Source organism: Paenibacillus sp. CMM36, assembly GCF_053570945.1.
The window spans coordinates 57,672-115,342 of sequence record NZ_JBSEDY010000007.1 but is presented as its reverse complement, the minus strand read 5'-3'; the positions used below and the strand labels follow the sequence as shown (position 1 = coordinate 115,342).

Annotated in this window: 33 protein-coding genes (3 of these 33 running past the window's edge); 4 read left to right on the top strand and 29 right to left on the bottom strand. The window is 46.5% G+C overall.

Going from position 1 to position 57,671, the window contains the following annotated elements; all coding sequences use genetic code 11:
* Positions 1–4 carry the 3' end of an AI-2E family transporter gene (locus ACWA2B_RS15640; protein WP_069012474.1) on the top strand. Its footprint begins 1,151 nt before the window's first position, so the window shows 4 of its 1,155 coding nt (coding positions 1,152–1,155); the start codon falls outside the window, past its left edge; the stop codon is at positions 2–4.
* Here ACWA2B_RS15640 and ACWA2B_RS15635 read toward each other — a convergent pair.
* The 11 genes from ACWA2B_RS15635 to ACWA2B_RS15585 all read right to left on the bottom strand — a co-directional run.
* A protein-coding gene (locus ACWA2B_RS15635; RefSeq protein ID WP_318627535.1) for a peptidoglycan D,D-transpeptidase FtsI family protein crosses the window boundary here: on the bottom strand, positions 1–1,767 show its 5' portion. It extends 9 nt beyond the left edge of the window; 1,767 of the gene's 1,776 nt are visible here — the first part of the coding sequence; it begins with the start codon at positions 1,765–1,767; its stop codon lies beyond the left edge, outside the window. The genes ACWA2B_RS15640 and ACWA2B_RS15635 overlap by 13 nt on opposite strands.
* 126 nt (positions 1,768–1,893) lie before the next feature.
* On the bottom strand, positions 1,894–4,140 hold the full coding sequence (locus tag ACWA2B_RS15630) for a methyl-accepting chemotaxis protein (RefSeq protein ID WP_449292373.1): 2,247 nt from the start codon (positions 4,138–4,140) through the stop codon (positions 1,894–1,896).
* 223 nt (positions 4,141–4,363) lie between these two features.
* On the bottom strand, positions 4,364–5,695 hold the full coding sequence (locus tag ACWA2B_RS15625; protein ID WP_069012471.1) for a peptidase U32 family protein: 1,332 nt from the start codon (positions 5,693–5,695) through the stop codon (positions 4,364–4,366).
* A gap of 32 nt (positions 5,696–5,727) precedes the next feature.
* Positions 5,728–6,657 carry a peptidase U32 family protein gene (locus tag ACWA2B_RS15620; protein ID WP_340932934.1) on the bottom strand — a complete coding sequence of 310 codons (930 nt, stop codon included), beginning with the start codon at positions 6,655–6,657 and terminating at the stop codon, positions 5,728–5,730.
* Between the two features lie 11 nt (positions 6,658–6,668).
* Positions 6,669–7,697 carry an endolytic transglycosylase MltG gene (gene mltG / locus ACWA2B_RS15615; protein ID WP_069012469.1) on the bottom strand — a complete coding sequence of 343 codons (1,029 nt, stop codon included), beginning with the start codon at positions 7,695–7,697 and terminating at the stop codon, positions 6,669–6,671.
* 94 nt (positions 7,698–7,791) lie between these two features.
* Positions 7,792–8,097, bottom strand: a complete 306-nt coding sequence (locus ACWA2B_RS15610) for a DUF1292 domain-containing protein (protein WP_013311522.1) — start codon at positions 8,095–8,097, stop codon at positions 7,792–7,794.
* Entirely contained in the window at positions 8,094–8,402 is a 309-nt protein-coding gene (locus tag ACWA2B_RS15605) for a DUF1292 domain-containing protein (RefSeq protein ID WP_241113411.1), read from the bottom strand. The genes ACWA2B_RS15610 and ACWA2B_RS15605 overlap by 4 nt, the downstream gene beginning before the upstream one ends.
* Before the next feature lie 13 nt (positions 8,403–8,415).
* Positions 8,416–8,832, bottom strand: a complete 417-nt coding sequence (ruvX, locus tag ACWA2B_RS15600) for a Holliday junction resolvase RuvX (protein ID WP_029515724.1) — start codon at positions 8,830–8,832, stop codon at positions 8,416–8,418.
* A 9-nt stretch (positions 8,833–8,841) separates the two neighbouring features.
* On the bottom strand, positions 8,842–9,102 hold the full coding sequence (locus tag ACWA2B_RS15595; RefSeq protein ID WP_007431624.1) for an IreB family regulatory phosphoprotein: 261 nt from the start codon (positions 9,100–9,102) through the stop codon (positions 8,842–8,844).
* A 136-nt stretch (positions 9,103–9,238) separates the two neighbouring features.
* The gene (alaS, locus tag ACWA2B_RS15590) at positions 9,239–11,872 is read right to left on the bottom strand and encodes an alanine--tRNA ligase (protein WP_029515725.1); all 2,634 of its coding nucleotides are present in this window, start codon (positions 11,870–11,872) and stop codon (positions 9,239–9,241) included.
* Positions 11,873–12,223: 351 nt separating this feature from the next.
* Complete coding sequence (locus ACWA2B_RS15585) at positions 12,224–13,291, bottom strand: AI-2E family transporter (RefSeq protein ID WP_029515726.1); 1,068 nt, start codon at positions 13,289–13,291, stop codon at positions 12,224–12,226.
* 211 nt (positions 13,292–13,502) lie between these two features.
* On the opposite strand from ACWA2B_RS15585, the gene ACWA2B_RS15580 reads away from it, so the two are divergent.
* Positions 13,503–15,476 carry a methyl-accepting chemotaxis protein gene (locus ACWA2B_RS15580; RefSeq protein WP_029515727.1) on the top strand — a complete coding sequence of 658 codons (1,974 nt, stop codon included), beginning with the start codon at positions 13,503–13,505 and terminating at the stop codon, positions 15,474–15,476.
* 165 nt (positions 15,477–15,641) lie between these two features.
* Here the strand turns inward: ACWA2B_RS15580 and ACWA2B_RS15575 are convergent, their stop codons facing one another.
* The 4 genes from ACWA2B_RS15575 to cymR form a co-directional block, all read right to left on the bottom strand.
* Positions 15,642–15,854: a hypothetical protein gene (locus ACWA2B_RS15575; protein ID WP_013311529.1), complete on the bottom strand. Its 213-nt coding sequence runs from the start codon at positions 15,852–15,854 to the stop codon at positions 15,642–15,644.
* Positions 15,855–15,864: 10 nt separating this feature from the next.
* Complete coding sequence (locus ACWA2B_RS15570; protein WP_029515728.1) at positions 15,865–16,386, bottom strand: PRC-barrel domain-containing protein; 522 nt, start codon at positions 16,384–16,386, stop codon at positions 15,865–15,867.
* Between the two features lie 136 nt (positions 16,387–16,522).
* Entirely contained in the window at positions 16,523–17,674 is a 1,152-nt protein-coding gene (locus tag ACWA2B_RS15565) for a cysteine desulfurase family protein (RefSeq protein WP_029515729.1), read from the bottom strand.
* Between the two features lie 10 nt (positions 17,675–17,684).
* Positions 17,685–18,104, bottom strand: a complete 420-nt coding sequence (gene cymR, locus ACWA2B_RS15560) for a cysteine metabolism transcriptional regulator CymR (protein WP_013311532.1) — start codon at positions 18,102–18,104, stop codon at positions 17,685–17,687.
* Between the two features lie 304 nt (positions 18,105–18,408).
* Here cymR and mnmA point away from each other — a divergent pair, with 304 nt between their 5' ends.
* Positions 18,409–19,530: a tRNA 2-thiouridine(34) synthase MnmA gene (gene mnmA / locus ACWA2B_RS15555; RefSeq protein ID WP_029515730.1), complete on the top strand. Its 1,122-nt coding sequence runs from the start codon at positions 18,409–18,411 to the stop codon at positions 19,528–19,530.
* A 90-nt stretch (positions 19,531–19,620) separates the two neighbouring features.
* Here mnmA and ACWA2B_RS15550 read toward each other — a convergent pair whose 3' ends face one another.
* The gene (locus ACWA2B_RS15550) at positions 19,621–20,085 is read right to left on the bottom strand and encodes a DinB family protein (RefSeq protein ID WP_069012468.1); all 465 of its coding nucleotides are present in this window, start codon (positions 20,083–20,085) and stop codon (positions 19,621–19,623) included.
* A gap of 99 nt (positions 20,086–20,184) precedes the next feature.
* Between ACWA2B_RS15550 and ACWA2B_RS15545 the strand changes: the two genes are divergently transcribed.
* Complete coding sequence (locus tag ACWA2B_RS15545; protein WP_165149671.1) at positions 20,185–21,015, top strand: PPK2 family polyphosphate kinase; 831 nt, start codon at positions 20,185–20,187, stop codon at positions 21,013–21,015.
* Positions 21,016–21,129: 114 nt separating this feature from the next.
* Here ACWA2B_RS15545 and crcB (ACWA2B_RS15540) read toward each other — a convergent pair whose 3' ends face one another.
* The 13 genes from crcB (ACWA2B_RS15540) to ACWA2B_RS15480 all read right to left on the bottom strand — a co-directional run.
* A complete protein-coding gene (gene crcB, locus ACWA2B_RS15540) occupies positions 21,130–21,486 on the bottom strand; it encodes a fluoride efflux transporter CrcB (RefSeq protein WP_029515732.1) in 357 nt (118 codons plus the stop codon).
* The gene (crcB, locus tag ACWA2B_RS15535) at positions 21,483–21,884 is read right to left on the bottom strand and encodes a fluoride efflux transporter CrcB (RefSeq protein WP_029515733.1); all 402 of its coding nucleotides are present in this window, start codon (positions 21,882–21,884) and stop codon (positions 21,483–21,485) included. Before crcB (ACWA2B_RS15535) ends, crcB (ACWA2B_RS15540) begins: the two co-directional genes overlap by 4 nt.
* Before the next feature lie 85 nt (positions 21,885–21,969).
* Entirely contained in the window at positions 21,970–23,280 is a 1,311-nt protein-coding gene (locus ACWA2B_RS15530; RefSeq protein ID WP_029515734.1) for a replication-associated recombination protein A, read from the bottom strand.
* A 356-nt stretch (positions 23,281–23,636) separates the two neighbouring features.
* Positions 23,637–25,778 carry a HelD family protein gene (locus ACWA2B_RS15525; protein WP_318627539.1) on the bottom strand — a complete coding sequence of 714 codons (2,142 nt, stop codon included), beginning with the start codon at positions 25,776–25,778 and terminating at the stop codon, positions 23,637–23,639.
* 235 nt (positions 25,779–26,013) lie between these two features.
* Positions 26,014–27,831, bottom strand: a complete 1,818-nt coding sequence (locus ACWA2B_RS15520) for an ABC transporter ATP-binding protein (protein WP_029515736.1) — start codon at positions 27,829–27,831, stop codon at positions 26,014–26,016.
* A gap of 97 nt (positions 27,832–27,928) precedes the next feature.
* Positions 27,929–29,227, bottom strand: a complete 1,299-nt coding sequence (locus tag ACWA2B_RS15515) for an NCS2 family permease (protein WP_029515737.1) — start codon at positions 29,225–29,227, stop codon at positions 27,929–27,931.
* A gap of 175 nt (positions 29,228–29,402) precedes the next feature.
* The gene (locus tag ACWA2B_RS15510) at positions 29,403–30,152 is read right to left on the bottom strand and encodes a tRNA threonylcarbamoyladenosine dehydratase (protein ID WP_029515738.1); all 750 of its coding nucleotides are present in this window, start codon (positions 30,150–30,152) and stop codon (positions 29,403–29,405) included.
* 152 nt (positions 30,153–30,304) lie between these two features.
* Entirely contained in the window at positions 30,305–32,083 is a 1,779-nt protein-coding gene (gene aspS, locus ACWA2B_RS15505) for an aspartate--tRNA ligase (protein ID WP_029515739.1), read from the bottom strand.
* 85 nt (positions 32,084–32,168) lie between these two features.
* Positions 32,169–33,413 (bottom strand): histidine--tRNA ligase, encoded by a 1,245-nt coding sequence (hisS, locus tag ACWA2B_RS15500; protein WP_029515740.1) that lies wholly within the window; start codon positions 33,411–33,413, stop codon positions 32,169–32,171.
* A gap of 605 nt (positions 33,414–34,018) precedes the next feature.
* Positions 34,019–38,974, bottom strand: a complete 4,956-nt coding sequence (locus tag ACWA2B_RS15495; protein ID WP_342434390.1) for a type I polyketide synthase — start codon at positions 38,972–38,974, stop codon at positions 34,019–34,021.
* On the bottom strand, positions 38,971–45,975 hold the full coding sequence (locus ACWA2B_RS15490; RefSeq protein ID WP_449292372.1) for a beta-ketoacyl synthase N-terminal-like domain-containing protein: 7,005 nt from the start codon (positions 45,973–45,975) through the stop codon (positions 38,971–38,973). Before ACWA2B_RS15490 ends, ACWA2B_RS15495 begins: the two co-directional genes overlap by 4 nt.
* 16 nt (positions 45,976–45,991) lie before the next feature.
* Positions 45,992–51,748 (bottom strand): SDR family NAD(P)-dependent oxidoreductase, encoded by a 5,757-nt coding sequence (locus ACWA2B_RS15485; RefSeq protein WP_449292371.1) that lies wholly within the window; start codon positions 51,746–51,748, stop codon positions 45,992–45,994.
* A gap of 119 nt (positions 51,749–51,867) precedes the next feature.
* A protein-coding gene (locus ACWA2B_RS15480; protein WP_449292370.1) for an SDR family NAD(P)-dependent oxidoreductase crosses the window boundary here: on the bottom strand, positions 51,868–57,671 show its 3' portion. The gene runs 4,648 nt beyond the window's last position; only the last 5,804 of its 10,452 coding nucleotides appear in the window; its start codon lies beyond the right edge, outside the window — the gene reads right to left on this strand; it ends in the stop codon at positions 51,868–51,870.

Here is a 57,671-nt window from a genome sequence, read left to right as displayed (position 1 = left end):
TTGAGCTAACAGATCCATCACTTGACCAAACAGTGCTGTAGCTTGATTTGTAGAATCTGTTAAAGCATTTTGCACAAGGACGGCGACCGCATAACGAGGCCGCTCTATCGGACCATAACCTATAAACCACTGGTGATTTATAGGTTGACCGTTCTTCAAAGCTTGGGCCGTACCTGATTTGCCGGCCAGATTCCATGATTTATTACGCAACGAGGCACCAGTCCCCTGTGTCACAACCTTTTCCATTGCTTCACGAAGCGTGCGAGCCGTCGATGTATGAATCAAGCGGCTACCCTCAGGTGAAGGTGCAGCGTGAGTAGGTAGTTCCAGTAAGGTGCTACCATCTGCATAACTGATGCGTTTGACGACGCGTGGTGCATGTACTTGACCATCATGCAGCAAGGTAACGATGAGATTGGCAGCTTGGAGAGGCGTCACCAGCACATCACGTTGGCCGATAGCTGTCTGTACACGTACGCCCGGATCAGACGCGTTCGTATGGGGGCCGAATACGGCTCCCTTTTCTTCGTGATCCAGCGGTCTGAATTGAGGTAGTCCTGCAAGATTCCGCTCCTGCCAGCCCACAGTTCGGCCCAATCCCAGTGCAGAGGCTGTGGCCTGAATTTGCTCAGGATTAAGCCGTTCACCGAGATGAGCGAACACACTATTACAGGATACGGCAAGCCCTTCCTCCAGGTTCAGGGTACCGTGTCCTTCTTTTTTCCAGCAAGCCAAACCGTACTTGCCATAAGTTCCATGACAATGGAATTGTTCCTGCGGTTGGACAACACCTGATTCAAGTGCAGCAGCAGCCGTAACCAACTTAAAAATGGAACCAGGCGTTATCGCCTTAAGTGCACGATTAGACCAGTCTGTTTTTTTCTGGGGATCAACATGACCGGGATTATAAAAAGGGCGAGACACCATCGCCAGTACATCCGCGTTGCCTGCATCGAGCACTACCACCGCCCCTTCTGCCAAATGACTAGATTCCGTCAGCTTTTCAATCTGTTCCTGTATAGGTAGATCAATTGTAGTCTGTACCTGTAATGGATAGTGACCATTGGATGGAGCACTGACACGCAGCGGTACATGAGCCAATGGACGACGCTGCGCATCTACAAATCGGGAGACGAACGTTTCACCGATACCGCTCAGCAACGGCTCCAGCGTTCTTTCCAGCCCGGCTGCCCCCATCGGCAGTTCACTCGCTCGGTCGGCACGTTCATACAAAAAGCCAAGCCATTGCCTGCCATTGGGCAAATCCCTGTAACGTTTCGCATAAGGTACAAGCTCAATAAGCGAAGGGGCTAACTTCAGCAGCTTGCCTGCTTCATGCGGATTGATTTGTACGGGCTCTCCGCGCCCATCTCGCCATATGAGCGGGGATTGCAGCCCTTTCCATCGTGTCAGTAGTTGCTTCTTATTCGTACGCAGTAGCTCGGCCAGTTCTTCGCCATGTAAAGCCGCTTTGCCATCTACATCGGGAAAAAGTACTGGCGTCCATACTACTCCGCCAGTCAAGGGTCGCCCATGCCGGTCCGTAAACTGTCCACGTCCAGAGTCGATAGAAATGCCCTCCTGTCGCTGACGTGCTGACATTTCCTTAAGCGAATGCCCCCCATAAACGGACATATGAATGCCCGCTGTCCCCTGAAGCCAAGCCAGTCGGAATAATAAAATCAGCAGTAGCGCCATCACCCCCAAGGCCATATATGCAATTCGACGTTTTCGTATGAAACTGCTACCACGCCTCGGCACACCCATCCTTCTTTCATCTTTTTTCCAGTAGTATGTCCTGTAGTTGAAAAAGAAAACCCACTCAACTTTTAACGTTGAATGGGTTAACCACGGAGATCAGTGACAATCCTGATTCCCATGGTTTAGTTATATCTACACCGTAAACCGCGAAAGCTGTTCCTTCAAGTTCACTGATACTCCTTCCAGTTTATCCGACAAACCTACCAGTTGATTACCAATATTGGCCTGTTCAGTGCTGAGTGAAGCGACTTCCTGTGAAGTGGCCGAGGATTGCTCAGCTACTGCACTTACATTGGTCATTGCCTCGGACAATGTGGTCTGTGATTCACTCAGATGATGAATGGAGGCGGTGACCGTTCCCAACCGAAGCGCGAACTCTCCCATTTGCTGCTGCACCGATTGGAAAATGTCCGTTGTTTCCTGCACGGCTCCCATTTGCTCCCGGAACAGCGGGTACACCTCAGATAATGCCTGTACCGTTTCATTCATCTCATTGACGATGTTATTAGTAATACCCGTAGCTGTGCGAATAGCTTGACGTGATTGTTCAGCCAACTGCCGAACCTCATTAGCTACCACCATAAAACCACGCCCAGCCGTCCCCGCTCGTGCTGCTTCAATCGTCGCATTCAGTGATAGAATATTCGTTTGTTTAGCAATATCCTGTAATACGTCCAGCACCTTAAAGACATCGGAAGTTGTCTTCTTCAGTTCATCTACTTTGCCTACCAGAGCATGCGTAGTTTCTTCCGTAACCTTAGTCTTGCTCAATAGAGTTTTCAGTTGAACTGTCCCTTGTTCACTGGATTGTTCAACTTCTTGTGCGACCAGACTCATTTCATGATTGGAAGCCATAACCGTATCCATTTGCTGAGATATATTCCCGGTTAGTCCGCTGCCACGTTCGGCCTCTGTTGCCAAACTGGCGGCGCCATGAGCAATTTCTTCCGTTGCTGCTGCTATTTCTTTGGCTGAAATGGCTGTCTTCTTCGAGGCATCGCCTAGTTCCGTCGCTGTTTTCAGAACCTCCTGAGCTGAGGCATTCGTCTGCTCTACCAGCAATGTAATTTGCTCCATCATGATATCAAAGCTTTCTGACAACTGCCCAATTTCATCCTCAGCCTTATAGTTCGTTCGAATTTGCAAGTTGCCTTTGGCGCCTTCGACCATTAAATCCTTCAGGTGTGTCAATGGACGAGCCACGAGACGCACGATCCATAGGCCAATGAACAATGCAATGAGTGCAGCCACTGCAGCAAATATCCAGGTCGTGGTTAGAATCCCCTTAGCGTCTCTCACCAGCTCAGATACAGGTACTACACCCACGAGAATCCATTTGGAAGTTCCCAGCGTATTATGAACCGCAAGCACATTTTGCTCTTTGCCGTCTGCTTCCTGCTCCATAATTTGATTTCCTTCGATCCCCTCAAGCTTGGAAACGTAATCCAGCTTTGTCTTTCCTCCAGCCAAGCTCTCATTGTTAGAGCCTACAAACTCACCCTTGTCTGTCACAAGGCTAATCATACTGCCTGAGCCCAAATTAACACCTTTCAACTCGTCCTCCACCGCACTGGACTTTAAATCCATAACCAGAACGTAAGTCCCTCCCAACCCGGACATACTGTTCATGGAGCGTGCTAGGCGAAAGGTCTTGCTGCCATTGTCATTCACCTGTGTAGGTAACCAAACAATTCCCTTGTTTTTCAAAATATCCTTAAACCATGCTTCCTGCCGTACATCTTTTTGTGTTCCAGTGCCCATAGCAGCAAACTTGGTTTCTTCCGGGTACAAGTACAATGAATCAATCGCTTTATTCGTAAAAGCAATATTCGTTAACTTCTTGTTTACTTCGCCCATAGCAACAAAAGATGCAAAGGGATTTTTATCTTGCTTTACAGCCTTTTGCAACTGATCACTTAATTCAGTATCAAAAAATACCTGTGTCGATGTGTCTTGAAAGCGCTCTAGAATAATGTCAAGCTTTTCTGAAGTTTGCTGAACGGTCTGCTGATAAGCCGTTGCTGCATTTTGCTCAATCGTACTTTTAGCCTTGTAGTATGAGAGCATCCCCAAGCTGACCACAAATAACATAATTGCCGCAAAAAAGATCAGAAACAACTTCATTCCAACCGAACGTATCGGATTATAGTTTTTGACCAAATGCATGAAATCTTTACTGTACCTTTCTGGCTTAAGTAAACGCTTTAAATTGTGTGTACCCTTACGAATCGCCTTAGCTAACCAGGGGGCAACCTTCGAAGACACCGCAACCATTTGTTCTCCTTTATCCGTTGCTTTACTGCCTTTCAAACCCTGCATTTGATCCGTTTTCTTGGGTTGCCTTTTTACTGTATTCCCCTCTTTTTTCCGTAAACCCATTCCTCTCACCTACCACCATATAATTAGTTTCTAATTCCACGTCATCCATTATGTATCTATTATCTATATAACTTCTATCGGAACTATTCGACAAGGAATGTAGCTTTCCTTTGAGCATCAACTAAATTTTGTGAAACTTTTTTCCTAGAAAACTATTCAAAAAAAGGCCTCTCCAACCGATAGGAGAGGCTTTTGATTCTTTCATCTGTGACTTAAGGCTTATTTATTTCTTTTTACGCATCATATCAAAATACGATACGGGCTGATCTACCTTCATTCTAATTCGTTGAAGCGGGTGACGAGCAGCATCCAACTCGTTGCCTTCCTCATCCCAGATCGTTCCGACCGTTTGTTTGAAGAATGTTCCGTTCGGACCGAAAAATTCAATTTCATGACCGGGTTTAAAATGGTTCCGTTGTTGAATAGTTGCGATCCCACTCGCGGCATCGTAGTCCATGACTAGTCCAGCAAAATCATAAGGGACTGCCTTTTCTTCCGGCTCATAAATATGATCCTCATGATCCGGTGTATCGTAGAAAAACCCTGTATTCAGCGGACGATTAGCTGCCTTGTTAATTTCTTCAATCCATTCTGGTTTGAGCACATAATTTTCAGGATCAGCCATATAGGAATCAATCGCTTGACGATAGACATTCACGACCGTTGCCACATAGTGGATAGACTTCATCCGTCCCTCTACTTTAAAACTGTCTACACCTACATCAATCAGATCAGGGACATTTTCAATCATACATAGATCCTTGGAACCCATAGAAAAAGCATTATCACTCTCTTCAAACAATGGAAGCTGGTTAACACCGAGCTGGAACTGTTTCAGTGCATTGCTAACCTGTGCCTCTTCTTCAGATATCCAAACCTCACCTGGGCGGGCATCCTCAAACAGATCGTATTTCCAGCGGCAAGACTGACAACATCCCCCACGATTGGAATCACGGTCTGTAAAGTGATTGGACAACACGCAGCGGCCGGAAAATGAAGAGCACATCGCACCATGGACAAAAGCCTCGATTTCGATGTCCACATGCTTTTTAATTTCTTCGATTTCCTCCAGACTGGTCTCACGTCCAAGTACCACACGCGGTAACCCCTCGTTTTTCCAAAACTTTACCGCTTGCCAGTTCAGCGTGGACTGCTGTGTGCTCAAATGCACTTCCAATCCAGGAACAGCGCGCAATGCCACGGATACAATAGCCGGATCAGCGACGATAACGGCATGAATTCCCGCCTCGTACAGATTGCGCAAGTACTCCTCAATTCCGGCAATATCTTCATTGTGGGCATAGATATTGGTGGCCACAAGCACTTTAGCACCATACTTGTTCGCAAATTCTACACCTTCGCGCATTTCCTCAAAACTGAAATTATCGGCGTTAGAACGCAGACCATATTTTTGTCCACCAATATATACAGCATCCGCGCCATAGTGAACGGCAAACTTCAGTTTTTCCAGATTTCCGGCAGGAGCCAACAGCTCCGGCTTGTCCAAACGATTCCGTTTACCTATATATTTTCTCGCTTTGGTTATCGTCCCCATGACGTTCCCCCCTCTGTAAATTCATTTTAAAATTAATAAACCTGCTCTTTATAGAAAAATCCGAAGGAAAGTTCCCGTTCAGGATCTTGAAGACGGCGAACTTCATCCAGCCAGCTTTCATCATAAGCGTAAGCATCCGGGTCGGCTGTATAACTATCTATTGCTTTACGATAAGCACGAACAACCGCCTCATTGTAAGCCGTAGGCTTCAATAAGCCCTCGATCTTAAAGCTATGCACGCCCGCCTCCATTAGAATATGCAGGTCCTCCATGATGCAAAAATCATCTGAACTCATAATATGTGTCCCATTTATATCCTCGTAAATAGGGAACTTCTCTTCTTTCCGCTCTGCTTCAATCAGAAACAAGCCGCGTCCTCTACCCAAATCCCCTTCTACATTACGTCCCTGGTGCAGCATATAACTTTGAACAAGCTTACGCTTGGAGTGATAAATATTAGTCATGCCATGTACCTGAACCTGTGCTTCTATGTTCAACTTTGGTATCATTTCGGTAATTTCATCCATACTCAGCTCACGAGCCAAAATGACCCGGGAAGCCCCCTTTTCACCCCAATAGTTGGCGGTTGCGAAGTTGGTAGAGATCATCTCTCCGTTCCAGAACAGCTTCAGATGCGGGGCATACTCCTTCACGGCCATAAGCACTGCGGGATCATTAAACTCAATGGCGTCTATGCCGCATCCAGCTAGGGTCTGCACATATTCGGGAAGGAGCGGCAATAGCTCGTTCGTCATCAAATTCGTCATAGATACATATACCTGCGCCGCATGCTTGCGTGCTTCTTCTACCACTTCACGGATTTGGTCCGGTGTAAAATGTCCCGGCAGTCGCATTCCAAAGCGGTCATCTCCAATAAGTAATGCAGTAGCTCCAGCCCCCAGCATATGGCGGGCATCCTCCGGAGAGCTGGCAGTTGCCAGTAGTTCGGGTTTGTAAGCCATAGGCTCACCTCCTAATTTGTCTTACGGTTACTTACCTGAATGTTATGCAAATGTTCTTTATACGTTTTGGCAAACAAATGTTCATGTGTCCCGTCTTTTTTGGTCACATAAAATAAATAATCTGTAGCTTTCGGCTGTAAAGCCGCTATCACTGAGTTCAGACTGGGACTTGCAATCGGCCCTGGTGGAAGTCCCAGATGCAAATACGTATTATAAGGGCTTTCCACAGCCAAATCCTTGTAATACAGCCGTTCTTTTTGCTTGTCCAGCATATATTGAACCGTAGCATCAATTTCCAGCTTCTTACCCTGTTTGAGCCGGTTATAAATGACGCCAGCTACTACAGACCGCTCATCTTCCACAACCACCTCGCGCTCTACCAAAGAAGCAACCGTCAGCAGTTGATGCAGCGTTTCACCCCGCTGTTTCAGCTTGGCATCCAGATCGGAAACAGTCTCCAACCGCTTTTGTGTCTGTTCTAGCATCACCTGTATCATATCTTTGGCCGTGCTGCCCTTTTTCAGCTCATAGGTTTCCGGGAAAAGGTAGCCCTCCAGCGCATAGCGAAGCCCCGCCTGCTTTGGAATGTCCCGCACCAGCGCGACGTCAAAAGCGGACGGATCGTTGGCCAGCTGCAAAAATTGCTGCCGGTCTGCCAGTCCTTCCTTTTGCAGCTTATCAGCCATCTGTCTAATCGTAAAACCTTCCGGGATTGTAAAACGAATCATTTCCTCTTTGACAACATCTCCAGCCGATAACTTAGTAATCAACTGATCAAAGGTTGCGCCAGGCTGCGCCTCATATTTTCCGGCCTGAAATGCGCTTCCTTGCTGTTTGAATTTTACATAAGCCTTAAACACGAGCGCATTACGTATAAGTCCCTTTTGCTCCAGCGTATCTGCGATTGCCGATGTTCCTGTTCCCTGCACCACCGTAAAAGCAACGGGTTGTGTTTGGGGCTGAACAGGCTGCATGGCATTCCAAATATAGAGGGCTACCCCTCCTGCTATAATGATAAGCAGTAGCAACAACGTAAACATCCTCGTCCTTCGCTTCACATCCACCCAACTCCTTCACAGCCAAAAAGGGCGGACTGGTCCGCCCTTTCAGGTTTGATCTCATCGCTATCCAGACTTACAGTTCTTCCGGCAACGTACATTCATCGTACAGTTCGGAAATATCTTCCCACTCATCATCATCTTCAATGGTGGTGATAGAGATTTCGCCGTCTGTGGATGAGCTTACATGGTAAAGTTCATGTTCGCCAACAGCAGCCCCGGGTCTACGCAATACGGCGTACCGTTGCTCCCCTACCTTGAACTCTGCTTCCAATTCCATGCGAATCGCATGGCCCTGTTCATCCTGCAACTCTACATCGCCGTCGAACGTTTCCTTCAAATCAGAGGTCCAACTCAGGTCTTCACGTGAATAGCTCGTCATTTCCCGTCTTCCTCTTCCTCTTCCTCTTCTTCTACGAATGTATTAAAGGTCTCTTCGACGATTTCCCATTCGGCATCGTCTTGGATCACAAACAATTTAATATCATCGCCTTCTTCCTCGTAACGGAAGGCGTACACATCGGACTCATCAGCTTCAGGGTCCACTGGCGCAACCATCATGTACTTCGCTTCGGAACCATCTACCTCAAACTTCATAATGACCTCGAACTCTTCCTCGTTGCCCTCGTCATCGGCAATATAAATAATTTCCGGCTCTTCTTCCATACCCACTTGATTTTCAGCCATTACGAAATCCCCCTCACCTTGTACTGTGTGCGTCCAAATAGTTTTGCAAGATCAGGCTTGCGGCCAGTTTATCTACCACCTGCTTGCGTTTTTTTCGGCTGACGTCGGCCTCCAGAAGCGTACGCTCCGCCGAACGCGTCGTCAGCCGTTCATCCCAAAGGTGAACGGGTAAACCCAGTAACTCCTTGAGTCGGTTCGCAAACTCGATGCAAATCTCACCGCGTGGACCCACGGTTCCGTTCATGTTTTTCGGCAAGCCAACAACAACCTCGCCGACCTCATTTTCACGAACCAAATTTGCAATTTTACCGAACTCGCTGTCGTCACCGCGTCGTTCTATGACTTCCAATCCTTGGGCGGTCCAGCCGAAGGCATCACTTACGGCGACCCCAATTCGGCGATCCCCGTAATCCAATCCCATTACTTTCATGCCTGTCTCCTAACGATGCTTAGCAAGATAGAAACGAACCAACTCTTCAATCAACTCATCGCGTTCTTTTTTACGTACCAGGCTTCTAGCATTATTATGCCGTGGCACATAAGCCGGATCACCGGATAGCAAATAGCCGACAATTTGATTGATCGGATTGTATTCTTTTTCTACCAACGCATCATATACGGTCAACAAAATCTCCTGAGCAGAAGCTTCCTTTTCATCTGCCTTGACATTAAATTTGACCGTTTTGTCCATGGAATCCATTGTTGACACCTCGCTTCCACAAAACATGTGTACATGTTTATGCCAGCTTATTCTTTTACATCATACCATAAGCAAAGCCCTACAAGGAAATATCTAAGCCCGTTTTTTCCCAAAAATCTGCAAAAAATATCGAACTTTATCCTTGTGAGGCTGCCGCCACCAGTTCATGCGCACGTTGAAGTGCTTCATCCAGCTTGCTGGCATCCTTACCACCGGCTTGCGCCATGTCAGGTCGTCCGCCACCGCCGCCACCGCATACGGCAGCAATTTCTTTCACGAGCTTGCCTGCATGAAGTCCGGCCTTGGTATGCTCTGCCGGAACTGCTACGACAAAATTAACTTTATCGTCCATTGCAGCGCCGAGCACCAGCACAGCAGCCGGAAGTTTCCCTTTCAGTTCATCAGCAATCGCACGCAACGCGTCCATGCTGGAAGCCTGCACGCGCGCAGCCAGCAGTTGCACCCCGCCTGCTTGCACGACCTGATCGGTCAGCTGGCCTGCCTCAATAACGCTCAGCTTGCTTTGCAGCGATTCATTTTCACGACTAAGGTCTTTAATTTGTTGCTGCAATGATTCGATACGCTTTGGTACCTCAGACAGCTTGGATTTTACAAGTCCAGCCGATACCTTCAACAGCTCTAATTGACCTTCCATATATTCAAAACCAAAACGTCCGGTCACCGCTTCAATACGACGTACACCTGATCCAATGCCGCTCTCGCTGACAAGCTTGAACAAGCCAATTTGCGAAGTATTGCTGACATGACAGCCACCGCATAGTTCAATGCTGTAATCGCCTACTTTAACGACCCGCACGATATCTCCATATTTTTCACCGAACAGCGCCATTGCTCCGAGAGCCTTGGCTTCATCAATCGGTTTCAGTTCAATATTAACGTCCAGTTGGCTCCAGATGGCACGGTTTACACGCAGTTCAATATCCGCCAGTTCTTCTGGTGTAATGCTTCCAAAATGGGAGAAATCAAAACGCAGACGCCCAGGCTCTACCAAAGAACCCGCCTGATTGACATGGTCACCCAGCACTTCTTTAAGCGCTTTGTGAAGCAAATGCGTAGCCGTATGGTTTTTCTCAATTTCTCCACGTGAAGCTTGATCAACTTCAGCTTTCACCGTATCGCCAACGTTCAGCTCACCAGCTTCTACAACAACCTGATGCACATGCTGACCTTGTGGCGCCTTAAACAATCCTTCGACCTTCGCGGTTACCGTACCTCCACGCAGCAAGCCTTGGTCACTGACTTGTCCTCCGCTTTCGGCATAGAAAGGAGTCACATCCAGCACGACCTGGCAAGACTGCCCTTCACTAACAGTGTCCACCAGTACATCTTCATATACAATCGCCACAATTTTAGACTCAGTTACGAGGTCATTATATCCAACAAATTCACTTTTAACCGCCAGATCGGACAAAGCTCCGCCCTGAATCTTCATGCTGGCGCTGTCCTGATGTGCATCACGGGCGCGTTTGCGTTGTTCCTGCATCGCTTCATCAAAGCCTTCACGGTCTACTTTCAAGCCCTGCTCGTCTGCATAATCCTCTGTGAGATCGAATGGGAACCCGTACGTATCATACAGTTTGAAGGCATCTGCTCCACTAATGACATTGCGACCTTCTGCCTTCGCCTGAGCACTGATATCGGACAAAATTGCCAATCCATCTGTCAGTGTTTCATGGAAGCGTTCCTCTTCCGTTTTGATCACTTTGATGATGAAATCACGCTTGTCCACTACCTCAGGGTAATACACACCCATGACATCCCCAACGGTTTCCACCAGCTCAAACATAAATGGACGGTTCATGCCCAGCATTTTGCCATAGCGCACAGCCCGGCGCAGCAAACGGCGGATCACGTAACCGCGTCCTTCATTAGAAGGCAGCACACCGTCACCAATTGCAAAAGCTACGGTACGAACATGGTCAGCAATAACCTTAAGAGCCACATCACTGTCCACATTTTCGTTATATTTCACTCCTGCCATCGCCGCTGTTTTTTGAATTAGTGGCTGGAAGATATCCGTATCAAAGTTGGAATCCACATTTTGCAGAATGGATGCAAAACGCTCCAATCCAGCCCCTGTATCAATATTTTTGTTTGGAAGCGGCGTATAGCTACCGTCTTTGTTATGGTTGAATTGTGAGAAAACGAGGTTCCACACTTCCAGATAACGCTCATTTTCTCCCCCCGGATACATTTCAGGGTCCGTCATGTCGCTACCGTAGGCTTCGCCACGATCATAAAAGATTTCCGTACAAGGTCCGCAAGGACCTTCACCGATATCCCAAAAGTTATCTTCCAGTTTGATGATACGTTCGGCAGGAAGTCCAACTTTTTCGTTCCACAGCTTGTACGCTTCCTCATCCTCAGGATACACAGTTACAGCCAGACGTTCCGGATCAAAACCAATCCATTTTGGATCCGTCAGAAACTCCCATGCCCATGTAATGACTTCTTCCTTAAAATAGTCGCCAATAGAAAAGTTGCCGAGCATTTCGAAAAAGGTGTGATGGCGGCGCGTTTTACCGACATTCTCAATATCGTTCGTCCGAATACATTTTTGCGAATTGGCGATACGTGGATTTTCTGGCTTCACACGTCCGTCAAAATAAGGCTTAAGCGGTGCCATACCCGCATTAATCCACAGCAGGGAAGGATCTTTATGTGGAACAAGCGGCGCGCTTGGTTCAATCACATGTCCCTTGCTTTCAAAAAACTCCAGCCATTTGGAGCGGATTTCACTAGCTTTCATATAAGTAGCCTCCTAATTATGGTGTCACTGGTTCCTGGCACAGGCCATAAAAAAACAGAAAAACGCCCCTGAACGGATCAGGGACGATTGTATCGCGGTACCACCCTGGTTAACGCCGTCCCCTCTGTACGAAATGCCCATGCGCAAGCTGCACACCAACATTTGCTTAACGGACGATCGATCGCCTTGTTTTCACTGGTAACGGGAGCATCCCGGCGGGTTCAGCCCGCACTTCGAAATGAGCTTTCCCTACTGGATAAACACATTTAAACATACTCAATTCAGTATATCCGTGTCATTTAGCCGTGTCAACGCGATATCAGACAAGATACATACGGTGTAAGGACAAAATCAGATCGTTTTCCGCTTCACGTAATAAGCAAAAAAATGTTGAAGTCCTACCTTTAATACCGCCATCACGGGAACCGCTAAAATCAAGCCGGTAATTCCCGCAATTTCACCACCCACTAGCAGAGCGAAAATAATGGCTATCGGATGCAGATGCAGCGTTCGTCCTACCACCTGGGGAGAAATGACATTGCTTTCCAACACTTGAATACAAGTGTTAACGACCACGACCAAAAGCACCATTTTGAAGGAGATTGTAGAAGCCATGATTACTGCCGGAGCGGCTCCCAAAAAGGGGCCCAAATATGGAACGATGTTAAAAACCGCAACCACTCCTGCCAGCAACAGCGCATAAGGCATGCCAATCAGCATATATCCGAGATAAGCCAGCACGCCAATAATGACGCATACCAGTAATTGTCCCCTGACATAGTTGCCAAGCGCCTGATCAATTTCCTTAAGTACCGTTACAATCGCCTTACGACGAGAACGCGGGAGGTAAGACACAATCGTCCGCTCGAACACATCAAAATCTTTCAAAATATAAAAAATGAGGAACGGTACAATGAATACATTGAACAGCATGTTGATCATCCCGCCGATGTTATCCATAAAGGTAGAAATTCCGGTTGCCATCCGATTCTCTAGTTGGAAAAACCATTGATTCATACCCGTTCGCACCCCTTGGGGCAAAATGCCGCTATCCATATTCGTCATTAATCCCTGTGCATGCATGGTCAGCTCAGGCAGATGCTCATTCAGCTCATCCAGTTGTTCAATAAACATCGGAATCAGGTTCATCAGAATCACAACGAGACTGGCCAAAAATACAGCATAGATGAGCAGCACAGCTACGCTTCGAGGCACCTTGCGACCGCCCAGCATATTGACAACAGGATTAAGTACATAGGAGATGATCATCGCTACCGCAAACGGAGCAATGATTGTTTTCAGAAATTCATACAAATGAAAAAACAAAGGTCGCAGCAGCCAGATAAAATATAGAATGACAAGTCCCAGCAGCGTCCATATTCCGTACCGGAACAGTCTACTTTTCGTTAATTGCTCCATTTCGTGCCCCCTTACCGGACTAGCCTTCTTTAAGTATATGCCTGTACCTCTACTTTAATCCTTCCCGCGAGTCTGGAATGCTCCATCGATTACCATTGTAAAAAAATGATGAAAACGGATGAAAATAATTAACAAAGTCATTCCATCTGACGATATAAGTACAAAGCACTATTTTAGGATTTCATATTTCTGAAACATCGGGGGTCATTACATGAACTTAAAAATCAAGCTTATTCTCCTTTTCACTTGCATTGTTATCGTTGCAGCCGGGCCTTTATCCGTTATTAGCATGACAAGTATCAAAAATCAGGCTAACCGTGACATACAAGAGCTTATGACTAGTAAAGCCACCGAAACCGTCAATCAGCTCGACGGATGGACCAGCGGCAATGCCAAAATTATCGAGACACTGGCTGCAGGTCTGGAATCGAGTGATATTTCATCAGATGCCAAAACCGTATCTCTGAAAGCAGCTTTTGAAAACTATAAAGATCAAAATATTTCCAACATCTACGCAGGCTTTGAAGATGGATCCTACTGGGATGGATCTGGCTGGTTTGAAGCTGGTTATGATCCTCGCGCTCGTCCGTGGTACAAGGATGCCAAAACCAAGGGAGAAATGTATTATTCCTCACCTTACACCGATGCAGGCAGCAATGACTTCACCATTTCTATTGCTAAACCTCTCAAAGATTCCAACGGCTCTATCACCGGGGTAGTCAGCGAGGATATTATGTTAAATGATATGACAAAAATCATTAAAGACATAAACCTGAACGGATTAGGCTACGCATTTCTGATTGACCAGAATGGAGTTGTGGTCGCACACCCAGACAGCAAGCTGGCCGGTAAAAACCTTAAGGATACGCCCGAGTTGGGTTCATCAACTGCGGCCCTGCTGAGCACAGCTTCGGGAAAAACAGACTATACCTATAATGGCAGTGACCGTCAGCTTTATTTTAAAAAGATGCCTAGCACTGGCTGGATTGTAGGATTGTCCATTTCAAAAGATATTGCTTTTCAGGAGTATTACTCCACTCGTAATCAGTTGATTATTACCGTTGCTATCATCTTGGTCGTTGCTATGCTGCTGGCAATCTGGGCGGCAAACAACTTTATCAAGCCAATTCGGAAGCTTCAAGTGAACGTCAAACGTATAGCTGAAGGCGATATGACAGCTCGTGTGGACATTAAGGGTAAAGATGAAATTGCCAGCCTGGGTACAGATTTTAATATCATGTCTGATAATCTCTCTCACCTGTTGCGCAAGGTATCAGATACTGCAGGCGATGTCAGCTCAGCTTCCCATGATATGCATCAGCACGCTAAGGATACTGGAACCATCGCGTCACAAATCTCCAGCGCAGTTCAGGAACTTGCCCAAGGAGCGAGCGACCAAGCTGAGGCTGTATATTCCGGCTCTGAGAAGCTGACTCACATGACAGGCTCCATCGACCAGATTGGCGAAAGTGTCAAACGGACCCAAACTGCCGTATTCGAAACAGATTCTGCCGTGCTTGCAGGGTATGAAACAGCTGAACGTCAAGCGAAACTGGCCGCCGAGTCCAGACAAACGACGACTGCGGCAGGGGAAGCCGTAGATTCACTCACGCTAAAAACTCAGGATATTGAGCGGCTGGCCGGAGCCATCCATGATATCGCCGCACAAACAAACCTGCTGGCCCTCAATGCATCTATCGAAGCAGCACGGGCCGGGGAACACGGACGAGGTTTTGCCGTCGTCGCGGGAGAAGTGAGAAAGCTGGCTGAGCAAGCGGGCAGTTCCAGTGACAGTATCATGAGTAAGCTGGAAGAAATTAAGATTGCAGGAGTACAAAGCGCGGAGGAAATGAAGAGGGCTCTTGCTGTAACTGTAGAACAGGAGCACGCTGCCATTGCAACGAGACAGGCGTTTGAGTCCATTCGTGGCGCTTCTCAGCATATGCTTGCCCAAATTGAGGACGTTACAGCCGCCGCAGATGATCTCCGTGTGAATGCCGGGCATATTTCCGACGTCATTTCCAGCGTTGTCGCTGTTTCTGAGCAAAGTGCAGCATCTACAGAGGAAGTGGCCTCCTCTGTGCAAGAACAAGGTCATGCCATGAATAATATTGCTGACCTTTCTGCCAAACTCGATTCTCATGCAGATCTTCTATTGGAAGAGGTCAAACGCTTTAAATTGTAGAACTTACAATCTTCACAATAACGGTATACAAAAGAGGGTGCCCTCAGCCATTATGGCCGTACGGGGCACCCTCTTCGTTGTTTTTTATCAAGCGTTATACAACCTACTAAGCCGTATGTAGATCACACCTCTTAGTTAGCAGCCTGTCCACTTTTGGTGTCCAGCTTAGGAAGAAGCGTGAATTTGCGGCAAGTCCTGTTGTGCCATCTCATCTCCAAAGAATAGGTCGTCCAGCGAACTGAGCGTTCCATCCTCTTCCACTTGGTAGACAGACATTTTTTCACCATTCACCTGAAGTTCGATAAAGCATCCCCAGCAATAAAATTGATGGGAGCCAATTTTTCCGATATCTTTGGAATTACAATTCGGACATCTCAATAAACTCACCCTATCCATTAACAGAATATATGGCTTTTTCCAGACGCTGCTCGCTTAATGGGGGAACCATAACAGCATTTTCCCCGATGGACATCTCTTCGGTGCAGGGCAGCCATTTCCGCCCCTCTATAATATCCGATACAAAACCATCGCTGATTTCCAAGCCTATTATGTTATTGCCCATTTCCTGGTCAAAATAAACATCCGAGATGTGCCCGAGCATAAGCCCTTCCTCTGTTAGCACGGATAGATCCTTCAGTTTACAAGGCCCAAGCAAGTACGTATGTTGTATATCATGGGCCTCCATTTTACGCACAGCCTGCTGATTGCGAATCATGATCGCATCCTCACCGTAAGCAACGATGTCATCCCAAGCAACCATTTTCACGTGAGAAGAAAAAAGTCCCTTTCCTTCCAACTCGATCCCTGAGATTCGCCAATCCGCTGTCACCATAAAGTCATGTATTTTACCAATCTGCTTCCCGTCCTCCACATCGAAAACGGCAAGTCCGATCATATCTTGAAGCTTCATATATAGGGTACCTCCTCATTCTGCAATCTGAACGAAGGTGCGGTCCTTTTCCTACATGCCTGTCAGACCTTGCTTCCGTTCATGCAATGAAATGGAAAAACCGCCCCTCCCTTCTTATTAAAATGCGGAGAAATCCCTAGTACCTAGTACGCAGCCGCTTCCATATGGTTTCAATTTTCTTGGCCGTGTATTCCATTTCTTCCGTAGTATTACCCAAACCGAAGCTAAACCGAATCGCTGAATGTAAAACATCTTCAGGAAGATCCATCGCCTGCAATACATGCGATAGCTCTAAAGATCCGGAAGTGCAGGCTGATCCGCTTGCTGCTGCGATTCCTTCCATATCAAGGTTCATCAGCATGGTCTCTGTACCAATGGCCGGAAAGCTAACATTGAGAACATTAGGTAAAGAATGATCAGGGTCACCGTTAATCACAAAATTTTGGCTACCCAGAGTGTCTTCCAACCCTTTAAGCAACGTCTGGCGAAGAACCGTATCGTGCGCCCCACGCTCCTCAATGGAAGCATTAGCAAGAGTTGCGGCTTTAGCCAGCCCCGTAATACCGGCGATATTTTCTGTTCCGGCACGGCGTTTCTTTTCCTGAAGTCCCCCATGCATTAGCGGCTGAAGGCGTGTACCTTGGCGGATATACAATGCCCCAACCCCTTGCGGTCCGTTAATCTTATGACCAGACACACTCAGTAAGTCAATCGGAAGGTTCCGGCAGTCGATGGATATATGACCGAAAGCTTGAACCGCATCTACATGGAATACAACTCCATGTTCTCTCGCAATCTGCCCTACTTCTGAGATCGGCTGAATGACGCCCACCTCATTGTTGGCATACATCATGCTGATCAAAAAAGTATCTGGTCGAATGGCAGCCTCGATATCCGCAGGGTTCACGCGTCCAAACCCGTTGACCGGGACATAAGTTACCTCATACCCCGCTTTTTCCAGCTCATCACAAGCATGAAGCACTGCATGATGTTCAACCGCAGTTGTAATCATATGCCCTGAAGTACGGCCGTCTGCCGTAGCCGTCCCAAACAGGGCCAGATTATCACTTTCTGTTCCTCCGCTCGTAAAAATAATTTCTTCAGGCTTGCAGCCCAAAGAGGCCGCAACGGCATCCCGAGCAGCGCTGACGGTGCGCTTGGCATCGCGGCCAAAGGCATGAACGCTCGAAGCGTTGCCGAATTGGCCAGTCATGATGTCCATCATAGTCTGCGCAACCTCAGGATGCATAGGAGTCGATGCGGCATGATCCAGATAAATTCTGTTCATGTTATCCACCTCAAATGTAGAACATGTAATTATCCAATTCATCATGTTCTTGGTATGTGATCAAGTCCTTAAGTGTAGTAGAATCCAACACTTCAGCGATGCTGTCACGAATTCGCAGCCACAGCTGACGTTTTGCCGGATCGTCTTCTTCCGTGAAATCGACCGGAGAAATCGGACCTTCCAGTACACGAATGATGTCTCCCGCTGTTACTCCTGCCGGTTCATTCGCCAAAATATAACCGCCGTAAGCACCACGGATACTTTTTACCAAACCTGCATTACGCAAAGGCGCAATGAGCTGTTCCAGATAATGCTCTGACAGCTGATTTTTTTCGGCAATACTTTTCAAAGAAGTTGGACCTTCGCCAAACCTGGCTGCAAGTTCCATCATAATGGTCAGGCCGTAACGGCCTTTCGTTGATATTTTCAATTGTGCCACCTCACTTATAGTAACAATTCCGTTAAACACGCGGAATAACTGGTGCTGTAAACCTCTCTATTCCGATCCTAACCCTCAGCTTATGTTAACATATTAGGGCAGGTAAAGGGAAACATTACGGTAACAATCTTAAAAAAAGTTGCTTTCGGGCGATTTGGAACAGCTTTAGCCCGTTTTATGTAGCTTTCTTCCATCGTTCGCCGTGTCGTTTGATCGTCCAAACATCGTATCTTATTATCGTTTATGTTACAATAGGTGGGTTCTACAACTATATTGAAAGAATTGGGTGATGACCATGGCTAAAGCCAATCATGAAACCCGTGTCGTCGTCGGGATGTCCGGTGGCGTCGACTCATCCGTTACTGCGCTGCTGCTGAAGGAGCAGGGCTATGACGTAATCGGCATCTTCATGAAAAACTGGGATGACACGGATGAATTTGGCCGTTGTACGGCTGAGGAGGATGCGGAGGATGTGCGCCGTGTCTGCGAACAGATCGACATTCCTTACTATACCGTCAATTTTGAAAAAGAATACTTCGATAAAGTATTCTCTTATTTTCTTGATGAATATAAAGCTGGACGCACACCCAACCCGGATGTCATGTGTAACCGTGAAATTAAATTCGGCGAGTTTCTAAATAAAGCGCTGGATTTGGGAGCAGATTATGTTGCTACTGGACATTATGCACGGGTTGTGGAAGAAGACGGCCACTTTACTTTGCTGCGAGGCGTGGACAGCAACAAGGATCAAACTTATTTCCTGAATGCGTTAAGCCAAAAGCAGCTATCCCGAACCATGTTCCCTATCGGTCATCTGCCGAAACCAGAAGTGCGTAAAATTGCGGAAGCTGCGGGACTGTATACGGCCAAGAAGAAAGACAGCACAGGCGTATGTTTTATCGGCGAGCGTAATTTCAAGGAGTTTCTGAGTGGATATCTACCTGCAAAAGGTGGAGACATGGTGGATATCGCTACTGGTGAAGTCAAAGGACGCCACGATGGTCTGATGTACTATACACTGGGTCAACGTCAAGGCTTGGGCATTGGCGGCTCAGGTTCAGGCGAACCGTGGTTCGTAGCGGATAAGGATCTGGAGAAGAATATTCTGTATGTGGTACAGGGTGATCGTCACCACAGCCTGTATTCTACCAGCCTGATTGCAACAGATGTGAACTGGATTGAAGGCGCAGATACTCGTCCGACCGGCGAATTCCGTTGCACAGCCAAATTCCGTTATCGCCAACCTGATCAGCAAGTAACTTTACAATGGCTTGCGGATGGGACCGTGCATGTCATATTCGATGTACATCAAAAGGCCATTACGCCTGGACAAGCTGTTGTATTTTACGACGGGGAACGCTGTCTGGGTGGAGGAACCATTGATAAGGTTGAAAAACTTCAGCCTGAAACGGTTTAAATGAAAGCCATTTTGCATTGATATAGCAGGAATTAAAAAAGTCGTCTCTCCAGATTTGGAAGGGGCGACTTTTTTTTATGAAAGTTTATTTTAGTTCATGGCTTGTAAAGAATTCATAATCTGCTCTTTATGATGTCTGTCATGCTGGACAAACATTTCTTGCAAAAAATTTCCCATGGTGTATGAGCTATTAGGAAATTGACGGATAAACATTGATTCTGAAACCATCTTGAGCTTCACAATCATTCGCCTACGCTCTGCAATAGCTTCATTTAACAAATCATGTGGTTTCATATTTCTGCCGAATGCAACGGACGAATCGTTAAACGCTTGTACATCAGGATGTTCTTGGAGCGTAATTTGTTCCTCATTGATAATCTGTATGAGTGTCTTAGTGAAGCTTTTGTCCCACCCCATAATATGACTGATCATATCTTGTATTGACCATGTACCCACTATGGGTTTACGAAGTAGCTCATCTGAGTATGGAGATAAAGCTGTAAGAAATACAGTCCATTTTTCTAAATCTTCAGAAATCTCAGCTATCGTCGCCAATTGAATTCCTCCTTTAAGGTAAGTAACTTTTGATAACATCCTCATTTGGGTATATGATGTAAACAAGATCATACTTCAATTGAAAAGGAGCGTGCCTTTATGTCTGATTCATTAGGAATGCTGACACCAGGTAAAAAAGTTTCTTTGAAAGAATGGGACCCTAAGGATACAAATAATATCAAAAATAAAGAAGAAATCCGACAGGAAACAGATCAATTGAAGGAACGCTTCACGGAATTACAAAGCAAATTATTTACAGAGAAAAAACAATCCGTTTTGTTTATATTTCAGGGCATGGATTGCAGCGGCAAAGATGGCGTCATCAAACAAGTATTTTCTAATCTGAATCCGGCGGGGGTGACAGTCCACAGCTTCAAATCACCTACGGCTGAGGAATTAAGTCATGATTTCTTGTGGCGTGCTCATAGCGTTACCCCAGGACGTGGATATATTGCAGCATTTAACCGTTCTTATTATGAAGATGTGCTAATTACACGTGTTCACGGACAGATATCCGATAAGCAGGCCAAACGGAATATTAAGCATATCAAGCATTTTGAACAGTTGTTGCTGGATAATGGTGTAAAGGTGGTTAAAATCTTTTTACATATTTCAAAGCAATTTCAGTTAGAAAAGCTGATCGACCGAATTGAAAAGCCTCACAAAAACTGGAAACTCGATCCAAGTGATTTGCAAGAACGGAAATTTTGGAAGCAATATACCCAGTATTATGAGGATGTATTAGAGCTAAGCGCAACCAAACAAGCTCCTTGGTATGTCGTTCCTTCAGACAACCGTTGGTATAGGGATTATACTGTGCTGCGGATTGCCGTCCAAACGCTGGAGGAAATGAAGTTGTCTGATCCTGATCCAAGACCTGAACTCGAATCCCTTTTACCTGAATTGTACAAAGAACGAGATAAAAAATAGCTGTATAGGTACAGCACTAAGCTTCCAAAACCGTATCACGGCTGAGAATGCCTTGAGTCGGGATTGGAAGCTTTTTATTGCATTTTTACGTGTTATTTCGAAAATGTATAAAGCTTAACTGACTCTGTACCCGATAGCCGCAGCTACAACTCCTACCACGACAGAGGAAAGTACATACGTAGCCATGCGTCGGTATTCTTTGCGCTCCATCAGTTGAAGAGATTCATAGCCGAATGTGGAAAAGGTGGTGTAGCTGCCACAAAAACCTGTTCCTAACAGCATCCAGAGTGCAGGAGACAACTGGTGTTGCGTAAACTCACCATAGAGCCAGCCTAGCAGCAATGAACCGCTGACGTTAATGATCCACGTCCCCCACGGGAATACGGTACCCAACCTCTTGCCGGCCCACATACCAAGCCCGTATCTCGCCAGTGTACCCATAATCCCGCCTGCCGCCGCCCACCAGATCATAAGCGTTCCTCCTTCGGAGCAGCCTGCGTCATTTTTGTACCTAGACGGATACCTGTCCATGTCAAAAATAGCCCTCCGCCTACGCTTAGCAGGAGGTACAACACAGCCGTCAGCATACGATCGTGAACTGTGAGGCGTACAGCATCCACTGCAAAAGTGGAAAAGGTGGTAAAGCCCCCTGTAAAGCCTGTTCCGATGGCAAGTCGCAATCGCGGCTTGATCCGCCATGATCGCAAGGTTACCGTAAAGAACCAACCAAGAAACAGGCAGCCGATCCAATTAATTAGCAGCACACCAAGTGGAAAATCCGCACCCGCCGCAGGCAGCAGCGATTGCAGGCCATAACGGGTAGAGGTTCCAAGCGCTCCGCCCGCGGCAACGAATAACATGTCTTTCATTTTTTTATCCCCTTCTTCGCACTTGCACGATCATGGCGTAACGTGACGATATCGTACACACTCTGTATATTAAGTCGCACATATATTAAGACTGTGAATCCCGCCAGCGCTGGTTTTGCCTGATTTTTGACTCATTCCCCTGCTCAGTAGCCTGATAGAAGGTTTGGTCTGCTATCGCATCGGGCAAATATTGCTGCTTCACATAATGATTCGGATAATTATGTGGATATTGGTAGCCTACATGACCGAGCTTTTCCGAGCCTTTGTAGTGTGCGTCACGCAAATGGAGTGGCACCTCAGCCGATTTGATATCGTCCATAGCCAACATGGCCCGTGAAATCGCCGTATATACAGCATTCGATTTGGGGCTTTCCACAGCGAACAAAATAGCCTGTGCAATGTTCAGCTTGGCCTCGGGCCAGCCGTTATTGCGATAGGCTTCAAGCGCACTCACCGCTTGCACCATTGCCTGCGGGTTCGCCAGACCAATGTCCTCGCTGCTTGCCGCGATGAGGCGGCGGATAAAGGTCATCGGGTCCATACCGAGTTTTTCTACGGCGTACAGGAACCAGAACAGCGCGGCATCGCTGGAGCCGCGAATGCTTTTGTGGAAGGCCGACAACACATCATACTGCGTGGATTCATCTGCTTTGACAATCGGGCGGCGAATGGATTCCTCAGCGACTTCCAGTGTCACGTGAATCGTGCCGTCTGCCAGCGGAGGCGTTGTGAGCGCCGCCAGTTCCAGCGCGTTTAAAGCGCGGCGGATATCGCCGTTCGCCATGGAAGCGATGTGAGCCAGTGCAGCTTCATCGACCTGGAGCTGCATGTAGCCAAGCCCTTTGTCCGCATCGCTTAAGGCGCGGCGCATAGCAGCCAGCGAATGTTCCTGCGTTAACGCTTCAAGCTGGAACAACGTAGAACGGCTCATCAAAGCGCCGTTGACGTAGTGAAAGGGATTTTCAGTCGTGGCGCCAATAAACACGATCGTGCCCTTTTCCACCGCGGGCAGCAGTGCATCCTGACGTGAACTGTTAAAACGATGTACCTCATCGAGAAACAGAATGGTTTTTTTGCCATACATCGATTTATTCGTCTGTGCAAGGTCAATGACTTCTCTTACGTCTTTCACAGATGCTTCTACAGCATTCAGACGTACAAAATCGCCTTGCGTGTGTTGCGAGATGATATGTGCCAGCGTTGTTTTGCCGCATCCCGGTGGTCCGTACAACAAAATTGAAGAAACCTGATCTGCCTCTATGGCTCTTCGCAGCAGCTTACCTGGACCCACAACATGCTCCTGTCCAATATATTCATCCAGTGAAGTCGGACGCAAGCGATCCGCAAGCAACCGATTGCTTGGCGTTGACTCTTGGGAATATGAAAATAAGTCCATTTCTTTCACTTCCTTATGATTATGAACGAACACTTTCTTTTATCTTTGAAAACATACTATATTAGGCTCGCTCATACGGTTGAAAAACATGAAAATTCAAGTCATCTATAATTCTGATACGGTGTAAACCGACTCTTATTCTACCATATCCGTTAACAAGTTGCAGATAGCATGGTCATGGCACAGCTGTAGGTCTTCAAGTCAGTCGCCCATAAAAAAGAAAGAACAGCCTTAGACGAAAGATGATTTCGTGGCTGTTCTTCGACTGGCATGATTTCATAATTTCATCACTAAGATAAACAGTAAACAAAAAGGAATACAACAACTCAGGCGGTACTTTACAACGCTTTTTCTGTTTACTTCGTCTGTGCCTGTACGTAACTAGGAAGTGAGCCATCATGCAATAGCCACAACTCATGCAGCGCACGGGTACATCCTACATACAGCAGCTTGGCATCCCATGCCCGTTCTCCATAATGCTCATGGTCGGCATCCGCCACAATAACTGCATCGAACTCCAGACCTTTGGATAGGTACACAGGCAGTACCGACAAACCGCCCTCATATTGCTTTTTACCACCGTCAATCAAATTCACATCCATCCCCGCACTTGTGAAAACCTCATGCAGTTCCACAGCCTCTTTTAAGGTACGTGTCAGCACAGAAACAGTACGATACTCCCTGGAGGACAGCTCTTTTAGAGCGGTGAGCAAACTCTGCTCACGCACCGATGAGTCGTAAGATATAGTGCGCACCGGATCGCCACTACGAAATACTGGAACTGCCGTAATACCGCCGCGAACTCCCTGCTCCAAAATCGTGTTTGCAAATTCTATAATTTCCAAGGTTGATCTATAGCTCCGCGTAAGCGCAAAATACCCGGTATGTTCCGGTGCAAAAAGAGAACTCATTTCCTCCCATGCATGTACGCCACGGTATTCATGAATGCCCTGCGATAAATCGCCCAGTATAGTAAAGGAATGTCCTTTGACGAACAAATCCAGCAATGCGATATGAAAAGGTGAAAAATCCTGCGCTTCATCAATGACCACATGGTCAAAACGTTGAGATGATTCTACCTCATGAATCAGCACGTGGAGATACACTAACGCAGTCAGATCTTCTTCACGGATAATCTGTTTTCGCAGATCCGACTGTGTAGCCTTAAAAATAGCAGTCGGCAGAGAAGCCTTCATCTCTGCAGCCGTATCTGCGGGTAACCCTTTAGCTGCTTGAAAAAGCTGCTTGTAGAGCGTCAGTGCGTCGTATTGTGGCCATTTTTTAGCATATGCCTTTTCCCGTGCCCCTGCCTTTTTTTTGCGTTCCTTGAGTGCTGCCGCCGAAGGCGACTTTTTCAGCTCCATTTCAATCCAGCGGTGCACTCTTGCCAGCACACGCTCCTTCCGCTTCGCGAGCGGATAAGGCTTATACTCCTCATTAAACCAATTCAAAATCTCAGCTCGCGGCAGCATCGCTCCATCCCATGGTGAAAAATCCTCCTCGGGAACGGAAATGGGCTCCAGTCGTTCAACAAAAGCTTGAAGTAACTCCATAAAGTGAACTGAACCCTTGAATCTTCCCGGCGCCTCATCCATGGATTCCTCTCTCAGACTGCCACTCTCAAACCAATAAGATAATGTTTCGGCAGGATCAGCCAAAGGTAAATCCAAACCCAACAAGTCCAGCGCCCAGTCTGCAAATGTACTTTGCTGAATATCTCCGACCCCCAGCTCAGGAAGTACATCTGAAATATAGTCGAGAAACATATGGTTTGGTGCGAAAATGACCATTTTGTCCGCTGATACCTGATCCTTGTATTGATACAGTAAAAATGCGAGACGATGCAGCGCTACCGTCGTCTTGCCACTACCCGCTACCCCCTGAATAACGAGGGCAGTATTTTTAGCCGCGCGGATGATCTGATCCTGCTCCGCCTGAATGGTAGATACGATATCCCGTAAACGGTTATCCTTGTTTTCACCTAAACGATAAACGAGAAACTCATCGGAAACGGCCGGCTCGTCGCTTTCACGATTATACGTATCGGCTACCCGTTCCAGAATTCTTTTCCGAATGACAACGTTGCGCTTCAGATAGACCAAACCCTCAATAGTTCCCTCAGGAGCTTCATAGGACGCGGTTTCTTCACCACCTGTAAATGAATAAAATAAGCTGGCAATCGGTGCACGCCAATCAATCACCAGCGGATACGCTGACGTTTCTTCACGCTCTACTCCAATTTTACCGATATAAAGCGGCTTCCGCTGCCCTCTGCCACGCTCGTCAAAATCCATACGCCCAAAATAAGGCTCCTGCGAGCTTTTAGCCAAAGCCTGGCGTTTTTCCTCCCGTGCAGATTCCAGCACTTGCTCTGTAAAATCATGCCCAGTGTATACTGGCGTATTGCGAAGCCGTTCCAATCTCCGATCAATTTCCTCCATAGCAAGCGACAGCCTGTGCTGTTCTTCTTGATAGGCACTTTGAAACTCATTCTCCATTTCAGTTACCTCCTAAGAATATCAAGTCTCGATTTCTGCATCATCCACTTGCTCCGACACAAAAAAAGGAAAGTAAGCGTAACACATTTAACCATAAAAATCCAACCTTATTTCTAATCCCCCTATTTCCCTACTCTTTCACAAAAGTATGGAGCTTTTCGGCACCAGCGAAGCGGGTGATTTGAATCCGAAGAAGCGGAGCGATCGGAGGATCAAGTCACACGCGAAGCGGCCTCTAATACTCCATACTTCTCTCCCCCATCTCCACAAACTGCTTTTGAGCCAGCTCACGGTACACCTGATGGGACTCTAATAACTCTGTATGAGTTCCTGCACCGGTCACCTTGCCCTTGTCCAACACGATAATCTGGTCGGAGTGAACCACCGTAGACAAACGATGAGCAATGACAATCGTCGTGCGTCCTTCCATCAAGTTCGCTAGGGCCTTCTGTACCTCATGCTCAGATGAGCTATCCAGACTAGATGTAGCCTCATCCAGCATGAGGATGTCAGGGCTACGAAGAAGCGCACGCGCAATAGCGATCCGTTGACGCTGGCCTCCGGACAGCTTCATTCCCCGTTCTCCCACCTCAGTGTTGTAGCCTTGAGGTAGATCCATAATAAATGTATCCGCATACGCCATCGTAGCTGCTCGTCTCACTTCTTCCAAGTCAGCTTCGCGCCCCAAGCCATATGTAATGTTATCTCTGACCGTTCCGGTCATCATTGAGCTTTCCTGCGATACATAACCAATTTTGGAGCGCCAAGAGGAAAGTGTATATGACGATATCGGTTCGTCTCCATAACGAATTTCCCCTGTATCTGGCACATAAAAGCGCTCTAGCAATGAAAATAAGGTGGATTTCCCACTCCCGCTCGGACCCACGAATGCTGTCGTCCGGTTAGCCGGAATGACCAAGTTTGCATTATGAAGAACCTCTTCACCTTCGGTATAGGAAAAGACAACATCACGAAGTATAATATCTCTGCTCTCTTTTGCCGCTTCCTGCTTCAACTCGAGCGGTTCCTCTTCATGATCTAAAATCGTCTGAATCCGTTCAGTAGCCCCAACCACCTTTTGCAGACGTGAATACAGAGTCGTGAATTGTGCCATCGGTGTGATCACCTGAAATAGCAGCAAAATAAATGCCACCAAATCCCCCGCGGTCAGCACACCCGATGCAACGCGAACACCACCAACCCCCAATATAATGACCAGTACTGCAGTCAACAAGAAGGTAGAAATTGGACCTACAAGGGCCAGGATACGTGACTCTTGCAAACCGAAGCGGAACATCCGGTAAATACGATCCTCACCAGCCTGAGCCTCTCTGCTTTCGGTTCCGTAGGCCTTCACCAGTCTGATTTCGCCGATAACCTGACTTAACACTGAGGTCAGATCTGCCATCTCATCCTGCTGTTTTTTGGAGATGCGGTACATTTTTCTGCCTACCGGAAATAAAATTAGAGCTGTTAGCGGAACAATAGCCATAATAATGAGCGTCATCACCCAATCCAGATAAAATAACAATGCAATACCACCAATAATTGCAATCACATTAGAAATCAAATTGACTAGATACTCCGTAATTAAGTTCATAATCAGGCTTGTATCATTAGTGACGCGACTCATCGTATCTCCTGACCGATTTCTATCAAAGTAAGGTATAGGTAGAGATAAGATTTTATGCCATAAGCGTTTGCGCAAATTAGCCACAATCTTATGCCCAGCATAGTTCAACATATAGATAGAAACTGCCGAAGCCACCGCTTGAATCACAAAAGCGCCAAGCAGACCAACAATGACCATACGGTTTAGTGAAGAAAAGGTCAAGCCATCAATCAACCCTTTAGTCATCATGGGTACGATTAAACCAGCCATGGTCTGAATCAGGGTCAGAATCAGGGCGATGATCAGAATGGCTTTGGGCGGATGCGCACTCGCAATCAATTTGATAAACCGCCCCATGCCAGCCTTATCCGGTCTTTTACCCGGCTTTTCCTTCATCCGGTCCTCCTGCTCTTCTTGGTGTATATGATGTTCTTTTTCCATATACCATCAACCTCGCTTCCTGTCTGACCATTCTTGTTCAAACAACAACACCCGCGCTCTGCGCGGGTATGAACAGTACAATCTATCTTCGAGTTTACTACACCAGAGAATGAAGCACAAAATTTGCCACAAACAGTACAGATATGATATATAATGCGATAGGTACTTCCTTGCCCCGTCCTGCTGCCAGCTTGGCTACAGGGTATGCAATAAAACCAAATGCCATTCCGTCTACGATACTATAAGTAAAGGGCATCATCACCATGATCAGAAATGCAGGAAACGCTTCAGTAAAATCACTGAAATCCATCTCTCGCACATTTTGCACCATTAGCCCCCCAATGATGATCAACACGGGTGCAATGGCACTATCAGGAATATAAGCCAACAGTGGAATAAAGAAAAACGTCGCCCCGAATAAAATAGCAGTTACCAGCGGTGTCATTCCCGAGCGTCCCCCTGCTGCAATACCAGCCGTCGATTCCGCAGCGGCTACCGCCGGACTGCTGCCCAAAATACCGGCAAAGATATTGGTTACAGCCAACACACGCAAGCTGTTTTTAAATAAATCCGGTCTACCAATCATGTTGGTTTGTGCAGTAATCATACCAATATTCTCGAATAGCACAATGAGTAGGAGCAAAAAGACAGCGATCCAGAAAGCTACCGAGACAATGCCTGAAAAGGAAAGCTCTCCAAACAATTGCCCATACTGTCGCACCGTTTCAGAGGTTCGTACCGTGCTTGTAGGCTCTACAGCTCCCAGTATATAAGCAAGCCCAGTTCCCGCCAAAATACTAATTAGTAAACCTCCCTGAACGTTACGCACAAACAATACAATAGCGAGCAGCAACGTTACACAAGCCGTAATTACCTTGGGATCATTAAAATGGCCAATAGCCACAAAAGTCGTCTGATGAGCAATCACGATGCCGCTTTTTTGCAAACCGATAAAGGTTAAAAACAAACCAATGCCTACCGTAATTCCGTGCTGCAAATTATGGGGAATCGCTTGGCTAATCAGCTTGTACAATGATGTAAAGGCCACAATGGCGAATATCACCCCTGTGACGGCAACTACCATCAACGCTTCCTGCCAGCTCAGCTTCATGGAATGTACCAGCGTATAAGTGAAAAAGGCATTAATTCCCATCCCTGGTACAACGACCATTGGAGATTTCCCACCAAAAGCCATCAGTAGACAGCCGATCATCGATGTCAGCAGTGTCCCGAGCATCGCCCCTTGGAGGGGAATCCCGGCATCTGACAAAATAGTCGCATTAACCATAACAATGTATACCACGGAAAAATAAGAAATGGCCCCAGCGGCTAATTCCTTTTTCCAATGATGCTCGGGCTTGTAACCGAGACTTCTGGACCATAGTCCATCCTTCATACCAAAACCCTCCAGCAAGTTGTTCAATCTGTTTACAGTAAGCTGCACTTTTTCAAAACAAAAAAGAGCTGTAGCAACTGTGACACAAAGGATGTGATGCACAGAACTACAGGTCTTAAAGTGAATACATACTGCTGTAAATCTAACGAATGCACTGCCATGCTATTTTTACAACTTACACACCAGCGTGTTCTAATAAATCCTTCACGGCTACACTAACCATGATCAGTCCTGCTACCGGAGGTACAAATGCATTGCTTGCAGGCGGCTGCTTCGCTTTCCGGATTTCAGGTGCGTTGGCAGGTACAATTTTTTTTGTAATTTCTTCACGTGGCTTCTTTGGTTCCTCATCGGAGAATACAACCTTGACGCCTTTGGTAATGCCTTCCTTACGCAACTTGGTGCGGATGACACGGGCAATCGGGTCCATTCTGGTTTGGGAAATATCCGCTACTTGAAAACGACTTGGATCCATTTTATTCGCAGCGCCCATACTGGAGATCAGCGGAATCCCCCGTTTCAGGCATTCCTTAATCAAATGAATTTTGTAAATAATCGTATCTGAAGCATCCAGCACATAATCCAGTTCGTACTTAAATAACTCCTCATACGTTTCTTCCGTATAAAACATGTTCAGTGCAATCGCTTCACATTCAGGATTAATCAGCTTCACACGCTCTACCATCAGATCCGCCTTTTTTTGACCTACCGTCGTTGTCAACGCATGTATTTGGCGATTAATATTGGTGATATCTACAACATCTTTATCAATCAAAATGATACGTCCAACACCTGTGCGCGCCAGTGCTTCCACTGCAATCGAACCGACACCGCCGATACCCAGCACGGCCACCGTGCTATTTTTCATAACCTCAAGACCTTCAGTTCCGATAGCCAGTTCCGTTCGTGAAAATTGATGCAACAATATGGTATATCCTCCCTCACTGATTTAAACTCTATACTTGAACTCCAGCATACAAACCACGAACCCATTATCCATAAAAGGGTAACGGGTTCACGGCATTCTATAATCTATCCACAAGCCACTCGGTGCACTTGCAAAGACAAACGTTCATCTTAAGCTTTAGGAGTAACAGGTTTCGGGGCAAGACGGATGTGAAGCTGTTCCAATTGAGCTTGATCCACTTCGCTTGGCGCATCCATAAGCAGGTCTGTCGCGCTAGCTGTTTTCGGGAATGCAATGGTTTCACGCAGGTTTGTACGACCTGCAAGCAGCATCACAAGACGGTCAAAACCGAAGGCAATACCACCATGTGGAGGCGTACCATATTCAAATGCATCCAGCAGGTAACCGAATTTATCCTTCACTTCCTCAGGCGGCAGGTTGAGCGCTTTGAACATTTTCTCCTGAACTTCACGCTTGAAAATACGCATCGAGCCACCACCCACTTCGTAGCCGTTCAGCACGATATCGTAGGCCTGAGCACGAACTTGACCTGGATCTGTGTCCAAGAGGGCCAGGTCTTCTTCCTTCGGACGAGTGAACGGATGGTGCTCCGCTACATAACGTTTTTGTTCTTCATCATAGCCCAGAAGCGGGAAGTCTACGACCCAGGCAAATTTGAATTTGTTATCGTCGATGAGGCCCAAATGACGGCCAATTTTCAGACGAAGTGCGCCCAATACATCAGCAACTACTTTTTTATTATCCGCAGAGAAGAGTAACAGATCGCCTTCTTCAGCTCCCGTACGCTCTTTCAAGGCTTCGATTTCTTCCGGTGTGAAGAATTTAACGATAGGCCCCTTGAATTCGCCTTCTTTCACTTGGATCCAAGCCAAGCCCTTTGCTCCATAACGTGCTGCAAAAGGACCCAGGTCATCAATGTCCTTACGGCTCCACGTGCCACATCCTTTGGCATTGAGAACTTTAACTTCCCCGCCCTTTTCAATTACTGAAGCAAATACTTTCACACCACTGGTTGCCACGATATCATTGACATTAATCAACTCCAGACCAAAACGCAGGTCAGGCTTGTCTGATCCGTATTTATCCATTGCTTCTGCATGTGTAATTCGTTGGAACGGTGTTTCCAGTTCTACTCCAACGGTTTCTTTGAACAATTTCACCATAAGACGCTCCATCATAGGCAGCAAATCATCCTGTTGCATGAAGGAGGTCTCAATGTCGACCTGCGTAAATTCAGGCTGACGGTCAGCACGCAAATCTTCATCACGGAAACAACGTGCAATTTGGTAGTAGCGCTCCACGCCACCAACCATCAGCAATTGCTTGTACAGTTGTGGAGATTGCGGCAAGGCGAAAAACTCACCTTCATGTACCCGGCTAGGTACCAGATAATCACGGGCGCCCTCTGGGGAACTTTTTGTCAAAATCGGTGTTTCCACCTCAATGAAATCCTCACCGTCCAGGAAATCACGGAATACTTTTGCTGCTTTGGAACGCAGCTTCAAGGTCTGATGCATTTCCGGACGACGCAAGTCCAGATAACGGTATTTCAAACGCAGTGACTCGTCTACTTCCACGCCATCTTCAATGAAGAACGGAGGTGTTTTGGATGCATTCAATACTTCGATTTCAGTGACACGCACTTCAATTTCACCTGTAGGCAGGTTCGGGTTAATCGTTTCTGCATCCCGTTTGACAATGGTACCAGTAACCTCAAGCACATACTCACTACGAACACGGTCCGCAATTTGCAGTGCGTCACCGGAATATGCCGGATTAAATACGATTTGTACAATTCCGCTACGGTCACGCAGGTCTATAAAAAGTACGCCCCCCAAATCACGACGGGTTTGTACCCAACCGTTCAATGTAACTGTTTCTCCGATATGCGCATGAGTCAATGCGCCGCATTGATGACTCCTTTTCATAATACACACTCCTGTTTATATTTAGTAGTTAATGCTATATGACAGCCAGAGGGAGACTCCCCCTGACTGATGTTACACATCTTCTTTATCCTAGTTCTTCCACCAGCTGATCCAGCTTAACAGTGCGCTGCACGCCCGTTTCCATGTTTTTCAGTGCAATTTCACCTTGAACCAGCTCATCTTCACCCAGAATCGCAGTATACCTTGCTTTAAAGCGATCGGCTGATTTCATCTGCGCCTTCATTTTACGACCCAGATAATCTCGTTCTGCGGAAAATCCAGCTTGACGCAATTTGAATAGTTGTTTGGTTACTTCCGTTTCTGCCGCCTCACCCAACGCCACCATATAGATATCTAACGGCTTGGATTCGTTCAGTTTGACACCTTGATGCTCCAAAATCAGCTGGATTCGCTCCAGTCCAATGCCAAAACCAATCCCTGGCTGATCCGGTCCGCCCAGATCTCCAACCAATCCGTTGTAGCGGCCGCCTCCACCGATCGTGTCTATGGCACCAATTCCTTCAGCTTTGAATTCGAACGCTGTCAACGTATAATAATCCAACCCCCGTACCAAACGCGGGTTAACTGTATATTCCACACCCATGGCATCCAAATTTTGCTTCACTTTCTCAAAATGTATGCGAGATTCCTCGTCCAAGCTATCCAAAATCGAAGGTGCACCTCCAAATTTGTCCTGGTCATCTTTGCTATCCAGCACTCGCAGCGGATTACGCTCAATGCGTGCTTGGCTCTCCTTGGTCAACGTATCCTTAATTGGCATCAAGAAGTCCACCAGATGCTGCCGATAAGCTGCGCGACTGGCTGCATTACCGACGGAGTTAATCTCCACCTGTACTCCTTTCAGACCCAGTTCACGGCAGAATTGATACCCGAAAGCAATAACTTCTGCATCCAGTGCCGGATCGACCGCCCCAAATGCCTCAATTCCAAATTGGTGAAACTGGCGCTGACGCCCAGCCTGTGGACGCTCATAACGGAACATCGGACCGATATAATACAGCTTAGTTACATCCGGCTCCCCGTATAGTTTGTTCTCCACATAGGAGCGGACAACCCCTGCTGTTCCTTCCGGACGCAAAGTCATGCTGCGCTTCCCTTTATCCTCAAAAGTATACATTTCCTTTTCCACTACATCCGTCGTTTCACCCACACCTCGAACGAACAAATTCGTTTGTTCGAACATTGGTGTACGAATCTCTCGATAATTAAAGCGGCGGCTAATCTCACGGGCTTTTTCCTCGACCACTTGCCATTTTTCTACACTGCCCGGCAGCAAATCCTGTGTTCCCGTCGGTTTTTGAAAGGCCATTAACGTATCCCCCCATCGTTGTATTTCATATTGTGCTCTTTCTTCTTGCTCCACTTTCAATATAAAACAAAAAATCCCTCGTCCTGTTAACATTAACAGGGACGAGGGATTGTCGTTTACAAATCACCCGTGGTACCACCCACATTCCGGAGTTTGTCCAGACAACCAGCATAAAATCACTCATTGCCCGTCAGCAATATACTGACTCCGCTCATACGTATAACGCCCGTAACGCGCAGTACGGCTATTATGCAGGACCATCCACTGTCGGCACAATTACAATGTACTTTCAGTAGGGTTTCCTCAATTGTTCGCCGCCTGTTCTCGGGGAGGTCATTCATCCGTTCATCAAGGGAATTTTTACAGCCTGGAAATTCCTCTCTGCGCTTGTGGGTTCGGAGTACTTGGTCCCGTCATCAAATCATTTTTCATTATTTTATGATTTTAATGAACCGCTTCGACAAAGTCAAGACATTCTATAGCTTCTCTGCAACTTTCTATCATTGTCACAAATGGACACGAAGAATTTCAACAAATACAAAAAAAAGCAGTCCTAGGCTTTAAAGCCCAGGTCTGCTTTTTTTGTTTATTATTTTATTATCTAACTATACTTCTGTTTGCTCAGTGAAATTCCAGCAATTCTCAAGTCTATTTTCACGTTTTGCAACCATGGGACGCGTTCTAAGTAGAGGGTGCGATGATGTTGCTGCGGTTGTAGCAACATTGAACATAGATCCTTCAGTTGCTGGGTGGGCCGTCTCATGTGGAACCCAGTAACGTTCTTTGGTAAAAGGATATGTCGGTAGATGAAGGCGATGCGGCTTATCCTCACCATATAACCTGCTCCAATCAACATGTAAGCCTCCTACCCACAATCGAGCTATACCTTCCATATCAGCTGAACCGATGTATGTCTCCAATAAAAAATCCAAATCGTCTGAATCATGAGTCCATGCTCTCTCTGACACTGTCTCTTCTCCCTGAATAAATTGCTCCATCTTATGAAGCAGCTCATCCACAGAAGAAGCAACAAAAGAAACTCGCACAGACATAGACTCCCGCCCAACTTGTAGCGTGTAGGCCAGTTCCCTAAGTCTTTCATAGCTTGCTCCCCGCTCTGATGAGCTATGAATCTTAAGAAATTGGAGCAGATTATGCACGATCTGCTTAAGGTTTTCCTCTTTCTTGGCTGAAAGTGGAATAATAACCAATGTTTCCGTGCCTGAAAGTGAGCTTGTTCCCTTCGTTTCCGATGGTACATATTCTTCCAGAATAAGATGAGTATTACTTCCACTTGCCCCGAATGAGCTTATACCAGCCCGTCTAGGTAAAGAAGAGCATGCTCCGTTCATTTCGATTTCTGGTGCTACCCATGCTTCATATTGTTGCTGAATTTGAAAAAATGAATTTTTAAAATCAATATAGGGGTTGATTTCCTTGGCATGCAATGAAGGAAATAGCTCCTTATATTTAAATTGAAGCAGAATCTTAGTTAGTCCTGCAATGCCCGAAGCAGCTTCTAAATGCCCGATATTCGATTTAATAGACCCTATCACACACTGTTGTTTGTTAAGCCCGCACTCACTAAAAGCCAATTCAAGGCCACGCATTTCTATCGGATCCCCTAATGAGGTCCCTGTGCCATGGGCTTCCACATAACCAATAGTTTGAGGATCAACCCCTGATTTCTTAATAGCGTTTGAAATGACTTCCGATTGGGCTACAGGATCTGGTACCGTAGCTCCCGAAGTTTTCCCAGCATGATTTACTGCAGAACCTTTAATGATTCCGTAGATGGAATAACCTTGCTTTTTTGCCTCGGCTAGACTGGTTAAAAGAATTGCTCCAACCCCTTCACCGGGAACGTATCCGTCTCCATCCTTGCCGAAGCTTCGGCATCTGCCGTCAGTCGAGAGAAACTGAGCTTGCTTCAAAAAAAGGTATTTGTGGGGATGAGTAACTAGGTTAACACCACCTGCAACAGCATAGTCACATTCTCCCTGTCTAATGCTCTCACATGCCAAGTGAATAGCAGTAAGAGAAGAAGAACACATTGAGTCTACAGCCATGGATGGCCCATGAAAATTCAGACAATACGAAACCATATTAGCTATTGATGAAGCTGCAATCCCAAATGCTAATGGCGTTCCACGCTGCGTCATCTCCGCACTAAACAGTTCATAGTTATTCCAAAATACCCCTGCAAATACCCCCACACTCTGATCACTGGTGGAGGGATATTGATGATGACTTTTATCAAGCGAGAACCCCGCGTCTTCACAAGCTTCCCAAGCTGTCTGCAAAAACATTCTTGCCTGGGGGTCCATCATTTCCGCTTGCGCAGCTGATATATTAAAAAATAACGGATCAAACTCATCGATTCTGCCCAGGAAGCCGCCGTGATTATAGATCTCTCTAACATCATAAGACAGTTTATTGTCCCGCCAACGCTCGGTAGGAACATTGGAAATACAATCCTTTCCCTCTTTTAAATTAAGATATAATTGCTCTATGTTATCTGCCATAGGATATTTCCCAGATAGCCCCACAATAGCAATGTCGTCATGTTGACTTCGCTTTTTCTTAACACTTGATTCAGCTTCCTCTTCCTGATCCGCGTTCATTTCCGTTAACCTAATAGAGATACCTGGATTTATCGTTATATTAGATTTCATCTGCTCCTTGATTGCTTGAACATTGCCATAGAGAACCACTGTATGAGTGCTCCCATTTGCCAATACAGCATCCAGTATATGAAGCCCATTGGACGTAGGCAGTGCTTCGCTTCCTCCCGCTTTATACAGCAAATCCTGCATATCTTCACTGATCCGCATGCCGCCTTCAGACCACAATGGCCAATTCACCGTTATCGTTTGTCCACAGCGCTCTCCCCGTTCTACTCGACCCTGTCGTTCCCATGCAAATGCATCCATCCATCCATTTGCACTTGCATAATCGGCCTGTCCTAAATTTCCAGTAATAGCTGAAGCAGATGAAAAAATGACGAAGTATTCCAGCGCATCATGTTTTGTTGCCTGATCCAGATTCCAGATACCACTGACTTTGGGTCGAAACACCTCATGTGCATCATGCATTTGTTTATTGATAATAAACTGATCTTTTACGACACCGGCAGCATGAACCACTCCCGTTACAAAACCCCAATGATCACGAATATTTGTCATTATCTTTTCTATAGCAGCCAGATCACCAACATCAGCCTGATAATACCGGACTTCTGCTCCCATTTGAACTAATGAGCGCATTTGCCTATTCTGTGGCTCAGTTAATCCGGATCTTCCAATCAATGCTATCTTAGCCTTACATCTAGCTAAATGATTGGCAACATGAAATCCTAATCCACCAAAACCACCAGTAATTACATATACACCTTGCTCTTTAAAGGGAGAAGCCATTTCCTGAAACTTTTTTTCATACAGTTTATTAACAAAACGTTCAGTAGAATCGGTTGGATACAAAACTGTCCGGGCACCATCTTCGAGATGATGGGCTTCCTGTATTAAAATATCCCTAATTTCCGCTGCCTGCCTTGTAGCCATATGTCTAATCATAATAATTTGACCATGAACTTTGTGATTTTCTAAAGAAGCTGTTTTCAGTAAACCCTCCAATGCATATACAGCTTTATGGTCTTTATCCACATCAGCAACAAGCTGAATCAGGATTTCGGAACTTCCTGATTTCTTAATGTGCGTCTGAATAAGATGAAAAACTTGTTCAAAACAATCCTCAAATTGCTGGATGGACTGTGTACTAACAGAATTAAGGTCTAATATTTTCCATGCATCGTTACTTTGCCGTTCGAACCAGGATAACAGCTTTTTGCTTCCCTTATACATGAGCGTGATATGGAGATATTCAGGATACTGCACTTGGGTTGCCGGTATCGATTCATGGCTCCAGAAACGTTCAAAGAGTAATGCTTGAGGCAAACTAGACTGTGGATCGACAGCAACTTGCGATCCCTGGTCTGTATGCTCCTCCTTTTCCTCTATGAACGCAGTTCCGCTATGTTCAAATAAAAATTCAGTTAATGCTGTAATGTTAGGGTACTCAAACAAAAGTGTAGGGTATAATGCTCCGCTCACTTTCTCCTCTAAAACCTTTACCAGCTTCAACAATTCAATGGAATCCAATCCAAGCTCATAAAACCCTTGTTGTATTCCAATCTCACTGGCAGATACATGAAGAACCCTTGAAATTTCCTCTTGCAAATAACGTTCAATAGCAGTTTTAAGAGTACGTTCGTTCTGTACTGTGGGCGTATCATAATTGTCCTCGCTCCCCACATTTTCATTGAACGCTTGAGCATGATTTTCAAGTAAATATCCAGTCAGGCTGTCGATTGTGGAAAACTCAAATAGCAAAGTGGGATACATTATCGTGTCTACTCTTTCCTCCAATACTTTAACCAATCGGAGCAGTTCGATAGAATCCAATCCTAATTCGTAAAATCCTGCACACACTTCTATCGTATCTGCATCTACCTTGAGTACCTTGGCAATCTCTTGCCGCAGGAAATTCTCAATAGCGATTTTAGTAGTTAAAGAAGAGTATTCACTTTCTTCTATTCCCACATATTTATCTTTCGAAACAGGTTTTATTTGTTGAACAGATTGCGCTTTATCCTTCTCCTCAGGCAGAGAAACTACAGGTTCCATCAGTTTTTGAATCAGTTGGGCGTCTCGGATACGTTTAACTGAAAAATTGCGAAATTCAACAGCCACCTCACCTGTCTCACTATATACAGTGATATCTCGGGATATGAGATCTGGATTGATCAGTAGACCGTCTACAACTTCTCGTTCCTCTGTATACGTATAGATGGTGCTCGGAAGCCTTTGATAAATACAAAATCGTTCTATTGAAATAGGCATATAGGGCGAACCGTCCTGGTTCACCCAATGTTGCGTTCCATTTTTGGAAAAAGACATTCCTGCCATCGATGCCCCATCCAACAATGCAGCATGCGCATAAAAATAATCGGCATCATTTTTCGCTAGCTCACTTAGCTGGAGCTTCATTACTTCCTGATTGCCCCGTTGATAGACGTTTCCCAGTGTTTTCATAAACGTGAAATGCCGAATTTTACATCTGCGGGCCAATTCATACATCTCCTCCATGTCCCACTGCTCTGTGGCATCATCCGCGAAGGCGGCAATATCGGGGCATGGTTCTATGAAAATATGCTCTATTCTATACATCAAACAATTCATATTAATAACCTCAGATGTATCCACAGCTTCCTCATTCTTTACTTTTATACTGGTCACTTTCACCTCCCAATATCGTTCCTTTGGAATGAAAGCAACTAGAATCTGCTGGTCAAAATACTCGGATGTGATGATAGGCTGCATGAACAGGACATGACGTAATTCGATGGCCTGGGTTCCTAAATAGCAATCTGCCAGTCTATAGATCATATCCAGTAAAGCCACCCCGGGCAACGTGCGTATTTCATGCACTTGATGATCCCGTACAATTAAATTGTTATGAGTTAGCCGCTGTGCATAGGTTTTGGGAGTTGTTCCTTTACTCATTGCAGTTTCCCCTCCCTATAAATCTCAATGGGTTCAAAAAATCCCTGCTTCCATTCTTCCGCTTTCCGCGTGACCGGTTTTATGGACTCCGGAATATCCATTGGCTCTGGCCAATAGCGTCGGCGGTTAAAGCGAATCCCTTCATCATCTGAACTCAATACAGCCTGAAGTGCATGTGGAACACCTTCATTACTTACGATGATATGAGCATTATTCCCTCCAAGCCCAAATGAACTGATACCTGCACGTAAAATTCCCGCTATACCTGTCCACTTCGAATGGCGCTTTACAATATAAAACGGAGAGTCATCAAAATTAAACCGTGGGTTGGGATTGCTGCAATGCAGTGTTGCTGGCAGCTCTCCACTACTCATGGACAGTAAAACCTTGATGAAACTTGCTATCCCTGCTGCACTAATCAGGTGTCCAATATTACTTTTAACACTACCAATTCCGCAAAACTGTTTGTTACCTGTAAACTTTGAGAACACAGTTGTCAATGCTTTTAGTTCAATAGGATCACCGATAAGGGTACCCGTTCCATGGGCTTCCACATAGCTAATAGTCTCAGGATGAATATGGGCATCTGCAATCGCTTTTTCAATAAGTTCCTTCTGGGCCTCCGGGTTTGGAGTAGTGATACCCATGGTATTTCCATCATTATTGAGCGCTGATCCGTCAATGACACCATAGATTTTATTGTTATCCTTGATGGCTTGTTGCAGGCGCTTTAGAACGACTACGCCACATCCTTCGCCCACACCAATACCATTAGCATCGGCACTGAATGCCTTGGAGCGCCCTTCAGGAGATATGATATTAGCGGCTCCCAGAAGTTGGTATATGGTCCCATCCAATATAATGTCCACCCCTCCAGCCAGTGCAATCTCACTCTCACCGTTCAATACGCTTTTGGCCGCCACATGTATTGCGGTTAATGAGCTGGAACAAGCCGTATCTACTATCATATTAGGGCCTTTCAGATTATAGACATGAGCCAAATGGGCAGCAATAAAATTTTGACCAACACCGATAATGGTATCTTTATCGTTTTCTTTCAGCTTTTGATAATATTTATTGGTTCTCGCGCCCACAAATACACCCACTTGCTTATTCCATAAAGCTTCTTTCGTATATCCGGCATCTGCAATCGCACCCGCGCCACACTCCAGAATTTTACGCTGTAACGGATCAATTTGTATGGCAAGGGATGGAGGGATGTTAAAATAATCAGGATCAAAATCCTCAATTTGATCCATAAACCCACCCACACTCTCAATTGCTTTTCCGGCAAACGTTTGTCTAATATGCCCCACCCGTGAGATGGGGGCTTCACGTATACTATCCATACCATTCTTTAGATTAAGCCAAAATTCATATTTATTATGAGCATCCGGAAATTGACAATCAATTCCTATTACAGCTATTTTATCATTTTTATATAAATCGTTTTCTTCCCTGTCTAGGAACGCTATATTCTCTTCTAATAAGGGAGAAACGGGCTTCTGTTCACATTCTGTATTTGTTACTCCCTGTGCTTGACTTTCTATGTTAAAAAAAGTCTCAAGTATATCCGTGTGGTTCTCAGTTAGATAGGCTGTCAAACTTTTCATGGTTGGATACTCCAAAATTACGGACGGATCAAGTGAGACTTCCTTTAATTCATAGTCCATTCTGGTGATGACCTGAGCCAGCAAAATCGAATCCATTCCATATTGTTGAAATGGAGTATCCGGTTTGAATTCGGCTTTGTCAATTCTCAATTCTTTGGCAAAAAGTGAAACCAACCATGATTGTGTCTTTTCCGTAAGATCAATTTTATCCAGATATCCACTTCCTAGATTTTGCATGGGAGCCTGTACTGGCCCTCTCTCCTCTTTCACGAACTCTGTTACCGAGAGTCTCCGCTTCATTAACTGAGTAGGGTCCCATATAACCGGATTTACCCATGCAGGAAGAATGACTCGATAGCGGGAATCTGCCAGAAGGCTGTCCAACATATTCAATCCTTCTTCGTTGGACATACTGAGCAAACCTGCTTGTTTGTATGGTTTACTGGTGACCTCCCCCATCCCCACTTCCCTCCAGCTAGGCCACTGGATACTCATTATCGAACAAGGTCCTGTAACCGACTCAGCAAAATAATCCATATATGCATTGGCCATTGCGTAGTCGCTGATCCCTGCGCCAAGTGCTGGAATAATGGCAGACACTGAAGAAAATAGCACTAAGAAGCGCAGAGGCTCATTTCTGAAACTTTGATACATGACATTTAGACCCAGCACTTTGGGATTCAATACTTGTCCAATCACCTGTGGAGATTTTCTTATAAACGCCAGATTTTCCAAATCAGCCAGACCCGCACAATGAATGACGCCACCAATAGGACCCATAAAACGCTTGACGGTTTCCACCGTAATTCGCATGGCCTCCACGTCTGATAATTCAACCGATAGGACAAATACCTCTACTCCAAGGCGTTCGATACTTTGAATTGCCCGTATCTTTGCAGCAGTTGCGCTATCCACAGCCTCAAGTGAATTCCATTGCTCCTTCGGCGGCAGTGGTTCCCTACCCGATAGCATCAGCTTCTTTACACCATAATGCTGTACAAAGTGACGCGCACAGAGTAGGCCTAGTCCTTTCGTTCCCCCTGTCACCCATAAAACATGATTTTCGGGGAATTTCCGTTCATGAACTGGATTGTGCTGTACATTGACTTCATTCAAAAACGCGCAATATCTCTGTCCATCGCGGTAAGACACTTCAGTATCCTCATTGTTGTCCATGTATTCGCAGGCAATTTGCTCTGCAAACAATCTATCAGCCATTCCAGATTGTCCATCCATATGACGTGAGCGGATATAGCTGTACTCGCTTTGCAGCATACGATACAAACCAACGTTCAAAGCTCCTGATAAATTGATTTTTTCATTCTTATAAGATTCCAAGTCTTTTGTAACACAAAGCAACATCAAATTGTTTCTATTCCCATACTCAATAAGCTTTTGCAGCCAGGAAATGTATTCAACTTCCGGCTCCTGAGCATAACCGCACCCAATCAGGTCAATACAGCCCGTATACTTATTCCACATGTGATCCTGCATCAACAGATCATCTTTAATTTCATCTCTACCTAATATTCGCACATCTGAAAAATAAGAAGCCAGACAGGCTGCAAGCTCTCCTGTATCATGAGTGGACAAGATTGCAACTGTACCAACGATATCACTTTTTCCGACAAGCGGACTTGCTGCCCATTGCTTCGTTGTATAAGACAATTTTCGAGTTTCTGATCTGTGATGATCGTCTATACTAGCTTTTCGCGAGTCTGGAGCAATGGTGGCCGCATCTGAGATAGTTTGTTTTTGGGGTACCCAAAATTTTTCCTTGCCAAAAGGATAGGTGGGCAATGAAACTCTAGAATATCCCCCATTTGCAAATAATTGATGGTAATTAAGCCCGTATCCTTGCACATACAATTCAGCTATAGTAGACAAATTTCTAGCGAAAAGAGTTTTATCATTTTCATTTATACATTTCGTAATAAATTCATTTCCATGCTGTTTTAATTCCAGATCATCCCTATTCTCAGATCCATTCAGAGCGGAAACATACATATTCGCAGTTCTTCCCGTTTCCAGCCAGTTATCCAGTATATTAGCAAGCTCGCTCGTATGACTTACAATGCATGCCAGCCGATAATCAAGGTGTTTACGGCCCAGTAACAAGGTGTAACTCATATTACCTAAATCCGGCTCTTCCACCTTCTTGCAATAAGCGCTCAACTGATGGGCCTGCTGCTGCAACTGTTCTTCTGTTCGTGCAGACAGAACGATTAAATAACTGGAGACAGGTGCATAATGCCGATTCATTTCAGGAGCTTCTTCAATCACCATATGAGCATTGGTACCGCTGAATCCAAAAGAGCTTATGGCCGCGCAACGTTTTGTATTCCAAGGAACAGACCATTCCTTGAAACTTGTATTTACATAGAAGGGGCTATCGTCCATTTTAATATTCATGTTTCCATGTTGATAATGGAGGGAAGGAACCATTTGCCGATGCTGTAAAGAAAGTAATATTTTCAGCACTCCAGCTATACCAGAAGCATATTGGGTATGACCAAGATTCGATTTAATGGTACCTAACGCACAATAGCTCTTCTTATTGGTGTATCTAGTAAATGCCCGATTCAAGGCCTTATATTCTATAGGATCACCTAACTGTGTGCCTGTCCCATGCGCTTCAACCATTTGTATATTTTCTGGATGAATCCCAAAACGATCGAATACAGTTTGTTCCAAACGTTCCTGAGATTTCGCGCTTGGTGCCGTAATCCCATTAGTAAAACCATCCTGATTGACCGCAGTACCTTTAATGACACCGTATATGTGGTCACCATCGGCAATGGCCTCCTCTAAACGCTTCAGAACAACTACACCTGCTCCTTCGCCTGGCACAAATCCATCTGCTCTATCATCAAAAGCATGGCACCGTCCAGTTGGGGACAACATATTGGCACGATTAGAATACACATAAAAATTGGGAGTTGTCTGAATAAATATGCCGCCCGCCAAGGCCATGTCTATTTCTCTCGTCCAGAGCCCCTGACAGGCCATATGAATCGCTACCAGTGAACTGGAACAAGCCGTATCTACTGCAATCGCTGGTCCATGCAAATCTAGGTAGTAGGAGATTCTGGCAGGGAGAATAGAACTAGCGTTTCCCCAAAAAGCTTGGGCTGGAGGGTTATCGTCGAGCCATTCTGCATAATCGGAAGGACCACAACCTACATAAACGCCACAGTCCTTACCTTGTATCCCCGAACCCGCATATCCAGCATCCTCCAAGGCTTTCCAAGACTCTTCCAGAAAAATACGTTGCTGCGGGTCCATGTATGCAGCTTCCAGTCCTGTAATATTAAAAAATCTGGGATCAAATCGGTCAATATCTTCTATAAAACTACCATAGTTACAATACTCTTTCCCTTGATCGTAATACTGGGATAAATCCCACCGGGATACCTCCTGGATTAAGTCATTTCCATGAACCAAGTGATCCCACAATTCCTCAACCGATGCCGACTGGGCAAAGCGCCCGCTTATACCAATAATGGCGATATCATCTTTTTTATCTTGTATTGGAATTCCTTCAGAAGTCTTTTTATTTAAAATAGAGTCATTTCTGGCAAGTGGACGGGCATTGTCGGTTGCTTTTGTTGTTTTTTCGTTGGCAGATATTCCTTTTCGAGACAAGCCGTCAGTTTGAAACCGGTTGGTCCATGTCCGTGCAACTACATCCTGATGCTGCGACAAAATATAGGAGGACAATTGACGAATGGAACTATAATCAAATAAATCAGTAGTTTCCAATTCAATGCCAAGCGTATGGTTAATCGCTTGAATAAATTGGACTCCCGTAATAGAGTCAATACCGTAATCAGAAAAGGACTCCTCAGAATCTATCATATTAACTTCGACTTTAAGAGTAATGGACAAATGTTGAAGCAAAGTTTCTTTTACAAAATACTGCACATTCTGTTTTGAAGAAGGCGATATCCGAGAAGGGACTGCTGGTGAAAACACTTCCTTATACTGTGACAAGATATATGCTGTAAGCAAATTAACCGAGCTGTAATCAAACAGATCAGTGCTTTCAAGTTCAATGTGCAATATGCGATTAATGCTCTGCACCAATTGTGTTCCCGTAATAGAATCGACACCGAAATCGGAGAACGAATCATCATGGTCAATTAGGTGAGCCATTACCTTTAAAGATTCTGATAATGTATGGACAATGCATTCTTTCACATATGTTTCGATGTCCATTCCATTCGATTTAAGATTGGTCTGTGTTGGGGCACCAGATGATGGTTGACTTGAAACCGACGTTCTTCCCCTGTCCCGCTTCGTACCTCGAGTGACCTGAACTATACCATCACTTTGCGCACTAATAATCTGCTGCCCAAGCTGGGTTTCTTCCGCTGCTAAAAAGCCAACATGATGATACCCTTCGATTTCCAATAGTTTTTTCCACTGAGTTGGATATAAGCCTGGACATCCCTGAATACGTACGGCAGGATCTTCATACATCCACCATCCCTCCAACAAACCGAAGGTCAGATGAGTAAAGATGGATTTGTCTGAAATTTCATTTAAGAGAATCAGACCGTTATTAGAGATCAAGCTCTTAGCGTTGCGTAGGGTTCGCCGGATATTCCAGGTAGCATGCAATACGTTAGCCGCAATGACAATGTCATATTTCCCTACCTCAATCCCTTGCTCGGTTACGGCTTCTTCAATATTTAAAACCTCGAATTTCAGAAAAGGATTCTGTTCTCCATAAACTCGTTCCCCATGCTTTAGAAAAGCTTTGGAAATGTCTGTGTAACAATATTCCTCAACATATTGTTGGAATGGCTTTAGTTTATCGAGAACTATTGATGTTGTTCCTCCTGTTCCCGCACCAATTTCCAGAATACGTATTTTTGTTTCTCTATGTTGCTTTAGCCTATGTTCCAAGAAAGCAGTTACCTGATCCGAGAGCATTTCATTAAAATAATCAGCAACCTTGTTATGCTTGTAAATACCTTCGACAAGGTGCATGGAACCTTTGGGAAACATAATATCAGTTGCGGGAACTTTTCCGGTTAAGATTTCTGGTAGTGCTTTTAACGTAGCTTCAACCAGTAGAACCTGGGCTCTCAAATTAGCATCTTTAGTCCAATGCTGTTTGCTTTGTTCCCATTTCCCCCAAACTTCATGAATATCGGATACGGTAGAGACAACGGCCGGATTACGTGTAAAGATATCCAAACTTTCTTTCATCCATAATCTATATATCTCCTTTAATCCATAGCTTGCCCACAAACGATCATCTTCTGGATTTGCGTTCAGCAGCCCCATAGTACGCAACTGAGCCTGTAATATCTGAATTAAAAGTCTATCTACGGCTTTTATTTGTTCTCTGTAAATGTCGAATTGCTCACCATTCTTCATGGTTGTCCTCCTTGTTTTAATGAGTGCATACAATTTGCTTCTCCCAGTTCACTTCCTTGATTCCCAACGGATCTGTCGTTCGCATAACCCCTAACTGGTGCAGCTGCCCCGATACCAGTTGCTCCAATATTCGCATCCCCTCTTCCGTCCGTATGGATTGGATCCCTAGCCGCTCCATCTGCTTGCGGTATCGTTCTCCTGATACTACCCCAACCTGGCCCCAATACCCCCAGTTCACCACCTTCACCTCACACGACCACTCTACGGATAGCTGGTGCGCGAATGCATCCTTAAAGGTACAGCCTGACACATAGTTGCTTTGCCCCGCTGCCTTGGTGAATGCGTTAAAGGAAGAGAAGAACAATACAAAATCCAATGCTTCTCCTTGAAATGCTCTCGCCAGGTGTACGCTCACATCTACCTTAGCCTGCAGCGATTTACAGAATTCCTCCTCCTCCATCTGTCCCAAACTCCGGTCTGACAGCACGATCGCCGAGTGTACCACACCATGGATATCTCCATACGCCTGACGTACTAATCGACACGCTTCTCCCAAGGCGGTCTCGTCCGATGCATCCGCTGCGATATACATCGGCTCGGGTCCTATCTCCGCTAACCGTTCCCGCTTGCCTCGAATGGCTTCATCCTCTGTCCGCCGCCCGATCCAAACGATCTGTGCCTGGTACGTACGGATCATATATTCACTCCAGACGGTTCCCAATCCCCCCGCTCCACCTATGACTACATACACGCCCCCATGGCGGTAGCGCGTTGGATAACCCGTTTCCATCGTCACAGGGACAAGTTCCTGGCGGTACCATTCTCCTTCCCGGTTCACAAGCCCGTCTCCTTCTGCATTGGGCGGCAGGAACAGCAGCTCAGACCATGGCCACTCCACTCCCGCTTCCATATCCGCTAACCGAACCTTCCAATGGCTATATTCCTTTGCCATCGAACCGATAAAACCGTGTACACTCGCGTGGGTCGGATCGACCTCGTCGTACTTATTTACCGGTTGGGCCTGAACCGTAATCACCGTCCATTCCAACGTCCGATGTCCATACCCCAGCTGCAACATACTTTTGACGAGTCGGAATAACTGGATTACCCCATCTTCTTGGCCCTCAATAATCCGCTTCTCTTCTAGGGCCGGGATTTCCGCTTCCGGACCGATCCAGATCACATGGCGGATGCTTCCGCAATCCTCCAGTTTCCCCTGAATGTCCTCCACCGGCTCTCCGGCATGGAGAGCCACAACCTGCGCCTGCGGGTAGTATGCCATCACAGCTTCCCGTCGCTCCCGGCTCCCGCCAATCAGAACTATGTCGCTCTGAGCAGACCCGGAAGGGTCCGCTTCTTCCGTGATCCTACACGGCTCCCATACGGGCGCTACAATCACGTTCTCTGCTGCCACTTCTACTTCAGACGGTGCCAAAGGATACGTCAAAGGCTGCGTTAAAGAACGCGAACCTCCTCCCTGCAGCCGTGAGGTAAATCCGCGTAGACTTACGCATAGCCTGCCTGTGTCATCGTAGACATCCACACTCCGTTTTTGCACCCGCTCTTCCTGTACTCGCTCCCCTTCTTCGCTCATGTGTACCCACATCTGGCTCGTACACGGACCGTACACGGTCAGCTCCCGCAGGCTAAATGGCAGGGCTGGAGCGCCCGCTGTGTTTTCTTGCGGCCCCAGTAGGGTCAGCCCAATGGCTGCCTGCAACGCCCCATCCATCAAGCTGGGATGAAGCACGTAATCGTGGGCTGTTACCGACACACCAGAAGGTAACGACACTCTTGCCCATACCTGGCCCGCTCCAGCCTGCACGCTTTCCAGCGAGCGCTGGCCTGCTCCATATTCAATCCCCATCGCCGCAAACGCTTCGTAACAGGCGGTAATCGGCACCTCTTGTGCACCCGCAGCCCGGTGCTCCGCAATCCGCTTCGCTATATCCTCCCGCACGCTTTCCACGTTTGTCACCACACGAGCAGTTCCTTGGCTGTACACCACATCTTCCATGGCTCCCGTTGATCCCTTGTAGATTTCATAACCAATGTCACCTTCCTCGCCCGCCATCAGACGGAGCCTTACCTCTACCGGCTGCTCTTCGACTGTGATCGGTTGCATCCAGGTCACTTGCTGTAATTGCAACGTAATCCACTCTCCCGGCTTCCCCTCCAGCGCCTGCTCCACCGCTGTTCGTGCCATTTCCAGATAGGCTACCCCTGGCAGCATCTTACGTCCCTGCACTCTGTGATCCGTCAGGAAAAATTCCTCACCGCTAAAAGTGGAACTATACCGCTGCTCCGACAATACCGAAATATTCCGGTGCAGCAACGGATGCAATCGAGAATCCGTATCCTCCCGGCTTCGCCCGGCCGCTTCCTTCCCTTCCGCCTGCGGAACCCAGTACCGATCCCGCGCAAATGGATATGTGGGTAGGCTGATACGGCACGGCCGGTTCTCTCCGTACAGCGCCTGCCAGTTCATGCTCAACCCCTTAACCCATAAATCCAACAGCTTGGCATATTTCCCTTTATAAATCCACTGACGGATCGTCTCCTGCATATCCTCATCCGTCTCCAGGGCGGATATCGTTTCCTTATAGCGTTTGACATTTCCGCGAAACCATCTGCCAGCTTTCTGATGCTCCGCATATTCCCTCAGCTGTGCTGCTAAATCCGAGACGGATTCCACGATCAGTCCCAATCGTTCTTCCATGGCTTCCCGTCCAACCTGTAGGGTATAGGCGATGGACTCCAACCTGTCGTCGCCGTAATCCCCCTGCTCCATCGCTTCAAGCAATTGAAGCACTTGCTCTTGCAACCGCTGCTCATCCTTGCCTGACAGAACAATCATCACGGGTGTGCGTGGTGCAGCGCCGAAATGGTCCATACGGTTCTCCTGCGGAATGTATTCCTCCACCAGCACATGTGCATTCGCTCCTCCGGCTCCAAAGGATGAAATGCCTGCAATACGCGGAAAATCCTTTACCGTACCGTTCATTTCAATCTGAGGTCGTTTCCATTCTGCCAGTTCCTGCTGGAGTACGAAAGGAGTATCCTCAAATGGGATCTCCGGATTCTGCGTCTTTGAATGCAGCGTTGGAGCCAATTGACCATGCTTCATTTGCATCAATACTTTGGTTAAAGCCGCAATGCCTGCCGCGCTTTCACAATGTCCGATATTGGACTTAACAGAGCCAAGAGAACAAAATTGCTTGTCAAGGGTAGATTTTTCATAGGCCTGCTTCAAGCCTTCTATTTCAATGGGATCACCTAGGGCTGTTCCTGTACCATGCGCTTCCACATAACTAACGGACCTTGGATGAATTCCAGCACGCTCCAGTGCATCGGAAACAACTTGCGACTGTGCCGCGGGACTAGGCACCGTATAGCCGTTAGTTTTTCCTCCAGAGTTCAACATGCTTCCACGGATAATTCCATAAATATGATCACCGTCTGCTACGGCTCTACGGAGAGGCTTTAGAATGACGGCTCCTACACCTTCACCATCAACAAAACCATCTGCCTCATCACCAAAAGACTTGCATTGTTTGCCTGTACTTAACATATTCATGTCTGTTAGTTTCAAGTAGTGGGCGGGATCCACAATCAAATTGACTCCACCTGCAATAGCACAGTCACTAGTCCCACTTCGCAAACTTTCCATCGCCAAATGAAGAGCTGTCAGCGAAGAGGAGCAGGCCGTATCTACCGCTAGACTGGGTCCTCGGAAATCAAGAGTGTACGAGATTCGATTAGCGACAGACCAGTATGAAGCACCTGTCGGATAATGCGCATTCATAATCCCCACAAACACTCCCACTCTTTGATGTTCACCGAGAGAAGTAGGAGTATACCCTGCATCTTCAATTGTGGTATAAACGGTTTCCAAAAAAATGCGTTCCTGCGGATCCATTAGTTCTGCTTCACGGGGGGATATACGAAAAAATAAAGGGTCGAATTTATCAGCATCGTCAATAAATCCACCCCATTTTGTATAAATTGATCCTTTCGTGCCTTTCGCTCCCTTGAAATAATCCGCCCAATTCCACCTGTCCTGTGGAATCTCCTGAATACAATTTTTCCCTTTCTGGATATTATTCCAAAAGTCATTAATATTTTTGGCTTGCGCATAACGTCCGGACAAACCAATTACAGCCACTTCATGGTCAAAATTAGAACTCACCTCTAGCTTAAAATCAGGCTCGTCAGGCAGATATAGATGATTTTCAAAAGCGTTAGCCCGTATTCGTACATTGGGGAATTTTAGGGCTGTATAATTCTGTATAGCCTGATTCTCCTTCGGTTCCTCTTCAATACCGACAAGTGCTATTAAATCAGCTTCTCTAGTACGGATAAAATGATCCACCAATTCACGGATCGTGGAGTGCTCAAAAAATAAAGTACTACTTACATTCTTCATTATTTTTTTGAATTCACTTGTCACTTGAACCACAAGAATAGAATCCAGACCGTAATCGGCTAAAGGCTTCTCACTATCCAGCTGCTCTGGAGGAATTTTAAACACCTTGCCAATTAGCGTTTTAAAGAAGTGTTCACTTTTTTGACGAAACAGGCCTCCGTTCATTTGAGACATATGTGTCGCTACTGGCACCTGGTTCCATCGCTGACATGTGTAAGTCTCTGTCTCTTCGTGTTGCCCGCTCCTAAGCGATATATTTAGCTGCTTTTTTTGACGAATGACGCCATCACTTTCAGCCTGAATAATTTGTTGTCCCAGTCGATGTTCCCCTGCCGCAGGAAAAGTTACTGAATGAAATCCTTCATGATGCAGCACTTTCTCCCACATTTCAGGATAAAGCCCCGGGCACCCCGGGATACGTACTGCCGTATCCTCATACATCCACCACCCTTCCAACAAACCAAAAGTCAAATGCGTAAATAGGGTATTAGCGGTAACCTCATTTAAAAGAAGCCATCCATTCCGAGACGTACAAGCTTTTACATTCCTTAATGTGTGTCTTATATTGTGAGTGGCGTGCAGCACATTAGTGGCGATAATCAAATCAAAACCACCTTCATCAATGTTCTGTGCGGCAACAGACTCTTCAATATTCAAAAGCTTATACGTCATCGGTATTTTTCGTGAGTTGTATTTCTCCTGCGCATGGATGAGGAAAGCTCTAGATACGTCAGTGTAGCAATATTCTTCAATATATTCTTGAAAAGGTTCCAGTCTGCTTAACACCGCCTCGCTGGTCCCCCCGGTGCCCGCCCCGATTTCCAATATGCGAATACGTGCAGACAAGTTTCGATCGATACACTCCGTAACATATGCAACAACTTGATCGGACAAAATATCGTTAAAATAGTCGGCAACAGGATTGTTCTGGTAAACATTCTCCACCAGCTTCATAGATCCATTCGGAAACATAATATCGGTAGCAGGATAAGCCCCGCTCAGAATATCAGACAAATGAAACAACATCGGCTCTAACAGATGAATTCTGGATTGTAAGTCTGGATTGTACAAAATCCATTCCTTCTTTTTTTTGTCCCATTCTTCCACAAGTTCATCTAATGGCATAAAACTAGACTCCTCGTTTCTAGCCAGTATGGCTAAACTTTCGTTTAGCCACTTCATGTACATGCTGTTAATTTTCCCGTTCACACGTATCTCGTTGATTTCCAAATTACAATCCGGGTACACTCCTAATTGTTTTAGCTGGCTACCTAACCATTTCAGAAGGAATGTGTTCATCAAGTTCATCGACTCGCTAAATAAATCCAGACGCTTCGTTATTTTCATGACCATCTCTCCATCTGCTTATTTCCGCCAGACCATTAGGGGCATAGCGGACTTCACATATACCGCCCTTTCGCCGCGTTGCATTATCCATGAAATTTAAAAATCTGTGCGCACCATACCTACATTGTAATGAACTCACCCCAGTTCACTTCCTTGATTCCCAACGGATCTGTCGTTCGCATGACCCCCAACTGGTGCAGCTGTCCCGATACCAGTTGCTCCAATATTCGCATCCCCTCTTCCGTCCGTATGGATTGGATCCCTAGCCGCTCCATCTGCTTGCGGTATCGTTCTCCTGATACCACACCAACCTGGCCCCAATACCCCCAGTTCACCACCTTCACCTCACACGACCACTCTACGGATAGCTGGTGCGCGAATGCATCCTTAAAGGTACAGCCTGACACATAGTTGCTTTGTCCCGCTGCCTTGGTGAATGCGTTAAAGGAAGAGAAGAACAATACAAAATCCAATGTTTCTCCTTGAAATGCTCTCGCCAGGTGTACGCTCACATCTACCTTAGCCCGCAGCGATTTACAGAATTCCTCCTCCTCCATCTGTCCCAAACTCCGGTCTGACAGCACGATCGCCGAGTGTACCACACCATGGATATCTCCATACGCCTGACGTACTAATCGACACGCTTCTCCCAAGGCGGTCTCGTCCGATGCATCCGCTGCGATATACATCGGCTCGGGTCCTATCTCCGCTAACCGTTCCCGCTTGCCTCGAATGGCTTCATCCTCTGTCCGCCGCCCGATCCAAACGATCTGTGCCTGGTACGTACGGATCATATATTCACTCCAGACGGTTCCCAATCCCCCCGCTCCACCTATGACTACATACACGCCCCCATGGCGGTAGCGCGTTGGATAACCCGTTTCCATCGTCACAGGGACAAGTTCCTGGCGGTACCATTCTCCTTCCCGGTTCACAAGCCCGTCTCCTTCTGCATTGGGCGGCAGGAACAGCAGCTCAGACCATGGCCACTCCACTCCCGCTTCCATATCCGCTAACCGAACCTTCCAATGGCTATATTCCTTTGCCATCGAACCGATAAAACCGTGTACACTCGCGTGGGTCGGATCGACCTCGTCGTACTTATTTACCGGTTGGGCCTGAACCGTAATCACCGTCCATTCCAACGTCCGATGTCCATACCCCAGCTGCAACATACTTTTGACGAGTCGGAATAACTGGATTACCCCATCTTCTTGGCCCTCAATAATCCGCTTCTCTTCTAGGGCCGGGATTTCCGCTTCCGGACCGATCCAGATCACATGGCGGATGCTTCCGCAATCCTCCAGTTTCCCCTGAATGTCCTCCACCGGCTCTCCGGCATGGAGAGCCACAACCTGCGCCTGCGGGTAGTATGCCATCACAGCTTCCCGTCGCTCCCGGCTCCCGCCAATCAGAACTATGTCGCTCTGAGCAGACCCGGAAGGGTCCGCTTCTTCCGTGATCCTACACGGCTCCCATACGGGCGCTACAATCACGTTCTCTGCTGCCACTTCTACTTCAGACGGTGCCAAAGGATACGTCAAAGGCTGCGTTAAAGAACGCGAACCTCCTCCCTGCAGCCGTGAGGTAAATCCGCGTAGACTTACGCATAGCCTGCCTGTGTCATCGTAGACATCCACACTCCGTTTTTGCACCCGCTCTTCCTGTACTCGCTCCCCTTCTTCGCTCATGTGTACCCACATCTGGCTCGTACACGGACCGTACACGGTCAGCTCCCGCAGGCTAAATGGCAGGGCTGGAGCGCCCGCTGTGTTTTCTTGCGGCCCCAGTAGGGTCAGCCCAATGGCTGCCTGCAACGCCCCATCCATCAAGCTGGGATGAAGCACGTAATCGTGGGCTGTTACCGACACACCAGAAGGTAACGACACTCTTGCCCATACCTGGCCCGCTCCAGCCTGCACGCTTTCCAGCGAGCGCTGGCCTGCTCCATATTCAATCCCCATCGCCGCAAACGCTTCGTAACAGGCGGTAATCGGCACCTCTTGTGCACCCGCAGCCCGGTGCTCCGCAATCCGCTTCGCTATATCCTCCCGCACGCTTTCCACGTTTGTCACCACACGAGCAGTTCCTTGGCTGTACACCACATCTTCCATGGCTCCCGTTGATCCCTTGTAGATTTCATAACCAATGTCACCTTCCTCGCCCGCCATCAGACGGAGCCTTACCTCTACCGGCTGCTCTTCGACTGTGATCGGTTGCATCCAGGTCACTTGCTGTAATTGCAACGTAATCCACTCTCCCGGCTTCCCCTCCAGCGCCTGCTCCACCGCTGTTCGTGCCATTTCCAGATAGGCTACCCCTGGCAGCATCTTACGTCCCTGCACTCTGTGATCCGTCAGGAAAAATTCCTCACCGCTAAAAGTGGAACTATACCGCTGCTCCGACAATACCGAAATATTCCGGTGCAGCAACGGATGCAATCGAGAATCCGTATCCTCCCGGCTTCGCCCGGCCGCTTCCTTCCCTTCCGCCTGCGGAACCCAGTACCGATCCCGCGCAAATGGATATGTGGGTAGGCTGATACGGCACGGCCGGTTCTCTCCGTACAGCGCCTGCCAGTTCATGCTCAACCCCTTAACCCATAAATCCAACAGCTTGGCATATTTCCCTTTATAAATCCACTGACGGATCGTCTCCTGCATATCCTCATCCGTCTCCAGGGCGGATATCGTTTCCTTATAGCGTTTGACATTTCCGCGAAACCATCTGCCAGCTTTCTGATGCTCCGCATATTCCCTCAGCTGTGCTGCTAAATCCGAGACGGATTCCACGATCAGTCCCAATCGTTCTTCCATGGCTTCCCGTCCAACCTGTAGGGTATAGGCGATGGACTCCAACCTGTCGTCGCCGTAATCCCCCTGCTCCATCGCTTCAAGCAATTGAAGCACTTGCTCTTGCAACCGCTGCTCATCCTTACCTGACAGAACAACCATTACGGGTGTGCGCGGTGTTGCTCCGAAATGCTCCTTACGGTTCTCCTGCGGAATATATTCCTCCACCAGCACATGTGCATTCGCTCCTCCAAAACCAAAGGAACTTATTCCTGCTCGTCTTGGCAGCTCCTTACCCTCATTATCCAACTGAGGCTCCCACTTACAGGTCTCCTGAACGATATAGAAGGGGCTTTCCTCCAGCTCAATATACGGATTCACTGTCTCTAAGTGCAGATTCTTCACAAGCGTTTGATTCTTCATTTGCAACACAACTTTAATTAAACCAACGATGCCAGCCGCCATCTCCAAATGTCCGATATTAGTTTTCACAGTTCCCAATCCGCAATAGCCGGATTTGTCACTACCGTTATGATCCCGATTCTTTAATTCCTGGAAGGCCTGCTTCAGTGCATTGATTTCAATAGGATCTCCTAGAGGCGTACCGCTACCGTGAGCTTCGATATAACCTACTGTATCAGGTCTGATCCCAGCCCTTTGGTACACAGATTTTAATAATTCTGCCTGTGACTTCGGATTAGGCGCGGTCAAAGAGTTGGCTCTTCCTCCATGATTTTCTCCCGTTGCTCTAATAACTGCATAGATATGGTCACCGTCCAGTTCAGCATCCTTCAATTTTTTGAGGAGTATCATACCAACTCCTTCACTTCTGACGTAACCATTCGCTTGGTCCGAAAAGGTCTTACATCTTCCATCCTTGCTGAGCATCCCCGCTTTATGGAAGCTCTTATAATCTTCCGGACTAAGCAGCGTATTAACGCCGCCTGCCACAGCCGTTTCGCAATCACCATTTCTGATCGCCTGAACTGCTCTGTGAACTGCAATCAAAGAACTGGAACAAGCAGTTTCAATAGGCTCACTAGGACCGTGAATATCAAGAAAGTAGCTCATTCTGTTCGGTCCCACGGAGGGCACCTTCCCTGTGGATGAATATCCCTCGACGACTGTACCAGACTTGGTAAGCAGCTCACTGTAGCCAGTTCTTCCTGTGCCTACAAACAATCCCATTCCGGTTCCTGATACTGCTTTAGCCGAATACCCAGCATCTTCTAAAACCTTCCAAACATAGGTCATTAGCAAACGCTGCTGAGGATCCATCAGTTCGGCTTCTCGAGGAGTAATCCCAAAGAACAGGGCATCAAATTCATCCACTCCACTTATAAAACCTCCCCACGGCACCTCCGAATTCACACCTGGATCACAGGTGCCCCATTCCTGGCGTTCACGAGGAATCTTAGTAATACAGTCTTTACCTTGGACAAGATTTTGCCATAACTCATCTACATTTTCGGCCATAGGGAAAATTCCACTTATTCCGATGATAGCCACTGGTTCCAGAACTGCATGTTCTTGTAGGACAGGAGCAACAAATCTGGGGTTCATACGTCTGGAATGAAGGCTTGCTGTTTCTTCCCATTTCCAAGCTCCTAAGTCATTTTTCGTTTCCGATGGTTCTGGCAATGCTTCTCCATACCCTAGTTGCTCTGGCGCCTGCCAATTGAAAAAGTCACGGTGTTCTAGTAACAGATACTTCGCAAATTCCCGAATTCCTGAATATTCAAAAAATAGAGCTGGCGTTATATCCAATTCGTAAGCCTGATTAAGACGATTAGCCAGTTGAGTTAATGAAATAGAGTCAAATCCATATTCTCCCCATTCAGCATCATCATCAATATCCTTAGCATTCACATCCAAAACATTGGATATTGCTTCCGCCAAAATCATAAGCACCTTATGCAGCAGTTTTTCCGTACTATCAGCAGCTGTCGAACGTGGTTGAATCGGCTTGGTCTTCGCTTTTTTTAAGGTAAGCAGTTTATCCCTCATTCGCGAAACCTGACCATATATGCCCATAACCTGTTTTCTCCCTGAAGACATGGCCTGATAAAAAATATCCAATCCGGTTTGAATGCTAATTGACTGCATGCCAGTATTTTGTAGCATGAACTTCTCGGTATCCGTATCCATACGCATACCTCCGTCCCTCCAAAGGGGCCAATCCATTACCAGAGTTTGTCCTTTTCGCTGACAAGAAGTCTCCAATCCGGACCGATATTCAGCGTAGCTGTCCATAAACAAATTGGCCATCGCATAATCAGATTGTCCAGCATTCCCCAAAATCCCGGCAGCAGATGAAAATAGAACAAAAAAGTCTAAATCAAACTCTTGGCTTTCTTCATCCAAATACAATGTGCCAGCAACCTTGGGAGCCATTACCTTCTTTACTTCTTCCGCCTGCTTGTTCAAAATGAAACTGTCGTAGATCGCACCTGCACTGTGGATAATACCATTTAAAGCCCCAAACTCCTCTTTAATGCTTTCCATCAACACACGGACTGATTGACGATCTGTAATATCTGTCCTTTTGTATAAAACTCTAGCCCCGGATGCTTCAAAATCAGTTAGTTTGGACTTCACAAGTTCATTCAGTGGAGATCTCCCAGCGAGAATCACAGTCGGACAGCGAGAGTTTCTTACCATTTCTTCGCAAAAAATAAGTCCCAATCCCCCTGCACCACCGGTAATCAGATATATTCCATTATCCTTCCAAGGCTTCATGGCCTCGGACTGTCTACTAATTTCCTCCCACTCCGAGACCCAACGTCTTTCCTCATGGTAACGAACATGCAGACCCGGTGAGCATTGAGCGTTTTCTGTAATCATTCTAATAAGTTGATCCGCCGTTTCAACTGTACTAACCTCCAGCATTTGTCCTATAATTTTGCTGCTTTCAATTTGCGCGGTTTTGAGCAAGCCTAATAGGCCAGTGAACATATAACGTTCTAGCGGATTGAAAGCTACAATCTGCACTAGCACCTGTCCATTGGCCTGATCTCGAATAATTTTTTGTACTTCTCCCAATGCCTGTAATGCATAATCCTGATATCTATCTACCGCATGTATGGCCTTGGAAAGCAGGGAGACACACACCACATCACGAAGTCCTTTTC

Coding starts and splice junctions, on each gene's coding strand:
- ACWA2B_RS15520 (WP_029515736.1), bottom strand. CDS start 27,831: ATGGAAAAAGAACATCATATACACCAAGAAGAGCAGGAGGACCGGATG.
- ACWA2B_RS15625 (WP_069012471.1), bottom strand. CDS start 5,695: ATGGGGACGATAACCAAAGCGAGAAAATATATAGGTAAACGGAATCGT.
- ACWA2B_RS15515 (WP_029515737.1), bottom strand. CDS start 29,227: ATGAAGGATGGACTATGGTCCAGAAGTCTCGGTTACAAGCCCGAGCAT.
- ACWA2B_RS15530 (WP_029515734.1), bottom strand. CDS start 23,280: ATGGACTTATTTTCATATTCCCAAGAGTCAACGCCAAGCAATCGGTTG.
- alaS (WP_029515725.1), bottom strand. CDS start 11,872: ATGAAAGCTAGTGAAATCCGCTCCAAATGGCTGGAGTTTTTTGAAAGC.
- ruvX (WP_029515724.1), bottom strand. CDS start 8,832: ATGAAAGTAATGGGATTGGATTACGGGGATCGCCGAATTGGGGTCGCC.
- ACWA2B_RS15485 (WP_449292371.1), bottom strand. CDS start 51,748: ATGAAAATAACGAAGCGTCTGGATTTATTTAGCGAGTCGATGAACTTG.
- crcB (WP_029515733.1), bottom strand. CDS start 21,884: ATGAAAGACATGTTATTCGTTGCCGCGGGCGGAGCGCTTGGAACCTCT.
- ACWA2B_RS15565 (WP_029515729.1), bottom strand. CDS start 17,674: ATGAACAGAATTTATCTGGATCATGCCGCATCGACTCCTATGCATCCT.
- ACWA2B_RS15605 (WP_241113411.1), bottom strand. CDS start 8,402: ATGGCTGAAAATCAAGTGGGTATGGAAGAAGAGCCGGAAATTATTTAT.
- ACWA2B_RS15495 (WP_342434390.1), bottom strand. CDS start 38,974: ATGAGTAAAGGAACAACTCCCAAAACCTATGCACAGCGGCTAACTCAT.
- crcB (WP_029515732.1), bottom strand. CDS start 21,486: ATGATCTGGTGGGCGGCGGCAGGCGGGATTATGGGTACACTGGCGAGA.
- ACWA2B_RS15620 (WP_340932934.1), bottom strand. CDS start 6,657: ATGGCTTACAAACCCGAACTACTGGCAACTGCCAGCTCTCCGGAGGAT.
- ACWA2B_RS15545 (WP_165149671.1), top strand. CDS start 20,185: ATGTCTGATTCATTAGGAATGCTGACACCAGGTAAAAAAGTTTCTTTG.
- ACWA2B_RS15610 (WP_013311522.1), bottom strand. CDS start 8,097: ATGACGAGCTATTCACGTGAAGACCTGAGTTGGACCTCTGATTTGAAG.
- ACWA2B_RS15630 (WP_449292373.1), bottom strand. CDS start 4,140: ATGGGTTTACGGAAAAAAGAGGGGAATACAGTAAAAAGGCAACCCAAG.
- ACWA2B_RS15490 (WP_449292372.1), bottom strand. CDS start 45,975: ATGAAGAATGGTGAGCAATTCGACATTTACAGAGAACAAATAAAAGCC.
- hisS (WP_029515740.1), bottom strand. CDS start 33,413: ATGGCCTTTCAAAAACCGACGGGAACACAGGATTTGCTGCCGGGCAGT.
- mltG (WP_069012469.1), bottom strand. CDS start 7,697: ATGTTTACGTTGTTGCTACTGCTTATCATTATAGCAGGAGGGGTAGCC.
- aspS (WP_029515739.1), bottom strand. CDS start 32,083: ATGAAAAGGAGTCATCAATGCGGCGCATTGACTCATGCGCATATCGGA.
- ACWA2B_RS15595 (WP_007431624.1), bottom strand. CDS start 9,102: ATGGATTCCATGGACAAAACGGTCAAATTTAATGTCAAGGCAGATGAA.
- ACWA2B_RS15585 (WP_029515726.1), bottom strand. CDS start 13,291: ATGGAGCAATTAACGAAAAGTAGACTGTTCCGGTACGGAATATGGACG.
- mnmA (WP_029515730.1), top strand. CDS start 18,409: ATGGCTAAAGCCAATCATGAAACCCGTGTCGTCGTCGGGATGTCCGGT.
- ACWA2B_RS15525 (WP_318627539.1), bottom strand. CDS start 25,778: ATGGAGAATGAGTTTCAAAGTGCCTATCAAGAAGAACAGCACAGGCTG.
- ACWA2B_RS15570 (WP_029515728.1), bottom strand. CDS start 16,386: ATGAAGCTTCAAGATATGATCGGACTTGCCGTTTTCGATGTGGAGGAC.
- ACWA2B_RS15580 (WP_029515727.1), top strand. CDS start 13,503: ATGAACTTAAAAATCAAGCTTATTCTCCTTTTCACTTGCATTGTTATC.